Raw genomic sequence first — 57,671 nt, forward strand, 5'->3', positions numbered from 1 at the left:
TCGAAACCCGTAGGATTTTCTGGTTGTCAGTTTATTGACCCGGCACAAAAATAGATGATTTTTCGGGTCAATAGCGCGAGCATGCGACCGCATGCTCGCCGCGGCCATTAGCCGCGAAGCCTTTGAAAATAAAAGACGGACAGGCGCCGGCTTTTATTTTTGAAGGCTTTGAAAACAGCGGAGGTAACAGGCAGGAGACCTCCCCGAACTCTGTGTCGAGGTCCTCGGCACCCTGGCGCCGCGCCACAACATGGCTGCGCGCGAACACGACCGCGCCGTATTCGTCTGCCTGCACATGAAACGCTTTGTCCTGGGTCATCACTACCTCCGATCACGTCGCGATCGCCGGCAGAGCCTTGGCCTCGCATCCTTGCTTGTTTCGGTTCGTCGTACGTGTGATCCGACCCGGTGCGATCGAAGTCTGCGCCAGACGGTGATCGCTCCTGCGGGCCCGTTGAGCGATTGCACTCGGCAACGCTTTTCGCAGAACCGCGGCGCGGCCCTCTGAAAAACGCTCGTTTGCGGGCGATCCATGACGTCGTGTGCTTGTCGCTCACACAGCGCGCCGCCATGCGCCCTGCCCGTGGCCACTCGCCTCGCGCGGGCTCGATCGCCCGTTCTTGAGCCGGGCCGACCTAGCGGTCGTCCTCGGCTTCGTGCTCGGCGATCCGGTCGCGGATGTCGTCGACGACGGCGCCCGGTGTTTCGGGGTTCTCAGCCCGTATCTGGCGCAGCGCCTCGTTGCTGGGGAAGTCCTCGTTGTACTGCTCGGGGAAAAGTCGCTGATGGATGCGATTGATCGCGATGTGTACGGCCATCGTTTCGGATACACCGAGCTTGTCGGCGACCGCCTTCAGGGTATCGCGGTCGGCGCCGTTTTCGCTGCGCTCGTCTCGAAACCGTACAAGCAGTGGCTTGGTCATGGTCGGCTCCCTGCATGCCGGGCGGTGATGTATATCTAAAATATATTACACTGCCCGGCATGCAATTCGCGCTTGGTCTAGTCGAATTGGGCCTCGAAGATCGCATGTTTCAAGCGGCGCCTGATGTCGCGATTAGCGAGGTCAATATCGCCTTTCCGGGTCACATCCGTGACCTTGCGGCGGTAGCTGTCAGAATTCGGCAACAACGGCGGCATCGCCGACTTCGTGCCGGGCATGCTGTCCGGCCAGCTCGTATTCCACAAGAACCGGTTCCCGGCCGATTTCGGCCAGAAATCACGCACCTGGGTATTCAACAACATGTACGGGCCAACCATGCGTCGGGTGAAACGGTCCGACAACAAGATCCCGGACAAGTACTGGGTGCGTATCCCGGGTGATCGAGCCCGGAAGTACCGCCGGATGTGTCGCAACACCCGCGAGCGACTCTGCCAGGACGGCTGGTACAGCCACAAGATGCAGCATATGTTGAAAAAGATTCGCTGCTCCAGCAAGCCGGGGCTGGCCGAGTGCAGCCTGGACGACGAAGGCGGCCCGGTGAATTGATCGATCGCCCCGCCCGTAGCGGCCCGCGCCGGGCGGCCTAAAGGGGCGCCCAGCTGGTGTCTGCCGCATCGGCGGACGACCCCACGGACTGACACGGCGCGAGCGCGGCGGGCTTGTCGTGCGCCGCGACCGACCGCGAGCGCTTGCCGCGGTGCCGCCTACGGCTTCCGGCCAATTGCCTCGCCGCGTTCGGCACGGTAAAAAGGGCGCCGCCGGGAAATCGCAGACGCTTTGCGCCAAGCACAGCATGGGACACGGTCGTTACAGATCCGAGTCACGTGCGACGCTGGGTGGTCGAAAAGCCGGCGGCTCAACCACTCGCGCCGCGAGTGTTGCGCCGGTGCCGTGCCGTGGGCACGGCCAACCACACCGGGCGGCTCAATCCGAGCGGTCTCCCGAAGACACAATTCGTTTTCGCGACGATCTGCAAGCAGCGATTTGCACCCGGCCCGCGGCGACATTCTCCGCCGGGCCCGGGCGTGGTGCTGCGGCAGCGCCTGTACCTGGCTCCGGTTGGGGGCAAAACGTCGCGGTATCACTTATCGCGTGCCCGGGACCGGGTACGCCGGGGAGACAAATCGATGACGCTCATCCAGACGCTGGAACAGGCCGTGAATGCGGTGATCAATCCAGTCAGTGGTTTCATCTGGAACTACATCCTCACCTACTTGCTGCTGGGCGCCGGCCTGGTGTTCACCATTGCCACCCGCGGCCTGCAATTCCGGTTGCTGGCGCACATGGCAGCACTGGTGTTCACCGAGAAAGGCAGCGGCAAGGGTGTGAGCTCGTTCCAGGCGCTGGCGACCTCGCTGGCCGCCCGCGTGGGCACCGGCAACCTGGCCGGTGTGGCCCTGGCGTTGTTCGCCGGGGGGCCGGGGGCCATCTTCTGGATGTGGATGACCGCGCTGGTCGGCATCGCCACCACCTTCATCGAGTGCACCCTGGGGCAGGTCTACAAGGTTCACCACGGCGACGGCATCTATCGCGGCGGACCCGCTTATTACATCGAGCGGGCGCTCGGCCAGCGCTGGATGAGTATCGTGTTCGCCGTGTTTCTGATCATCGCCTACGGCTTTGCCTTCTGCGGCGCCCAGGCGAACACCATCGCGCAGGGCATCGAGGGCGGCTTCGGCGTGCCCAACTGGGTGACCGCGATCGTGCTGGTGATCCTCACCGCCATCGTCATCTACGGCGGCATCAAGTCGATCGCGCGTACGGCCGAGAAGATCGTGCCGATCATGGCCGTCGGGTACTTCCTGGTCGCGGCCTATATCCTGATCGCGAACTACGCGCAGGTGCCGAGCATGCTGGCACTGATCGTGAAATCGGCGTTCGGCTACGGTCCGGTCGCCGGGGGTGCGGCCGGCTATGCCGTGGCCGCCGCGCTCAAGAACGGCGTGCAGCGCGGCCTGTTCTCGAACGAGGCCGGCATGGGCTCCACCCCGAACGCCGCCGCGACCGCCGAGGTCAAGCACCCGGCGGCCCAGGGGCTGGTGCAGGCCTTCGGCGTGGTCATCGATACGCTGATCATCTGCAGCTGTACCGCAGTAGTGATTCTGCTTTCGGGTGTCTACGACCATATCCTGCAGGCCCATGCGGCCGGCCAGTCGCTGGAGGGCATCAAGCTCACCCAGGATGCGATGCAGTATCACCTCGGCGCCTTCGGCGAATGGTTCATCGCGCTGGCGATCTTCTTTTTCGCCTACAGCTCGATCCTGGCGAACTTCGCCTACACCGAGATCAACGTCGATTACCTGTTCGGCAAGTACGGGGACACCATGATCGCCTGGCTGCGGCCCTTCCTGCTGGCCATGGTCTTCATCGGCTCGGTGGCCACGCTGAGCTTCGTCTGGAATTTCGCGGACTTCGCCATGGGGCTGATGGCCACGACCAACCTGGTGGCGATCCTGCTGCTGTTCCCGATCGCGCTGCGCGTACTGCGGGACTACGAAAAACAGCGCCGCACCGGCACCGGCGATCCGGTCTTCAACAAACGGGTGCTCAAGAAACCGGAGCAGGTCGAACCCGGTATCTGGGACTGATCAGCCCGGCATCCAATGGCGCCGCTGTTGCGTAGCGCATAGACAATGCCATTCATCCCGGCCCCGACCGGCGCCCGCGACTGCGGCGCCGGTCGGCGGCCTCGCGGAGCCCGTCATGTCCCGTCTTCGTTTTCTGCTGCCGATCATTGCCCTGCTGTCGTTGTCGGCCTGCAGCGTGATCCCCAAGCCGGGGTTCCCGCGCGAACATGATGTCAATCTCAATCGCTTCATGGGCCCCTGGTATGTGATCGCGCACATCCCGCCGTCCAAGACCAAGAATGCCTACAACGAGATCGAGCGTTACTCGCGCGGCCGGGGCAACACGATCCACGTGAAGTTCACCTATCGCGACGGCGGCTTCGATGGCAAGAAACACACCATGACGCCCACCGGCACAGTGATTGACGGCACCGGCAACGCCGTCTGGGCCATGCATTTCTACCATGTCCTGCGGCTGCAGTATGTGATCTCCTACGTCAGCCCGAACTACGACAGCACCATCATCGCGCGCGACAAGCGCGACTATGTCTGGATCATGGCGCGTACGCCGCATATCAGTGCGAAACGCTACAAGGCATTGGTGCAGCGCGTGAAGAACATAGGCTACGACACCCGCAAGCTGCGAAAGGTGCCGCAGCAGCCGTTGTCTGCGCGCCACGACCTGTGACCGCCTCAACCGGACATCCACTGGCGGGACGACAACCTCTCGTGATCTATTGAACCGCCGCCCCCGGTCCGACGAGCGCGCGGAGCGCCGTGCCGAATGGCGACGGCTGGTGGCGCTGACACCCTACCTGCGCGCGCACACGCCGCGCGTGGCGCTGGCCATGGCCTTTCTGATGGCGGCCAAGGGCGCTTCCGTACTGCTGCCGATCGCGCTCAAGCATATCGTCGACAGTCTGGATCGCTCGGAACATAGCACCGCCCTGGTGCTGCCGCTCGGCCTGTTGCTGGCCTACGGCGCGCTGCGTCTGGCCTCCACCCTGTTCGGCCAGATCCGTGATCTGGTGTTCGGCCGGGTGACCGAGCGCACCATGCATCAGGTCGCGCTCGCGGTCTTTTCGCACCTGCATCGGCTGGATCTGGAGTTCCATCTGTCTCGGCGTACCGGCGGCCTGTCACGCGACATCGAGCGCGGGCTTGGCGGTATTCGTTTCCTGCTGCGTTTCATGCTGTTCAATATCCTGCCGACCGCGTTCGAGATCGGCCTGGTCGCGGCGATCCTGTTCTATTACTACTCGATCTGGTTCACCCTGATCGTGCTGGTGAGCGTGGTCGCCTACGTGGCGGTTACCGCCGCCCTTACCGAATGGCGCACCCGGCACGTGCGCGAGTCCAACCGGCTGGATACCGCGGCCAACACCCGCGCGGTCGATACCCTGCTCAACTACGAGACCGTGAAGTATTTCGGCAACGAAACCTTCGAAGCCGATCGCTACGATGCCGAACTCGGCCGCTGGGCCGATGCCATGGCACGCGCTCGGCGCTCACTCGGCGTGCTCAACACGTTGCAGGCGTTGGTGATCGCGCTTGCGATGACCGCGATCATGATCCTGGCCGGCCGGCGCGTGGTCGCCGGCAGCATGACGCTCGGCGACCTCACCATGGTCAATGCCTACATGCTGCAGCTGTTTCTGCCGCTGTCGGCGCTCGGCTTCGTCTATCGCGAGTTGAAGAAGGCAATGGCCGACACCGCACGCATGTTCGCGCTCACCGATATCGAGCCGGAAATCACCGAGGCCGCGGATGCCCGCCCCCTGCGCGCGACGCAGCCGGAAATCGTGTTCGAGGATGTCCATTTCGGATATTCCAGCGAGCGCGAGATCCTGCGCGGCGTGGATCTGGTGGCCCGGCCCGGCGCCAAGGTGGCCGTGGTCGGCCATAGCGGGGCCGGCAAGTCGACGCTGGCACGCCTGTTGTTCCGTTTCTATGACGTCGACGGCGGCGCGATCCGGATCGACGGCACCGACATCCGCGAGCTGACGCTCGACAGTCTGCGCGCCACGATCGGCGTGGTACCGCAGGACACGGTGCTGTTCAACGACACCATCGAATACAACATCGCCTACGGCGCGCCGGATCGCGCCGACAGCCCGGCGATCGAGCGCGCCGCGCGCATGGCCCATCTGGACGACTTCATCGCCCGGCTGCCGGACGGCATGCATACGCTGGTCGGCGAGCGCGGGTTGAAACTCTCGGGCGGCGAGAAACAACGCATCGCCATTGCCCGCGCCATTCTCAAGAACCCGGCGATCCTGGTGTTCGACGAAGCCACATCTTCGCTCGACAGCGAGGCCGAGCGCGCGATCACCCACGCCCTGGCCGAACTCGCGGCCGACCACACCACGCTGGTGATCGCCCATCGCCTGTCCACCGTGGTCGACGCCGACCGGATCGTGGTGCTCGACGCCGGCCGCGTAGCCGAACAGGGCCGTCATGCCGAGCTGCTCGCGGCCGGCGGCCTCTATGCACGCATGTGGCAGCTGCAGCAACACGCCGACCCGCCGAAAGGCGCGGCTCAGGATGCGGCCGTTTCCGTTCGCGCACGCTGACGCGCCAGCAGGCTGACCGCCGAAATCAACGACAGCACGGCCACCGCCGAGGCAAAGATGACGCCCGCTGTGGGCAACCCGCAGGCCCGCGCCATCAAGCCGAGCCCTACCACCGGAATAGAGATCGCCACGTAGGCAACCACGAAGAAAGTGGAAGCCACTTCGGCACGGCGCTCCGCCGGACTGGCCGCGGTGATCTCGCCCATGCCGGCCCGGAACGACGCGCCCTGCCCGGCACCGGCGATGGCCCCAGCGAAAATCATCAGCGTCAGTGACCCGGATTCAATCGCCGCGATCAGAAATCCCATGCCGATAATCAGCCCGAGGCAACCGATGGGCAGACGCGCCGCTCGCGGCAGTCGGGACTGAAGCGTCTGACCGACCGTTGAGCCGATGAAAAGCATGAAAACCACGCTTCCGGTCAGCGCGTGATTGCTGTAGCCCAGAACCTTGCCGATAAAAGCGGGCGCCACCGCCGTAAACAGGCCCATGACGGCAAACCCGGCAAAGCCGGCGATCGCCGCGGGTACGAACACGCCGCGAACCCCGGGCGGTACGGCCGGCTTGCGAACTGTCAGCCGGGGCCGGTCCGGCTTTCGCGCGGTTTCCGGCGCCAGGTAGAGCACTCCCGCCGCGAGGGCGATCAGCACCAGGTCAAGCACGAAACACAGCAGCAGCGGCGCCGGCGCGTATTGCGCCAGGATACCGGCGACGAACGGACCGAGACCGAGACCGCCCATGTTGGCGGCAGTCGCCACCAGTGTCGCCTGTTCACGCCATTGGCGTGGCGCCATTTCCACCACGGCAACCGTGGCGGTGCCGGTGAAGATTCCGGCCGAGAAACCGGACAGCAGCCGCCCGATCAGCAGTGGCACTAGCGCGCCGCCCCAGATAAAGGCGACCGCGCTGGCCGCAGAGAAAACGAGACCGAGCGCCAGCATCGGCCGGCGACCGATCTGGTCGGACCAACTACCGGTGATGATCAACGCGGCGATCACGCCGACGGCGTACACGGCGAAAATTACCGTGATCATGAGTTCGGAGAAGCCGAGCTGATCCTGATAGATCGGATACAGCGGGGTGGGCAATGTGGTGCCCATCATGTTGATGGCGAATGCTGCCGCCAGGCCGATGAACACGGCGGCGACGCCACGGGACGACAAAGTCATGGCTGTAAGAAAGCCGAATTTAGGCCTGCTAGGCTAGCAGGCCGGCGCGACCATACAAGGGCGTCAATGGCGCTTGCCTGGCGCCGTCCATTGCGCCACCTGATCGGCATGCCGGGCCATGAAGTCCTCTACCGCCGTCGCATAGCCGTTGGCCTGGGCATCGAGCATCGCATTCTGTAACTCCGGCAGCCCCAGGTGCATCCGTGACAGTATGGCCGCAACCCGCGGATAATCCTCGCGAAAGCCGTCGCGTACCAGCGCATCGACATGCTGCCGCGAGCCCAGCGCGCCCTTGGGGTCCTGGAGAAAGCGTAGCCGCCATTTGCCGAATATCCAGTGCGGCGTCCAACCCGTGACCACAACCCACTTGTGCGCTGCCTCGGCGCGGGCCAGAACCCTGGACATCACGCGAGCGTCCGCGGCCGCAAGACGATACTGCGTGTTCAGGCCGTAGCGTTTGAGTGCTTTTTTCGACAGCTGCATCAACCCGGCGCCGGGATCGATGCCCTGAATACGATGGTGCAACCGCGCTGCAATGTCGGGCTTCGCGAGGTCGGCGATACTGTTCAGCCGATCGCGGGGCACATAATCCGGCACCACCCAACCGAGTTGCCCGCCCTGGTACAGGGGCCCGAGATCGACCAACCGGCGCCGATAGCGTTGCCAGTAGCGCGCATGAGTATCGGGCAACCAGGCCATCAGCATGGCGTCGAGACGACCGTTGGCCACGCCGCGATACTGTTTACCTATACCCGCCAGCTTGAGCTGCACCGGGTGATGCGTGTGGTCTTCGATCACCGCCTTGGCCAGCCGCGTCACGAACTCCGCATCGTCCCAGGCCGTCCAGCCGATCACGATCGGATCGTGGGTACCGGCCCGCCGCTGGTGACCGCTGCAGCCCGCAAACAGCACGACGGCGCCCAACACGACAATCGACAGGAATCGTGATAACAGACTATCCATGCCCATAGTTTAGCAAGCGCGCAATAAAAAGCCCGGCCGACTGGCCGGGCTTCTGCGCTCATGCGCCCGAGGCGCGAGCGATCAGCTGCTCTTGTTGAACCAGCTGTTGACCTCGTCCGGATGGTCGGCGATGAATTTCTTGATCGCCTTCTGCTCACTGGTCTTGCGCGCGTTGTACATCGCAGCCTGGAGCTGACCCAGCGGGATGTGCATGTTGCTCAAAAAGCTCGCGACCTCCGGGTAATCCTTGGAGAACCCGTCACGCACGACAGCGTCGACATGCTGCGCGGCACCCATGGTGCCCTTCGGATCCTTCAGGAAACGCAGGTGCCACTTGCCGAACATCCAGTGCGGCGTCCAGCCGGTGACCACGATCCAGTCCTTGCGCTGCTCGGCACGCGCCAGGGCCGCCGTCATGGCCGCACCGCTGGCCGACACCAGACGATAGTCCTTGTTCAGGCCGTAGGCCTTCATGGTCTTGTGCGACAGCTGCATCTCGCCCGCGCCGGGATCGATACCCTGGATCTTGCCATGGAGCTTGGCCTTCACGGACGGCTTCTTCAGATCGGCAATGGAATTGAGCTTATCCTTGGGCACGTAGTCGGGCACCACCCAGCCGAGCTGAGCGCCGGTGTAAAGCGGGCCCAGATCCTGAACCTTGCCCTTGACCTTCTTCCAGTAAGCGGCCTGAGTATCCGGCAGCCAGGCCATCAGCATGGCATCCAGGTTGCCATCGGCCACACCCTGGTACTGCACGCCGATCGACGCCATCTTCAGCTTGACCTTGTAGTCGGTCCGCTGCTCGATCAGCGTTTTGCTCAGCTTGGTCACAAACTCGGCATCCGACCAGGCGGTCCAGCCGATGGTGATGGTCTTGTCGCCGCTGGCAGCCTGGGCGCTACCGAAACTGCCCATGGCAATCGTGGCACCGGCCACGGCGGCGACGGTCAAACTCTTCATTCCCATTTTCATAATTTCTCCCTTATTCAAACTCGTGCGCTCAGATACTCTCAATCCAGAGCCGCCCAATCAAGTCGAGCCGGACCCTGCACCGGAGCCGGAAAACAATTTTTTAAGGCGCGACAACAGACCGCCGTCACGCTGACGCTGACCGAAACTCTGAGTCAGGCGGTCCAGGATGATGGCCAGGATCACGACCCCGAGGCCGCCCTGGAAGCCGGTGCCCAGACGCAGCTGCTGAATGCCGGCGAGCACCGGATCACCCAGGCCGCCCGCCCCGATCATCGAGGCGATCACCACCATCGACAGAGCCAGCATGATGGTCTGGTTGATGCCGGCCATGATCGACGGCAGCGCCAACGGCAGCTCGACCCGCCACAGCAGCTGGAAGCCGTTGCAGCCGAATGCCTTGCCGGCCTCCACGTTCTCGGTCGGCACGTAGCGAATGCCGATGTTCATCAGACGCACCACCGGCGGCATGGAAAAGATGACGGTGGCGATCACGCCCGGCACTCGTCCGGTACCGAAAAAGATCACGGCCGGAATCAGGTACACGAATGCCGGCAGCGTCTGCATGAAGTCCAGTATCGGGCGGATGATGGCCTGCACCAAATCGCTCTTGGCCATGACCACGCCCAGCGGCAGGCCCACACCCAGGGCGGCCAGCGTGGCCGCCAGCACCAGCCCCAGCGTGTCCATGGTCTCGGGCCACAGATTCATGCCCATGACCACGTACAGCGCGACCAGCACGAATAGGGTGAATTGCCAGCCGACACGCCACAGTGCGAGGAAGGCGAGAATCAGGAAAACAACCGGCGCCGGCAGATAATTGAAGAAGGCAGTCAGATTGTCCGCAACAAAGCTGATGACCGCCGAAACGACGGAAAAGAACACCTCGAAGTGGGTCTGCATGAAGGTGACGACCGCCGTGAACCAGTCGCCGATCGGAAGATTGATGACCAAATCATTCATCAGGCAGCGTCCTGTTCAGTCCGGTTGAGCGTATGCAGCAGCGTGGCGCGCGAGATGGTGCCGATGTAGCGGCCGTTGTCGTCCACCACGGGCACCGGATACGGGCTTTCGGCCACAGGCTCGAGCAATTCGGTCAACGGCGTGGTCGACTCGACCACCGGCACGCCCTCGACGAAGGCATGCTCGATGTTGCCCTCCTCTCCCCGCGACAGACCCTCGATGCACAGTTCGAGCGAATCCGCGCTCACCGTGCCGAGATAGCGGCGGCTGCGATCGTGCACCACAGCCGCGGGCCGGTCGTGCTTGTTGAGCCGCGACAGCGCGGCCCGCACGCTCGATCCAGCGCGCTCGATCACGGTCACCTGATCGCGCCGAGCGATATCCGCTGCGGTAAAGACGTGCCCTACGTTGACGTCGCGGAAAAACGACCGGACGTAGTCGTTCGCCGGGTTGCGTACGATCTCTTCCGGCGTGCCCACCTGCACGACAACCCCGCCCTGCAGAATGGCGATCCGATCGCCCACACGCATGGCTTCGTCGAGATCGTGGGTGATGAACACCACGGTACGCGCCTGTTCCGACTGCAGCCGGAGCAGTTCGTCCTGCATTTCCGTACGAATCAACGGATCGAGCGCCGAGAACGCCTCGTCCATCAGCAGGATGCCGGGATTGACGGCGAGCGCACGGGCCAGGCCGACACGCTGTTTCATGCCACCGGACAGCTCATCGGGATAGCTGTCGGCATTCGCCTTGAGGCCGACGGCGTCGAGGGCCTCGAGCGCGCGCTTTTCGCGCTCCTGCTTGTCGACACCGGCGGTCACCAGTCCGAAGCAGGTGTTTTCCAGCACCGTTTGATGCGGCATCAGCGCGAACGACTGGAAGACCATGCTGATCTCGTGCCGACGGAGTTCGATCAACTCCTTGCGGCTCATCTTCGTGATGTCGCGGCCATTGATCTTGATGGCGCCCGAACTCGGGTCGATCAGACGATTGAGCATGCGCACCAACGTGGATTTGCCCGAGCCGGACAAGCCCATGACCACGAAGATCTCGCCCTCGTTGACTTCAAAACTCGCATCCGAGACACCCACCGTCATGCCGGTCTCGGCAAAGATCTGATCCTTGCCCTGCCCTTTGTTGACGCGCTCCAGTGCGCGCTTCGGATGCGCCCCAAATATCTTGTAGACGTGCTCTACGGACAGCTTGGTATTCAAACGCTCCCTCGCGCCGAGTAAGTTTAACGACTCATGATAACGCAACTTCCGCACCAAACCGCAGCGCCGGGGCCTATCGGGCGCCTCTCGCGCAACGTATTGACCCTAATGAAATTTGCGCAAAGCCTGTATACACATGGCTTAGAGCGCTAGCTGCGCAATACATGACATTTCCTCGAATTCCCTGGTCTTTACGTAAAAATGACACCTTCATAACGCCGCTCAAGCGTCGAAAGCGGCCCATGGCGCAAGCCGCGACGACCGAAACGGATGACAGTCGACATCACGGCGCGCGAATCGGGCGGCCCGTCGGACCGAGCAAGCGGACAGGGTCCGGCCGGCGCTATGAGCGCGGCCTGCCCGCGCCGGAACCCTCGACAGCAGTTCGAGCAACGGAGTTCGAGCGCCTTTTCCGGCCGGACAAGGCGTGGCGACGCCCCGGATCAGGAAGACGGCGACTGACCGCAACACCACATGACGGCAGAAAAGTGCCGGCATGGCGCGATGACTCGCGCTGCGGGGGCGTCAAGCCCGGACCGTGAACTCGGCCTCGGGACGCAACGGACCGCGGTCGGCTCAGGGGCCAGCGACAGTCAACACAGGATTGCGATCACGCGCCACCGCGCCGCCTCGAAAGCGGGGTGCCGGTCGCTTCGACCGCCGTGCAAGCCAAGCCAGGCAGCCACAAATGGCCCGGAATCGGTGAACACGGCCGCCGTGGGTCGCGTCAACCAATCCTGGCATGACCGCCGTTTATGACCGCAAGGTCGAAACGGCGCCCACGACGAAATGATCATCGTCGTTTTGGGACGCGTTTTTGGATGGCGGCAAATCGCGGCGCCGGACCGCGCCGCAAGTGCCTGAAAAATATGGTGGCCGGAGACAGAATCGAACTGCCGACACTGCGATTTTCAGTCGCATGCTCTACCAACTGAGCTATCCGGCCACGCCCTCGCCGTTGCGGCGAGACGCGTATTAAACCGATACGCGCGGCGCGGGTCAACCGCTGTGATCAGGATTTGGGCGGCACGTAGTGTGTCTCGGCGATATCGCCGTCGCCGAAGAAGTATTTTTCGGTCTGCTCGGCCAGGAATTCGCGCGCCTTGGGATCGGCCAGATGCAGACCGTATTCGTTGATCAGGCGGGTCTGCTCCTGCATCCACTGCTGCCAGGCCATCATCGAGACATTTTCGTAAATGCGCTTGCCGAGCTCTCCCGGCAGCGGCGGGCGGGGCAGTCCCTCGGCTTCGTAACCGAGTTTGACGCAATGCACGGTACGGCTCATAAGCCCAACTTGAGTTGCGGTGAATCGACCAGACGCGTAATCGGCGCGGGCAGCCCGGGCCGGTCTTCGCGTCCATACCAAGCGAAATCGCCCGCCATGATACGGACTGTCTCGCGATACTGCACTCGCCGCGCGTGCAGCGTCAGCAGAAAATGCGTGAAGCCATGTTCGATCGGGGCGAGTGCCGCGCCGGGCGTGACATCGATGCCGAAACGATCGCGACACAGTGCCGCGATGTCGGCCTCGGCGTCGACCTCGGGCAGGCTCCACAGGCCGCCCCAGATACCGGACGGCGGACGTTTTTCCAGCAGCAGGCGACCGGCATCGTCTTCGATGACCAATACCGTGGTCTGGCGTCGCGGACGGGCGCGTTTGCGGCGTGGCGCCGGGATATCGGCCTGCAAACCGTCCGCTTTGGCCACACAGTCGGCGGCCAGCGGACATGCGGCACAATGCGGGGCCCGACGGGTACACAGGGTCGCGCCGAGATCCATGATCGCCTGGGTGTAGTCGGTCACGCGCTCGCGCGGCGTGTAGCGTTCGGCAAGCCGCCAGAGCGACTTCTCGTAAGCGGCGGTACCCGGCACGGCCGTGATTCCAGCCAGGCGTGCGATGACCCGCTTGGCGTTGCCATCGAGGATCGGCGCCCAGACACCGAAGGCCTGCGCCACCACCGCGCCGGCCGTCGAGCGGCCGATGCCGGGCAGTGTCATCAGCGTGTCCACGTCGCGCGGAAACCGGCCGCCGTGCTCGTCAACCACCTGTTTCGCCGCGGCGTGCATATTGCGCGCCCGGGCGTAGTAGCCCAGCCCGGCCCAGTGCGCCATGACATTGTCGGCGTTCGCCGCCGCGAGCGACTCGACGTCCGGAAAGCGCGCCATGAACGCCTGAAAATAATCGATGACGGTCGCAACCTGCGTCTGCTGCAGCATGATCTCGGCGACCCAGACGCGATACGGCGTACGCGGATGCTGCCAGGGCAGATCGCGGCGACCATGGCGATCGAACCAGGCCAGCAGATCGGCGGCGATGCGCGGCGGGGCGCGCTCCGGGAAATCGTGTTTCATGACGATGACTTGTCGGTCAGACCGGCCCGCCGTCGGGCCAGGCGTTCGATGGCCGTGGCGGTCGCGGCGACCTGCTGACGCAGTGCCCGCGCGACCGCCCAGGGGCCGATCAGGGGTGGCACCCAGAAGCCGGGCACGATACGGGCACGAAAACGCAGGTTCGTGGCGTGATCTTTCGCCGCGGCGAAACGCCAGTGCGCCTGCCCGGACGACAGGTCGCCCCGGCCCGCCACCACGGTCATGTCGATGCGCCGGCGCGGTGTCAGGCGATAGCGCATGACCTGGCGTACGGTCTTGCAGTACCAGAGCACGCAAAGACGCATGCGCGAAGACAGTTCATTGTTGCCGATCATCTGCGTCGACTCGATCATCGCGGTGTAATCGGGCAGGCGCTCGAAATCCGTGGCCGCAGCATAGACCGGCCCGATCGGCGCATCGACCCGCAGGCGGGCAGCCACGACGTACGCCTTGTGATCGCGGCTCACCGTCAAATGCGCGACGGTGGCCGCTTGCGCCACCGCGCCATGCAACAAGCCGAAGACGATGACCGGCGCCACATATCGCCCGACGTGAATCCGCCAGCACGTCATGTCATCGGGCGCTCTGATCGGCCGTGCCGGCCGCGTGCGCCGCCTGCGGCATGTCAAAAGTGTAGGCGGGCGCGAGCAACGCGCCCTTCAGATGCATGGGGACGCTCAGCCCGGCCAACGGGGCCAGACGCTTGTGCGCGGAATCGGCGATCGCGAGCGTCAGCGTATAGTCGAGTTGGTTGTGCGGCAGGCTGTAGCGCCCCTGTCCATGGCCGGTGAGCGCGCCGGCCTGGAGGGAAAACGCATCGCTGGTGGCGATGCCGTGATCGACGGTGAAACGCCCGCCGAGATGCGCGAACGCGGTCGTGCCCTGATCCCCCGCCCCGCCTTCGCCGGCGCCGGTGGCGCGCTGATGCGCGGCACGCAGCATGCCTACCAGATCGAAACCGTTGATCTGGCCGTTGTTCAGATCGAACTGTGCCGTACCCGAGAGGCTGCGTTTCAATTGCGCCACCTGACGGCCGGTGGCGTGCAGATCGATGGCGACGTCGGCGTTGGCTTCGAGCCGGTGGCTGCCGGCAGCGTCCACGAGCAGCGGCTCCATGGCCACGTGTCGCAAGCGCCCGGAAAGCGTGTATCCCGGACGTGCCCCGCTGGCATCCACCGCCCCGGTCAGGTGCAGGGCGCCACCATAGAGATCGGCGGTCAACGGCGCCACGCGCAGCACGCTGTCGGCGGCCGATACATGCGCCACCGCATCGTGAATATTCAGATTGGCCATGGTCAGCGACCCGATCCGCAGCCGACCGCGCATACGCAGATGATGCAACGGCGCCAGGTCGAACTCGGCAGCCCTCTGGGCCGCACCGCCACCGGTCTGCGCCGGCTGGCTGGTCTGGGCCTGTGCCGCACTGCCGGGCGGCAGATAATCATCGATATCCAGCGTGTCGAGATTCAGATCGAAAGCGTAGTGCGGATGGGCCAAGTCGCGCACATCGACCGTGCCGCTCAAGGTGCTCTTGTCGAGCTTTGCCGCGATCTGCTTGAAATGAATGGCATGCGCACCGCCTTCGAACTGGGCATCGAAACTGGCCGAGGTCAGCGCAGAACCGGCCTGGGTCTTGGGCGAATGCAGTTCGAGCTGCTGCAGCACCGAGCGCGGGCTGAACGCCGCCACGGTGATGCGTCCGTTGTAGGCCAGCCGATCGTGCAGCCCGGTGCCGTCCATGTTGCCGGTGACGGTCAGGCCCGCGCCCTGCAGGCTGACGTCGTCGAGGCCGAAACGGCCGGCTTCGAGATCCAGGTCGCCGGAGGCGCCGAGATTGGCTTCCTGCTCACCGCCGGGCACGGCCGGGCCGCGCACCAGCACATTCACGCTGAGCCCGGAAAAGCGATAGAAACGATCCGCCACATTCGGCTCGATACGCGAAACCACATGGATCGCGGCGGTCAGGCCCGACCCGGGCCAGCTCAGATCGCCGCCGGCTTCGAGCCGGAACGGCTGGCCATTGCTGATGCGGCCGGTGTCCAGTCCGGCCTTGTCGAACCGATAGTGGCGATCGCTTGCCTCGTCGTCGTAGCTCACCTCGGCCCCGGAGATCGCGACCGCCCCGATCTCGAGGGAAGACAATGGCAGGTCGCGACCACGCGCGGACGGGCCGGGTTGCGGCTGCGGCGCGCGTTCGGGCGCCGCCGACAGCCGCCGCACGACCCCCTGCCAGTTGGTCCGGCCGTTGGCGTGACGGGTCAGCTTCAGGGTGAGCCCGTGGATATCGAGCGTGCCCAAGCGCAGGTGACCGGTAAACAATGGCAACAGACGCAGCGTGATGTGCCCGGCGCGGATGCGCGCCAGCGGCTGGGCACCGAAACCATCGGCATTGGCCACGGTGACCGCGCCGAAACGTACCGACGGCCAGGGCAGCAACGACAATCGCACCGGGCCCGAGATATCGATATCGCGCCCGATCGCATCGCTGACGGCGGCCTCGACCCGCGAGCGATAGGCATCGGGATCGACAGTACAGCGCAGTGTGACCAGCATCGCCGCGATCAACACCACAACGGAAATCGCGGCGCCGATGGCGATCTTGACCCAGGTTTTCATTCGATTCGTTCGCTCCGGGTGGTCGCGCGTTCCACCATAAACATCGGCGCAGCGGCACACACGCCTGTGCAGGCCGTGGCCAATGCGCGTTATTCTACCGCCCTGTATTGCGGCACCGTCCGTGTTCCAACCAATCGACAATCCTCATGCAGATCGAAGTCAACGGCCAATCCCGGGAATGCGCCGAGCGTGCGACGCTGTCGCGACTGCTTGACGACATGGGTTACGGCGATCAACGCATTGCGGTCGAACACAATGGCGAAATCGTACCCCGCGATCGACACGCCGAGACCACGATCAGCCCAGGCGACCGTATCGAAATCGTGCACGCCATCGGCGGCGGCCAGGCCACCGCCGAGGCCGACGCCTTCACCGTGGCCGGGCGCAGCTTCGCCTCCCGGCTACTGGTCGGCACCGGCAAATATGCCGATCTCGACGAAACCGACGCGGCCATCACGGCCTCGGGCGCCGAGATCGTGACCCTGGCGATCCGCCGCACCCCGGCCCTGACCGATCCCGGGGCCCGCGAGTCGCGCAATTTGCTCGACGTCATCCCGCCGGAAAAATACACCCTGCTGCCCAATACCGCCGGCTGCTACAGCGCCGCGGACGCCGTGCGCACCTGCCGCATGGCGCGTGAACTGCTCGACGGCCATAACCTGGTCAAGCTCGAGGTCATCGGCGACGAAAAGACACTCTACCCGGACGTTTCCGAGACCCTGGTCGCAGCCCGGGAACTGATCGCCGACGGGTTCGACGTGATGGTCTATACCAGCGACGACCCGATCGTGGCCCGCCGGCTCGAAGACATCGGCTGCTGCGCGATCATGCCGCTGGCCGGCCCGATCGGCTCCGGGCTCGGCATCCAGAATCGCTACAATGTGATCGAGATCGTGGAGAACGCCAGCGTTCCGGTGCTGGTGGATGCCGGCGTGGGCACGGCATCCGACGCCGCGATCGCCATGGAACTGGGCTGCGACGGCGTACTGCTCAACAGCGCGATCGCCAATGCCGACAGACCAGTGCTCATGGCCCAGGCCATGCGCCACGCGGTGATCGCCGGCCGCCTGGCTTATCTGGCCGGGCGCATGCCGCGCCGGCGCTATGCCTCGGCATCCTCGCCGACGACGAACCTGCCGTTCTGATATCGCGCCGGCGCCGCTCTATCCAGCGGCGCGCCACCTGCCAGGAGCCCGGGTCGTGGACCAGCCTGATCATCGTCGCATCCGCAGCTTCGTCAAGCGCGAAGGCCGGCTCACGCCGGGCCAGGAAAGGAATCTGGCCGAACTCTGGCCGCGTTACGGGCTGGAACGATCGACGGCGCCCATCGACTGGGCAGCGGAATTCGGCCGCGATGCCTATCGCACGCTGGAGATCGGTTTCGGCGCCGGCGAGGTGCTGGCCGATCTGGCCATCAACAACCCGCAGGCGGATTACATCGGCATCGAGGTCTATCGCACCGGCGTGGGCCGTCTGCTGGGCGCTATCGACGATGCAGGCGCCACCAATGCCCGGGTGTTCCGCGACGATGCGGTCGAAGTCCTGGCCGCCGGCTTTGCCGAGGACTCGCTCGACGAAGTACTGCTGTATTTCCCCGATCCCTGGCCGAAGAAACGTCACCACAAACGCCGGATCGTGCAGCCGCCATTCGCCGATGAAATCGCGCGCGTATTGAAGCCCGGCGGCATCTGGCGACTGGCCACCGACTGGGTGAACTACGCCGAGCACATGCGCGAAGTACTCGATGCACATGCGGACTTCGACAACATCGGCGATCGCGACGGCTTCGTGAGCACGCCACCCCGCCGCGACACCCGCTTCGAGAACCGCGGACGGAAAAAAGGCCATGTCGTCCACGACATGGCCTACCGGCGCCGCTGAAGACAAATCGATCCACAGATTACGCAGATTGCACAGATTTGAAGCACTGCCCCGGTCGGCTTACCGGGTGCCCGTTTGGCTTTGCACTCTGTCGCTTACAGATCAGTCTTATGATCTGCGTGCATCTGCGGAAAACAATCAGGGCCCGGCGACCACCAAGTAAACGGTTACCGCCGCTGGCGGACGCGGCCGCCTACCGAGCTTTGTCCGCCGGGCGCCATGTTCAGCCACATGGCCAGCAACAGACGCCCCGGGCAGTCACCTTCGAAATCTGCGTAATCTGTGCAATCTGCGGATAAACAGACCAGTTTCCGGGCGCCGCTGAAGACAAATCGATCCACAGATTACGCAGACTGCACAGATTCTAAGAAGTGCTCCGGTCGGTGGCCGGGTGCCGGCTTGGCTTTGCACTCTATCGCTTGCAGATCCGTCTTATGATCTGCGTGCATCTGCGTCGATCTGCGGACAACAGTCCTGACGCTGCGATATTCGCCTTTAAAAATCTGCGTCATCTGTGAAATCTGTGGATAAACAGCCCGATATCGGGCATCGCGACGGATCAGTGCCAAAGCGGCCCTGGACCTACCCCGATGCGGTCTCGGGCTCCTCCTGCAACACCATGCGCAGGAAGCGGCGGGTTCGCTCTTCGCGCGGCTCGGAGAAGATTTTCGACGGCGGCCCCTGCTCCAGGATCTGGCCGTCGCAGAAGAAGCACACCCGATCGGCCACATCGCGGGCAAAGCCCATTTCGTGGGTGACGATCAGCATGGTCAGGTCGTGCTCGGCCGCCAGATCCTTGATCACCTCCAGCACGTCGCCGACCATTTCCGGATCGAGCGCCGAGGTCGGCTCGTCGAACAACAGCAGCTTGGGCCGCATGGCCATGGCCCGGGCGATCGCCACGCGCTGTTTCTGGCCACCGGACAACGCGTTCGGGTAGGCATCGCGCTTGTCGGTCATGCCGACCCGTTCGAGCAGTTCGTCGGCCCGCTGCTCGGCGTCCTGGCGCGACAGGCCGAGCACGTGCATGGGTGCTTCGATGATGTTGCGCAGCACCGACATGTTCGGAAACAGGTTGAAGTGCTGGAACACCATGCCCACTTCACGGCGCATCTCGCGCAGATGCTTTTCGCGCGCGCGCACGAGGGCGCCGTTGCGCTGTTCGTGCCAGAGCGGCCGGTCCTCGATATAGACCACCCCCTCCTGGATGTCCTCGAGCGTCATCAGGATGCGCAGTACGGTCGACTTGCCGGATCCGGACGGCCCCATGAGCACGACGCGTTCGCCCGGCTGAATCTCGAAGTCGAAGTCGTCCAGTACGATGGCGTCTTCACCAAAGCGCTTGGTGACTTTTTCGAAGGTGACGATGGGCTTCATTTGAGTGCTATCCCCGCGCGTGGCAGACGGCTTTCGATGAACTGGACCACCGCGGCCGCAATAACCGTCAGGATCAGAAAAAGGATGCCGACCAGGGTCAGCGGAATCATGTAGCGGAAGGTGCGGTCGCCGATGATCTTGCTCACACCGAGCATTTCCAGAACGGTGATGGCCGACAGAATCGGGGTGTCCTTGATGATGGAGACCAGATAGTTGGCCAGCGCCGGCACGATGCGCGGAATGGCCTGCGGGATGATCACGTCGCGGAAGGTCCGCATCGGGCTGAGGTTGAGCGCCCGGGCGGCCTGGCGCTGCCCCTGGGGCACGGCTTCGATACCGGCCCGGTAAACCTCGGAGGTGTAGGCGCTGTATTGCAGGCCGAGTGCGAAGATGCCGGTCTCCAGCGCGGGTAGCGTAATCCCGATGTCGGGCAGGACGTAGTACAGGAAATACAGCTGGATGAGCAGCGGCGTATCGCGCACGAACTCCACGATCAGGCGCGTCGGCCAGGAGATCACGCGCAGCGGCGCGGACCGCAGCAACGCGAAGATCAGCCCCAGCACCAACGCCATGAGAAAGCCGAAGATGGTGGCCAGGACGGTGATCTTCATCCCGATCAGCAGGATTGGCAGGATGGAGAGGGCGAATGCCTCGGGGGACGACAAGTCCCAGTGATATCCGAACAGCATCAGCGGGCCACCTCGCGTCCAGACAGTCGCACCGTGTAGCGCTCAAGGGCGCGCATCGACACCATCAGCACCAGCGACATGAAGAAATAAAGGAACAGGGTCAGGGTCAGGATCGGCACGGTTTCAAGTGTCTGGTTGCGCAGGTTGTCGGCCTGGAAGGCGAGATCGCTCAGGCTGATCAGCGAGACGAGCGCGGAGTCCTTCAGATTCTGGATCACCAGATTGCCGAACGGCGGCATCATCTCCACCAGCGCCTGCGGCAATACGATGCGCCAGAGGGTCTGCACGTGGGTGAAGTTGAGCGCGGTCGCCGCTTCGAGTTGTTCAGACTCCACAGACGCAATCGCGCCACGCACGACCTCGGCCCCGTAGGCGCCGATGTTGAGCGACAGCCCGAGCACACCGGCCACGGTGGGCGAAAGCGAGATGCCGATGATCGGCAGGGCGAAGTATATCCAGAACAGCTGCACCAGCAGCGAAGTGCCGCGAAAGATCTGAACGTAGGCCCGCGCCAGCCAACGCCAGCCGGCAAACCGTGCCCCCGAACCGATACCGGCCGCAAACGACAGGATGGCACCGCCCACGGTCGAGGCGATGGTGATCCACGCGGTAACTTCGGCGCCCTTCAGCAGGGGCGGCAGGAGTTGGATCCATTGCATGCGTTATCCCCTTGTCGAAGCCGGCCGCGATGGGCAACCGCGGCCGGCTCGGTTGGTCTTGTTCGACACGGGACGGCTTTATGCGCGCCGCCCCGCCTTGGGAGGCGCCGCTTCAGGAACCCTTGCTGCTGCACAGCTCCTTGGTGGTCTTTTTGTGCACTTCATCAATGGAGTGCTGGTCGAGACCAAAGTGCTTGAGAGTCTTGCTCCAGAACGGGGTTTTCTGCACGGCCGCCAGGTTTTTGTCGAAGGCCTTACGCAGGTCCTGATCCTTCTTGTTGAAGGTGTAGCCGCCCCAGCTGCGTTCCGGCGAGCCGTTGATCATGGGGTCGTGGAAGGGCTCGGCCGGTTCCACCCGGTCGGATTTGGAGGCCAGGCGCGCCACGGTCAGCTGGGTGCCGGCATAGGCGTCAATGCGCCCGCTGGCCACGGCCGACGCGGCGTCGGTGTTCGCCCGCAGGGTCACGATCTGCGAGTCCTTGATGCCGACGTCGTGCGCGAATTCCAGCTGGTCGGCGCCGGAGACGATGCCCATTTTCAGGTTGGAGTTTTTGACGAAGTCGCCGTAGCCGTGGATGTTTTCGGGATTGCCCTTCTTGACCATCAGGCCTTCGCCGTAGGTGGTGTTGGGAATCGAATAGGCCACCTGGCTGCAACGCTGGGGCAAAATCGCCTGCGAGGCGGCGACCATGTCGACCCGGTCGGCCTTGAGCGCGGGGATCAGCGAGCCGAACGGCATGACCGTCCACTGGATGTCGGTGATGCCCATCTTCTTGAGCACACGCTTGGCCACAGTCGGGCCGAAGCCTTCGGCCGTGCCTTTGCTGTTCATGTAGCCGTAGGGAATTTCGTTGGCCACGGCGATCCGGATGTAGCCGCGGTTCTTGATCTGGCTCAGCGTGGCGGCACTCGCGGTGGTCGCCGCACCCAGCCCAAGCCCTAAGACGAGTGCCATGCCGACAAGCGCCGTGGTCAGTCCGGCCTTTGCGCGGAATAGTTTCATGGTTTCTCCTTTGTGTAGATGCAGTGTCGCCCGGCCACTTGACTGTGATCCGGCCGGCGGTGCCACCATCTCGGTACGGGCACCCCCCTTTGATTTACCATGCAACATCCGCACCGGGCCCGCAAACCAGACTTTGGCAGGGGCCGCACGCGCCGCGGCCCCCTGGCGCCGGGCCCGGCCGCCGCCGGCAAACGCCAGGAACGCGGCGTCGAGCGGTTGGTGCGGGCGCCGATCCACGATGGTGCATCGGCTTTCAAACCCATCAAGGAAAACACGCATGGAATATCGACAACTCGGCCGGAGCGAGGTCCAGGTCAGCAAGATCTGCCTGGGCACCATGACCTTCGGCGAACAGAACAGCGAGGCCGAGGCCCACGAACAGATCGACTACGCCCTCGATCGTGGCGTGAACTTCATCGATGCGGCCGAGATGTACCCGGTTCCGCCGCGCGCGGAGACCCAGGGCCGCACCGAGGCCTACATCGGCAGCTGGCTGGCCCGGACGGGACGGCGCGACGAGGTCGTGCTGGCCACCAAGGTGACGGGCCATGCCCGCAGTCCGATGCAATATCTGCGCAACGGTGAAACGCCGCGGCTGACCCCGGCGCATATCCGGTATGCAGTCGACGCCAGCCTCGCGCGCCTGCAGACCGATCATATCGACCTCTACCAACTGCACTGGCCGGACCGGGCGACCAACACCTTCGGCAAGCGTGGCTATGTGCACGACCCCGACGATGATCCGGTCCCGAGCGAAGAAACCCTCGGCGAACTGGCCCGCCTGGTCGACGAGGGCAAGATCCGCCATGTCGGGCTGTCCAACGAAACCCCCTGGGGCGTCATGCGCTTTCTGCGCGCCGCGGAGCGCGAATCACTGCCGCGCGCGGTATCGATCCAGAACCCCTATTCGCTGCTCAATCGCACCTTCGAGATCGGCCTGGCCGAATGCGCGATGCATGAACAGATCGGCCTGCTGGCCTACTCACCGCTGGCCTTCGGCATGCTTTCCGGCAAGTATCTGGACGGCGCCCGCCCCGAAGGCGCGCGCCTGACGCGCTGGGAACGTTTTGCCCGCTACAACGGCCGGCGCGCCGAACAGGCGACGGCCGATTACGTCGCCCTGGCACGCAAACACGGGCTGGACCCGGCCCAGATGGCGCTGGCTTATGTCACCAGCCGGCCGTTCGTGACCTCGAATATTATCGGCGCCACCACCATGGAACAGCTGGCGGCGAATATCGACAGCGCCGAACAAGTGCTATCGAACGAGGTGATCGCCGGCATCGAGGCTATCCACGCCGACAACCCGGACCCATGCCCCTGACGGCATCGCAGCGCGCGAGCACGGACGTGCCGCGATAAAAAAGCCGGTGCCTGGGCAGGCACCGGCTTTTTTACATCCGCGGGAACGTGCGCCGTCAGCCGACGGCCTTCTTCGCAGCGGCGCCGACCTGTCGGGCCGCCGGCACGTAGCGGTAGTACTCGATCCCCAGATCGTGGAAATCCGGGCGATCGGTTTCGCCGATACGATCGACCACAAACTCGTCGCTGGCCGGCGCCGGCTTGACGTCGGCCGGGTGGCCATCGTGGAGCGCGGCGTACTGGTCGGCATCGAGCTCCACCGGTGTGCCCAGCGCCTCGGTAAAGTTGATGCGCGCCGCGGCGTCCTCCCAGCCTTCGGCCACCCGCATCGGTAATGCCTCGGCGGCGTCGCCGCTGCCGTAGCCCAGCGCCAGCCAGTGCTGCCCGCCGAGATTGAGCGTGTCGCGGTGGGCCTGGGTGAATCCGGCGGCCAGCCAGGCAGGCAGCGCGGCGGTGTAGAGATTACCCAGATCGCGCATCATCTCGCTGCCGAGAGCGAGCTTGCCGGAGACCAGGTTCTGCCACAGCTCGGTCTTGCGCAGATAGCGCATCAGATTGCCGGCCAGCGGGAACGCATCCTCGCCCGACTCGCCGGCGGCGACGCGCGCCCGCATGTCGGGCGTCACACCGGACAGCTCGGCCAGCAGGGCGTCGCCGTCGATACCGGCGCCCCTGGCATATTCGCTCAGCTCGGCGCGATTGGCGTCGTCACCGTCGGCCAGGGCGAACAGATAGGCCATGGCCCAGCCCGCCGAGGGCATGCGGTGATACGGTCGATGCATGAACACGGCATCCACCGAGTGAAAGAAATCGGCCCGCCGACCGCCACCACGGCGCGCGAGCATGGCGTTGATCGCGGCCCGAGTGGCATCGACGTAGCAGCTGGTCGAATAACGGCCGTTGAACACCGGCAAATCCTGCATCTGGCCATCGGCACGCTGTGGCTGCCCGCGGAAGCGGGCAAACGGTTTGCGGAAATCGACCATGCGGTAATCCGAGGCGCTGCCCGAGCCGCCCAGATCGACATGCAGCAGCTTCGGCTCGGCTTCGAGCAGCATGGCCACCGCGCCGGCGCCCTGGGTCGGCTCACCGGATGAGCCGCGCGCGTATTCAGCGATATCGGAACAGACCACGATCGCCTTGCGCGCCGCGCCGTCGGTGGCCAGATAGCGCAGTGCGTTCTTCATCGCATAGACACCGCCGAGACAGGCATGCTTGAACTCGGGCACCTCGCATTCGCGTGACATGGCGGGCAGCGCATGCGCAGCCAGCGCATCGTCGAGCATCCCCTTGACGATCACCGCGCCAGCCGAGTTATCGCTGGAGGACTCGGTGCCGAGCGCGAGATAGCCGATCTCGCGCGGATCGATGTCGTAGGCTTCGATCAAGCGCCAGGCGGCATTCGCGGCGAGCGTGTACACACTCTGCTCCGGCCCCCGCATGCGAAAGCTTCGGCCCACGACCTTGCGCACCTTGTCCCAGGGCTGGTCGTTCCAGGCGCACCAGTCCTCGAGATTGACACGATACGGCGGCAGATAAAGCGCCAGTCCACTGATTCCCGGCATGGTTTTTCTCGTCGTCCGGCGGCCCGCTGTGGGTGCCACGTGAATTTTTCGTCAGGGATATGCTAGCAAATGGTGCACTGTGCAAGGGCATCATGTTCGGCAGATCGATGACGATGGCGTATCCTTGCGCGCGAATTGTTCCTGTAAAAGCCGACGGCAGAATCGATCATGAGCCAAGCCACTGCGCGCGCCCACAGCAATATCGCGCTGATCAAGTACTGGGGCAAGCGCGCGGGACCGCGCAATCTGCCGGCAGTCGGGTCCATATCGGTGACGCTCGACGGCCTGTACACCGATACCACCGTCGTGTTCGACGAGGCGCTGGCGGCCGACACGGCCGAACTCGATAAAAAACCCGTCGACACCGCGCGCCTGACGCCGTTTCTCGATCTGGTGCGCGCGCACGCCGGGATCGACACACGCGCAGCGATCGTCTCGGCCAACAATTTCCCCACCGGGGCCGGTCTCGCCTCGTCTGCCTCGGGTTTCGCGGCGCTGTCGCTGGCCGCGACCCGGGCCGCGGGGCTCGATCTGTCCCCGCGCGAACTCTCGATCCTGGCACGCCAGGGCTCGGGCTCCGCGGCACGCTCGATCTTCGGCGGTTTTGCCGAAATGCACCGCGGCGAATTCGATGATGGCAGCGATGCTTTCGCCGAGCCCATGCTCGATCCCGGCGAGTGGCCGGTGGAGATCGTGGTCGCGATCACCGACCGGGCCACGAAGTCGGTCAACTCCTCGATCGGCATGAGCCATCTCGAGCAACGCTCCGATTATTATTCGGCCTGGGTGGCGCACTCGGAAACCGACCTGAGCGCCATGCGCGACGCCATCGCCGCGCGCGACTTCGGGACCGTCGGCGCACTCACGGAAATGAGCTGTCTCAAGCTGCACGGATTGATGATGTCGACCCGGCCGGGGCTGATCTACTGGAACCCCGCCACCGTGGCGGCCATTCAGGCCGTGCGGGCCCTGCGCGAAGCCGGCACCCCGGTCTACTTCACGATCGACGCCGGCCCACAGGTCAAGGCCCTGTGCGCGCCCGGCGATGGCGAGGCAGTGGCACGTGCGCTGGCGCGGGTACCCGGCGTGCTGGAGACCCGTAGGACGGCCCTGGGCCCGGCAGCGAGCGTGCTCGCATGACCACAACGGCCCCGGTCATCGCGAGCGCGCCGGGCAAGCTGTTCCTGATCGGCGAATATGCCGTGCTCGAAGGCGCACCGGCGATCCTGACCGCAGTCGATCGCCGGGCCCGCGTCACGCTCTCTGATTCGAACGACGGCCACTGGCATCTGACCGCACCCAATCTGGACATCCACCGGCTGGCACTCGGCGCCGACGGACACGGCGCACCGGGCGCCGATGAGGGGCTGCACGACCGGCTGCGGGTCTATCGGGCCGTGCTGGCCCATGTCGCAGCCTATCTCGATTCGCCGCTGCCGCCGCTCGACGTACACATCGACACCACAGATTTCGCGCGCGACGGGCACAAGCTCGGCCTCGGCTCGAGCGCGGCGGTTGCCGCCGCCCTCACGTGCGCACTCCTGGCCCGCGTCGGCGTCGAGCCGGCGCCGGCCCGGCTGGCCGAACTGGCCATCGCCGCCCATCGCGATGCCCAGGGCGGCACCGGCAGCGGCGGCGATGTCGCCACCGCGGTGTATGGCGGCATCATCAGCTATACCCGCGATCAACCGCCGGCGCCGCTGGTCTGGCCCACGGGGCTGGCCGGTGTCGCCGTGGTGACCGGCACCGGGGCGAGCACCACCGACCTGGTCGGGCGTGTCTATACCTACGGCCAACGCGATCCGACCGGCTTTGCGTCCGATCTCGGCCGCCTGGCGGCGCTGGCGGAGAATGCGGCGGCGGACCTCGACCAGGCCGTGCGCTTCGTGCGGCTGGCGCGCGAGTACTTCGAGGCGCTGATCGCACTGGATCACCATGCCGAGGCCGGTATCGTCAGCGCCCGCCACCACCAGCTGCACGCCGCGGCAGCCGATCATGGCGCGGTGTTCAAGAGTTCCGGTGCCGGCGGCGGCGACGTGGGGCTGTTGTTCACCACGCCCAACGTGGATGAAACCGCGCTTCGCAGCGACTTTCAGGCGGTCGGCGCCGAAATCATCGAACTCGGTTTCGCGGCCCCCGGTGTGGCGCTGGAAGCCACGCCGGACCGGCCAACCGGGGCACATCCTGCGACAGACCGACACAGGCTGCGCTAAACTACTGTATTAGACAACGATATCGATGTGCTGTCGGTATCTTGGATCATCCCGCGCGAGGGTTCGTTTCGCATGAGTCATTCCCGTATTCCCCAGTTCTACAAGTTTTCGGTCGCCGATCGTCTGCGCGCCCTGCTCGAGCGCGAGGTCATCAGCGAGACCGAATACGACATGCTGGTGGACGGCACGCATCTACTCGATGCCGACAAGGCCGACCGGCTGATCGAGAACGTCATCGGGGCCTTCGGGCTGCCGATGGGGCTGGGCCTGAATTTCCAGATCAATGATCGCGACTACCTGATCCCGATGGTGGTCGAGGAACCTTCGATCATCGCCGCCGTATCCTCGGCGGCCAAGCTGGTGCGCCGGGCCGGTGGCTTCAGCTCGACCGCCCAGCGGCCGATGCTGATCGGCCAGATCCAGGTCGTGAACGTACCGCACGCGGCCCACGCCAAGCAGGCCATCCTACAGGCCAAGGAAGAGATCCTGAATCTCGCCAACAGCCTGCACCCGAACATGGTCGCGCGTGGCGGCGGCGCGCGGGATGTGGAAGTGCTCACCCACGGCACCACCGCCGACCACGGTGAGATGCTGGTGGTGCATCTGATCGTGGACACCCGCGATGCGATGGGCGCCAACCTGGTCAATACGATGTGCGAGGGCGCGGCCCCACTGATCGAGAAGATCAGCGGCGGCGAGGTGTTTCTGCGTATTCTGTCGAACCTGACCGACCGCGCGCTGGTGCGCGCCAAGGCCGTGATCCCGCCGCGCCTGCTCGAGGCCGGCGATTATTCCGGCGCCGAGGTCCGCGACGGCATCATCCTGGCCAACGAATTCGCCGAGATGGACCCGTACCGCGCAACCACACACAACAAGGGCATCATGAACGGCATCGACGCCGTGGCCATCGCCACCGGCAACGACTGGCGCGCGATCGAGGCAGCCGCGCATGCCTATGCCGCGCGCACCGGCCGTTATCGCTCGCTCACACGCTGGACCGCGGACGACGACGGCAATCTGGTCGGCGAACTCGAACTGCCGCTCAAGGTCGGCACCGTCGGCGGCCAGGTCGAGTCCAACCAGGCGGTCAAGATCGCGCATCGCGTGCTCGGCATCGAATCCGCGGCCGAGCTGGCCGAGATCATGTGCGCGGTCGGGCTGGCGCAGAACTTCGCCGCGATCAAGGCCTTGTCGACACACGGCATCCAGCGCGGCCACATGACGCTGCATGCCCGCAGCGTAGCCATGGCCGCCGGCGCAAGCGATGCCCAGTTCGATGAAGTGGTGGACCGGCTGATCGCGCATGGCGATATCAAAGTCTGGCGGGCACGCGAGATCCTGACGGAACTGGACGAGCGTCGCGCCACCGAGAAACACCATGGCAGTGCTGCCGCGCGTACACCGGAACCCGAGGTGGTCGGCTACGGCGAGGCGACCGGCGACATCGGCTACGGCAAGATCATCGTGCTCGGCGAGCATTCGGTGGTTTACGGCCGGCATGCCATTGCCGCCCCGATTCCCCTCAACGTCCGCGCCGAAGTCAGGCCCCAGCCCGAGCAGATCGATCTGCTGATCCCGCGCTGGGGCGTGGAAATGCGTTTTTCCGAGCCCGAAGGCAAGATCAGTTCGTTGCACGAGTCGATCTCGCTGATCGCCGAACGTCTCGGCGTGGCCGATCGCGGCATGCGCATCGATGTGTCACCGCGGGTACCGCGCGCCAATGGCCTCGGCGCCTCGGCCGCCCTCGCGGTGGCCGTGATCCGGGCCATGGCCCGGTGCTTCGACATCAAGCTGTCCGAACGCGAAATCTCGAACCTGGCCTTCGACGTGGAGAAAATCGCCCACGGCACGCCGAGCGGCATCGACAACACGCTGGCGACCTTCGGCCGGCCGATCCTGTTCCGCAAGGACAACCCCGCCGCCCGCCCGGAGATCCGGGATCTGGCCACCGCGCGCCCGATTCCGGTCGTCATCGGCCTATCGGGCGTGGCCACGCTCACCGCGCAGACAGTCGGCAACGTGCGCGCCGCCTGGCAGAAGAGCCCGGCCCGCTATGAAGCCATATTCGATCAGATCGACGCTCTCGCCCTGGCCGGCGTAGACGCCCTGGCCCGCGGCGATATCGCCGAGCTGGGCGATCTGATGAACATCGATCACGGGCTGCTCAATGCCCTGCAGGTCTCGTCATGGGAGATCGAGGAACTGGTCGAGATCGCCCGCAGCCACGGCGCCCTCGGCGCCAAACTCACCGGCGGCGGCGGCGGCGGCGCCATGATCGCGGTGGCCGAACACGATAAAATCCAGGATGTGGCCTCGGCGATGCGGGCCGCGGGCTACAACTCGTTCATCACGGAAATACGCTCATGAGCACGAACACCGATGCCGGCGACGCCGACGTTGTTTCCTTCGACGACGAACCCCTGATCCTGGTCGACTCCGACGACAATGTGCTCGGCCACATGCCCAAGGCCGAGGCACATCTTGGCGACGGCGTGCTGCATCGCGCGTTCTCGATCTTTCTGTTCAACAGCGCAGGCGACGTGCTGATGCAGCAGCGGGCGGACGCCAAGCAGCTCTGGGGCGGTTTCTGGTCGAACAGCGTGTGCAGCCATCCGCGGCGCGGCGAAACCGTCGCCGAGGCCGCCAAGCGGCGCTTGCGCGAAGAGATCGGCATCGACGCGGATGTCACCTATCTCTACAAGTTCGAGTACCACGCACGGTTCGGCGACATCGGGGCCGAACACGAGATGTGCTCGGTGTTCGCCGCCGGTTCGGACGCGCCGGTCACCGGCAACCCGAACGAAATCGCGGATTTCTCGTTCGTGGCGCCCGAGGCACTCGATGCGGACCTGGCCGCACACCCCAACCGTTACACGCCGTGGATCAAGATGGAATGGCCGCGCGTTCGCGAGGCGCACTGGGCCACAGTCACCCGACTGCTCGCAAGCGACCGTCAGTCCGGCTGACGCAATCCGCCGCGGCCGACAACTGACCGAAACACCGGCCGGCCCGCGCCACCCAGCGTAGTAACGCCAACCCGGCCTGCATACCGGGTTGGCAGCTGCCGGTTAGTTGCCGGAATTGGCCGGCACGCTCGGGATGCTCGGGTATTTCTTGAGTTGCGCCTTGAACTGCTTGATGAAGCCGTCGGCGCCCTTGTCCTGAATGGAACTGCTGTACTGGCCACGCTTGAGCGCCAGATCGCTGACCCCCTTGGCCACGACATTGACGATCTTCCAGTCGCCGCCCTCATTGTCCAGCACATAGTTGATCGGTATCCGATCGCCGCCGGACACAATCACCGTATCCACCTGACGGCGGCCGCCCGGGGCGTTCTTGACGCCCTTGATCTTGAAGGTCTGGCCACTGTAGCTGTCAAAACGCGACGCATAGGTCGCGAGCGTGTCCTCACGGAACATGTGCTGGTACTGCTTCTGCTGCTCCGGACTGAGCCTGGACCACTTATTGCCGAGCGCGAGCTTGGCGATGCGGTCCAGATCAAACGAGTGATCAATCACCGGCGCCAGCTTCTTGTAGCGCCCCGCAAAACCGAGCTGCTTGCCCTGTTTCATGGTCGCGACCAACTGGCTGTCGAGATTCTCGACCACACTGCGCGCCGGCTCGGCGGCCGCCGCCGTCCAGACACTGACGCAGGCAAATATCACGCCCGTGGCCACCAGACCTCGCAATAAACGCGTCGCTGCTTTCATTCTCGGCTTCCTTGACTCAATCCCAGGCTGCACCGTGTCGTGCCGCACGTCCCTCGATATGGGGCCGACATGCGACCCATCAAGCGGATTAGACCGCAGTCCGGTTGTATGTGTCCTGAATACATCGAAAACGACCCGGCGCGCCGGCGCGCGCGCCGCATTCGCTGGCCGCGCCGCCGATCGTCACGAGCGATGATAGGCGCGGCCGCGCCAGGCGGTGCGCACGCCCTGCCAGTAGCGCAGCGCCGATGACCAGGTCATGGCCAGATAAATGGTGCCGATCAAGGGCATGGCGAATGCCCACAGCCAGGACAAGCGGTAATAGATCAGCGTCGGCAGATAGCTCACGGCCATCGCGAACCAGGCCGCGATCGCCAGCCCGCGTGCGCTCGCATCGCCGAAAACGAGCGCAACGGGCGGGGCCCAGAACATCAACGCCATGGCCAGCGTGCAGCCGGCCAGAAGCCAGGGCGAATAGCGCAATTGGCTATAGGCCGAACGCGCCACCATCGCATGAATGCCCGCGAAGTCGTCGTAGCCGCGCAGACTCGTGGCGGCATGGGTGACCCCGACCCATGTGCGTCCACCGGCGCGACGCACACAACGGGCCAGCGTACAGTCGTCGATCACGGCATCGGCCAGCGCACCGAAGCCACCGATGCGCTCCAGCACCGCGGCCTCGATCAATACGCAGCCACCGGCGGCCGCCGCCACATGACGCGAGCCGCGATTGGAAAGCGCGAACGGATACAATAGCTTGAAGAAGTAAATGAACGCCGGGATCAGCAACCGCTCGACGATGCTGGTCATCCGCAGATGCGCCATCAACGACACCATCTGGCGATCCTCGGCGATCGCCTTCGCCTTGAGCCCGGCAATCGTGCCCGGCGCAATCCGGATATCAGCATCCAGTAATACGACGCGCGGCGTGCTCACCTGCTGGCGCGCCTGCTCCAGCGCCCAGAGTTTGCCGGTCCAGCCATCGGGCAACGCTCGCCCCTGGATGACGGTCAGCCGCCCGATCGCTGCAGCCCGTGCGATCTCGGCCGTGCCGTCGCTGGAATTGTCATCGACCACGATCACCGAAAGTCCGGCGCCCTGACGGGCGAGCGCCGCCAACGTTCGTTCCAGCGATTCGGCTTCGTCGCGCGCCGGGATCAGCACCGTCACGTCCGACAGATCGGCCATATCGGCGTCGCTTGCCCGCGCCGCGAAGCGCTCGCGCAGCAACCAGGGCAGCCAGGGCTGGGCCAGCAGGCCGAGCCAGACGATCAGGGAAATCAGGGCAAGAAGGGTCAGCAGCATAACGTCGGATACAAAAAAGGCCGTCGGCGCCGCCGACGGCCCTGCAAAGGCTGAGGTGGGCCCGGCGCTAACCGAGTTCCTTTTCCTTCGGCGTCGACTCGCGGCGGCCGATCTGCGAGATCGGGATCTTGGTCGCCGTGGCCTGTGCGCGATCGCCATACAGAATCGGCAGTTCCTCGGCGAAGTCGCCCGACAGGCGCGGGCCGCGGGCCATGCTCTTGAACGCCTTCAGCGGATGCGCGAACGTGTCCTCGACCGCCGTGCCTTCATAGCCGCAGTGCGCCATGCAGTTGTCGCACTTGGGATTGCGGCCAACCCCGTAATTCTCCCATTCGGTGTTTTCCATCAGGTCCTTGAAGGTCTTCTCGTAACCTTCGTCGACCAGCAGATAGCAGGGTTTCTGCCAACCGAAGATGTTGTAGGTCACATTCGACCAGGGCGTGCACTGATAGGTCTCGTTGCCGGCCAGGAAGTCCAGGTACAACGACGAGTGGTTGAGTTTCCAGTCGGCGCCGCGCTCGCGGCCGTGGCGGAAGATCTCGCGGAACAGGTTCTTGGCCTTGGAGCGGCCGAGGAACACGTCCTGACGCGGCGCGTGCTCGTAGGAATAGCCCGGCGAGACGGTGATGCCTTCCACGCCGAGATCGGTGACATAGTCGAAGAAGTCGGCGACCTCTTCCGGCACTTCACCGTCGAACAGCGTGCAGTTGATAGTGACGCGGAAACCGCGATCCCGCGCCATTTCGATGGCCTCCACGGCCTTTTCGAACACCCCTTCCTGGCACACGGACTCGTCGTGGCGCGCCTTGAGGCCATCCAGATGCACCGACCAGGTGAAGTAGGGCGACGGATCGTAGTCGTCCATCTTCTTCTTCATCAGGAGCGCGTTGGTGCACAGATAGACGAACTTCTTGCGCGCCACGATGCCCTTGATGATCTCGGGCATGTCCTTGTGGATCAACGGCTCACCACCCGGGATCGAGACCATGGGCGCGCCGCATTCGTCGACCGCGTTCAATGCATCCTCGACGCTCATGCGCTGCTTGAGGATATCCTTCGGGTGGTCGATCTTGCCGCAGCCGGCGCAAGCGAGGTTGCACTGGAACAGCGGCTCCAGCATCAGCACCAGCGGGTAGCGTTCACGTCGGGCGATCTTCTGCCCCATGATGTAGCGCGCAACCTTGTACTGTTGAATCAACGGTACTGCCATTTCGACCTCTTCTTTTGGGCTCGATGTTCGGCTTGCGAGCCGCCCCGAGCGCAGCAGATGTAATGCGGCGATGCCGCCGACACCACTGCATTGTACATGTGTATGTTTCGTTAAGAACCATTGTGGCATATCAGCATGCGGTGATCCCGGCAATTCTCGCAATCAGGTCATCCAGGTCGCGACTATCGAGATTTCCCCAGGGTGGAACTACGAAAGGTCTCACCGGTCAGGCCACCACGCCCGTGTTGCTCACAAACCCTGTATTTTTGAAGTAAGCATGGCGCCTATCATAGGGCAAACCGTCCGGTAACCGATACGAAAGTAGAACGGTCGGGCATACGGCGCGGCCTGAACGAGCCCCGCGAGCGGCGCGCCCGCGGCGCTGGATTTACGTGGTCAGTCTGCGCGGCCGCCCGGGCGTCCGACGCGGAACCGGCCGGCATGAACGACGTACCGCGCGCCCCGTGCGGTCGGGGCATGCCGCTTACGGGCCGGCGCCGATATGCGCCATCAGACGCGCCTTGACCTCCACCGGCGCGGGCGAGGGCCGCGGCAGGCCGGCCTCGTCGATGCCCGGCGCGATGTGCAGATGCGAAAACGCCGGGCCCTGCGAGCTGCCGGCCAGCATCTGATCGATCACGGTTCGCTCGTGGCCTTCGTAAGTCGTGCGGTAGCCGGCTGCGGCGGCGATCGCCGCGAACGACAGCCCGGACGACACCGTCGCCTGGCCACCGGTGGACTCGTACATGCCATTATCGAGCAGCAGATGATGCAGGTTGGTGGGCCCGTAGGCCGCCAGGGTCGCCATGGCGCCCAGCCGCATCAACACCGAACCGTCACCGTCGACCACGATCACGTCAAGATCGGGCCGTGCCATGGCAAGCCCCAGCCCGAGCAGCGGCGCGCAGCCCATGGACCCGACCATGTAAAAATGATTGGGGCGATCGGCGAGCGCATACAGTTCGCGGCCGGTGAAGCCGGTGGCGGCGATGATCACGCTGCGGGCCGGATCCGTCCGGTCGACCAGATGGGCCAGTGCATCGCGCCGGGAGACGGTCGGCGTCTTCGGCGGCGCGGGCCGGAAGGTGATCGCGCCGCGACTCTGTGTCGGCGAATCCTGGCTGGCCAGTGCGGCCGGGGCGACTGTGTCCTTGTTCATGACCAGCACGTACGGCCGACCGCTCTCGTTCATGTGCGCCTCGGCGCGCGCCAGCGTTTCGGCCACGGCGCCGGCATCGTCCGGAAACAATGCCCAGGGCAGCGCCATGCGATCGAGCAGGTCGGTCGTGATCCGCCCCATAAGCTCGTGCTGCGGCGCATCGGCTACCCCGGGCGCGCCGCGCCAGGTCACGATCAGCAGAAGCGGCAGACGGAAGACCCAGTTGAGCGAGGTGAGTGGCGATACGGCGTTGCCGAGCCCGGAGTTCTGCATCATGGCCACGGCGCGCTTGCCGGCCAGTGCGCGGCCGGCCGCCAGCGCCACGGCATCGCCCTCGTTGGCCGCCGACACATAGGTCAGCCGGTCGTTGTCGAGCACGGTATTGATCAGCGGCGCAAGAAACGAACACGGCACGCCGGCATAGAAGTCGTAGCCGTATTCGGCGGCGCGGTCGATGAAGTCGTTGGCCTGGAGCGTCATGTCGAGGTTCCTTGAGCAAATTCGGATGCGGCAGGCAACGCGCCGGGATTGTGGACCTGGCGCCAATGACCGGCGCGTGCATCACACCAATGCGGCGGCCGCTCGGCGTGCCCGCCGGCCCATTGTCGCCGCCCGCACGAGGCGACGTCACGGCCTGCCCGCGCAACCGCGGCCGGCCGGCGCGCTGCATCCGGCCGGATCGTGCGGGATATCGGGGATTTGGCGCCTATACTTGCGGCCACGCCGCGGCGAGGCCGCCGCCGGGGCGGATGAAATCACGCCCGGCGCGGTGGACGGCGCCTCAATCCGCGGCGACGCGAGGGTCGGGTACGCGGGTCCAGGTGGTGGTCCGGCCCAGGGCCGGGATTCCGACGTAGCCGTGCAGCTTCAGGTGGCGGTGATCGGCGAGCCAGAGATAGCAGTCGAACCACTTGCCCCGGTCGGGATCGTACACCCGCCCGTTCTCCCAGCGCGCTCGATCGCTGGCCAGTACCCGATAATCCAGGCCCTTGATCAGGCGCAGCCCGATCATCGGCCGATCCCGTTTCGACGGATCCGGATTGTGCCGGTCCACAAGAGGTTGCCCCCCCATACCCTGGGGGTCGTCCGCAGGATAGCGATCACTTTCGAGCCAGACGACCCGCGCCAGGAAACCGCCTTGTTCCTCGACCATGTGGATCACCGCCCCGCCCTTCGCGGTACGCCAGAACCCGACAATCGCGGCCGGCGGCGGCGCGTCGGCCAGCGCCGTCATCGACGCCAACACCAGCGCCGTAGCGAGCGCCAACCGGCGAATCACGGCCTTTTGCCGAGCGGCAGGTAGCGATGCGCGTAATACCAGGCCACGGCGTCGGCCAACGCGTCACGCGCCGGCCGTGCGCGGTAACCGAGTTCCGCGGTAGCGCGCGCATGGGAAAAGAACATGCGCTTCTTGGCCAGCTTGACACCGTCGACCGTCACCTTCGGCGGCCGACCCGTGATGCGGGCGACTGCTTCGGCGGCGTGGGCCACGGGCAACAGCAGATTGTGCGGCAACTTCACGCGCGGCGGCGGGCGATCCACGATTTCGGCCACCAACCCCAGAATCGCCGCGAGCGTCATGTCGGTGCCGCCCAGCACGTAACGCCGGCCGGTCCGGCCATGGGCATGGGCCAGCAAGTGTCCGCGCGCCACGTCATCGACGTGGGCCACGTTCAGGCCGGTGTCGACGAACGCCGGCATACGACCGGCCGCGGCCTCCAGCACCATCTGCCCTGTCGGTGTGGGTTTGTGATCGCGCGGGCCGATCGGTGCCGACGGATTCACGATCACGATATCCAGCCCGTCGGCGGCGTATTCACGGGCGACTTCCTCGGCCAGATACTTGGACCGCTTGTAGTGCCCGATCATGTCCTGCAGGCCCACCGGCGTGTCTTCATCGCCCGGCGTGCCGTCGCCGGGGATGCCGAGTGTCGCCACGCTCGAGGTATAAACCACGCGCGCCACGCCGGCCATGCGCACCGCCTCGCAGATCCGACGGGTCCCCTCGACATTGTTTTCGTAGAGCTCGCCCGGATTGGCGGCCCACAGACGATAGTCCGCGGCGACGTGAAACACCGCGTCGCAGTCGCGCATGGCCTCGGCCAGGGCCGCCGTATCCGAGAGATCGACCTCGGCATACTCCAGATCGAGCCCTTCCAGTGCACTCAGATCGCTGGTCGCACGGCGCGTGGCGCGCACTGTCCAGCCCTCACGCAGCGCAGCGCGTGCGACCGCACTGCCGACGAATCCCGTCGCTCCGGTTACCAGGGCGCGCATGGCCTAACCCTCCTTCGGTCGCGCGCTCGGCACGCGGAAATACCAACCCGGCCGGATCGCGAACGCCGGGGCGCCGACAAGGGGCGGCACCGGAAACGCTTCGCGGACCCGGGCGACAATAAATAGAGACCGACCTTCATATCGACCAAACCCGCCGAGCAAACCGCGTCACAAGGCGGTTCGCCGCCGGTGTCCTCGACGATACCCGATCGTGCGAGCGTACCGGCATTTACCCACATCGCGCGCCAGGCCCGGCCCGGCGCGCGTTCGGCACGCGCGGCCGCAGGCCCTGATCCTCGCCCGCCGAATCGATCGGTTCCGACATGCTGGTGGATTCTCTCCTCGGCCCCCGGCCCTAATCTCGCAGGATACGAAAAAGCGCCGGCACGACAATAAGGGTTGTTACCAGAACCGCAAGCATACCGATCGTGAGCAGCTGTCCCATACTCGCCGTGCCCGCATGATGCGAGAACGCCAGACTGCCGAAGCCGGCCATGGTGGTCAGCGATGACAGTATGACGGCGCGCGCGGTCGAGGTGCCCAGAAACGGCCGATGGTGCTCGCGCTGGCGCAGTCGATGAACCACGTGAATGCCGCTGTCCACCCCCACACCGAGCAACAGCGGCAGCGCGATCACGTTGGCGAAATTGAACGGGATCTCGAACACCACCGTCGCTGCGGCCAGGATCATGCCCGACAGGGCCAGCGGCGCCAGCACACGCAGCGTGTCGCGCACACTGCGCAACAGCACCAGCAGGAACAGCGTGATGAAAACTCCGGCATAGATGAACGCATGCACGAACGCCCGCGATACCGTGTGTCCGGCCGACAGTTCGAGCACCGGCGCCCCGGTGATATGCGGCGCGACCTGGCGCACGCTGTTGACGAAGGCTCGCACCGCCGATTCGTGATTGAGATTGCCCTTCGGCGAGACCTCCACCCGGTACTGGCCGCCGGTGCCGATCCATCGTTTCTTCAGGTTCGCAGGCAGGTTCTGCAAGGTGATGCGCGACGCGTTCATGGCATCGGCCAGCCGGTCGACCTGGCGCGGCAGGCCGGCCAGCACGCGATCGTGCATCGTGGCCAGAATGCGCTTCTGTGCCGCCGGACTCTGTTGTGAAAACCAGCCGCGCCAGGCCGACAGCGCCTTGGCCAGGCGCTGCGCGGCACCGGCATCCGAACTGCTGTCGCGCTTGCGATACGCCGCCAGATGCTGCGCGAAATCGGCGATCGCCTGTTTGCGGGCGGGAAAACCGGCCCGCTTGGTCATATCGGGCGGTGACACCGCCAGCGTCAATGCCAGATCGCCGATGATCGACAACTTGGCGTCCTGGTGCGCGGGCACGAAATCCGCGACCGTCATCGCACCCGAGACATGCGGCTGCCTGGCGATGCGAGCCGCCAGCTGCTTGGCCTGGGCCAGCTTCGGACGCATGGTCACCAGCGTCAGCGGCGAATGCTTACTATGCGCGAGCAGATCGCGGTAGGTCTGCACTGCCTCGTCGTGCGGATTCTGCAGATCCAGCGTACTTGAATCGAAGCGTATGAACGGCAGCGCAACCACACAGCCCAGCGCGACCACCGCCGAGGCGGCCCAGATCGTGCGCTGGCCCCGACGCCCGATGAACGGCGCCCAACGGCTGGCCGTGGCACTCGAGCTCGGAACCCAGGGTTGCAGCATGGCGATGGCCGCCGGCAGGAACGTGAGACTCACGACCAGACTGATGAACATCCCCACGCCGGAGATCAACCCGAGTTCGGCGACACCGGAATACGCCGTCGGGATGAAGGCAAAGAACCCGCCCGCGGTTGTGATCGCGCACAGCGTGAGCGACAGTCCGACATCGGCTATGGCCGCCGCCAGCGCATGCCGGACCCCCGCGGCCCGACTGGCCACGCGCCCGCCGATCTCGGCCAACGCCTCGCGGTAACGCAGGCAGACGTGAATCGCGTAGTCGATGCCGAGGCCGATATAGAGCACGGCGAAGGCGATCGAAATAAGGTTCAACCGGCCGACCGCCAGTGCCGCGAACGTTGCGGTGCCGACCAGACCAGCGATCAGGCTGATGAGCGAGGCGCCCATGAGCGCCCACGAACGCAAGCCCAGATAAAGAATCACGCCCACCGCGATGAACGCCAGCGTCGCGCCCCAGGCCGCGCCCTGCGTCACGCTGGCCAGTTCCTCATCGGAGAGCGCGACCTCGCCGGTCTGGCGTATCCGCACGCCATGAGCGGCATCCAGATGCAGCCGCCTGGCGGTGTCGCGGATCGCCTGCATCGGCTGTTGCGCGGGCAACAAGGCGCCGTAGTCGAGCTTGGGGCGCACGATGATGAAGCGCTGGTCGGAAACGCCCGGCTGGTCGCCGCCAATGAGTTGCTGCCAGGACAGCCGATTATAGCGCCCGGCACGGCTGGCATCGAAGGTGGCGGCCAGTTCGCTGAAAACCGGCGACAGCTTCATGTCGACCGGGGCATCGGGTGCCATGGCGCGGTCGAGCATGTCGAAGAACGTCGGCAGCGTCGGATCGGCCGACAGGCGCCCGAGAAACGGCTGGATCCGGGTCAGCCTGGTCGACAGCGAATTGAGCTTGTCCACCGAAAGATAGAGAAACCCGTTTTTCGCGAAGAAATGGCCGCCGCCGGGCTCGTATACATCGGCAAACAGCGACGGCTGGCCGCGCAGCGCCTTCGTCAACTGGTCGGCGGCCGCCCCGGCGATGTCCGGGCTCGACCCGTCGACCACCACCACCAGGTTGTCCTTATAGACCGGAAACGCCTTGTTGTAGGCGATGTGGGTCTGGCGCCAGGGCACCTTGCTGCTGATCAGATTGCCATCGTCGGTGTCCATCGACAGATGGGTGACCGAATACCAGGCTCCGGCCAGCGTGATGACGACGCCGACCAGAACCACCCAGGCGGCATGGCGTGTCATCAGTTCGACCCAGGCCGCCAGCGCCCGTTCCAGTGCACGCGTCACGTGATCACCTCGCCGCGAAGTACCGCCGCGACATCCGCCAGGGTCATGCGCGCGGCGCGAAAGGCCACGGCCAGATTCTTCATCGCCCGGAGCTGGACATGCATGGACGCCGGCCGCCCCACCAGGGCCGCCAGCAGCGCGGCCGGGCGCAGGCGCCCGTCGGCGTCCATCGCGGCCCGGGCGACTGGCGGCAACGCCATCGAGGCATCGTCGATGATCGCGCGAACGCTCACGAAGGCCAGGCCGCGTTCGGCCGCAACCGCCGCGATGGCGGCGCTTTCCATGTCGCAGGCAATGGCGCCGCTGCGTTCGTACAGTGCCCGCTTGGCCGCGGCATCGGCGACCAGCGCCGGCGTTTCCACCAGATGCTGTTCGAAAACCTGATGCGCGGGCGCGAGACCGGCGGCCAGCGCGCCGCGCCAGCCGGCATCGGTATGCCAGACGTGGCCGTCGGCGCCGAGAACGCACGTCGCCAGCACCAACGCGCCCGGATCGATACCGGGCGCCAGCGCCGCCGCGGTGCCCCAGCTCATCAGCACCGAGACACCGTCATCCGCGAGCTGGCGCGCCGCCGCCCCGGCGCGATCGGCGCCCATGCCCGACAGCACGAGCTGCGCGCCGCCGGACAGGCGCGTCCGGCCACGTGGACGCAGGCGCGCCAGGGCACGGGCCTCGCCCGGCAACGCCGCGATAATGCCGAGCTGCGCGACCGGCAGGCTCAACACGGGGGCCTGGCACACCCGCGAGGGCGCGGCCCCACTGGACGATAAACGACAGACATCGACTCAGCCGGCGTCCGCCGTGCCGGCATCCGGTGCCGGATCGCCGTGCAGATTGCGGTAGCGCGCCAATGCCCAGAGCGGGAAGTAACGGGTGTAGCCGTGGTACTTGAGATAAAACACACGCGGGAAACCCGGGGCGGTGTGCTCCGGATCGTGCCAGGCGCCATCCGCGCCCTGCCGGTCGATCAGCCAGGCCGCGCCCCGCGCCAGCGCGGCCGAGCCGCGCTCGCCGGCCGCCATCAGACCGAGCATGGCCCAGGCCGTCTGGAAACTGGTGGAAACATCCGAGCGTCCGCGCGGCGGCTCCCAGTAGCTGCCGTTGTCCTCGCCCCAGCTGCCGTCGGTGCGCTGCATGCCCTTGAGATAGGCCACGGCACGCTGGATCCAGCCCTGGCTCATGTCCTCGCCGAGTGCCTCCAGCGCCATCAGCACCGACCAGGTGCCGTAGATGTAGTTCGTGCCCCAGCGGCCGAACCAGGAGCCGTCGGCCTCCTGTTCGCGCCGGAGATAGGCCAGCGCGCGTTCGATGAACGGCCGGTCCTCGGGCCGCTGCAGCAGGCCGACCAGCGTGATGACGCGGGCGGTGACATCCGCCGTGGGCGGATCGAGCAGCGCGCCGTGGTCGGCGAACGGAATTTCGTTGAGATATTCATGGTTGTTGTCGGTATCGAAGGCCGCGATACCGCCATTCGACGACTGCATGCCGACCAGCCAGTTGGTCGCCCGCGTGATCGCACGACCATAGGTCGCGCCGTCGCCGGTGTTGACCATCGCCCAGGCGATGACGGCGGTATCGTCCAGATCCGGGTAGTAATCGTTGGCGTACTGGAAGGGCCAGCCGCCGCCGGGCAGGTCCGGATGATCCCGCCGCCAGTCGCCGGGGCCATCGAGCACCTGGCGCGCGGCCAGCCAGTCGAGCCCGGCACGCACCACCGGGGTGTCGCCCGTGCCGGCGGCCTCCTGCAGCGCCAGGCTGGCCAGGCCGGTATCCCAGACCGGCGACATGCAAGGCTGCACGTCGGCCATGTCGCCATGGTCGTACACCAGGTCGTCGATCGCCTGGCGGGTGTTGGCGCGGTACGGGTGATCGGCCGGATAGCCGAGTTCGCCCAGCGCCTCGTAGACATTGACCATCGCCGGGAAGATGGCACCGATGCCGTCGGTGCCGTTGAGACGCTCGATGATCCAGTTCTCGGCGATCTTGATCGCCCGCTTGCGCACGAGCTTCGGGATCAACGGCTCGATGTTGCGCCCGACCCGGTCGAGTCCCTTGAATACACGCTGCAGCCTGTTCTGCGCCGGCACGAAGTCGCGCTGCTGCTCGGGCGGAATGGTGAACAGTTCGCGCACGTTCACGCCGGCCGGGTTGCGCGCCATGGTGCGCAGGCTGGTGAGGATGAACAACGGCACCATCACCGTGCGCGACCAGTAGCTGACCTTCGACAGATGGAACGGCGAGGCCTCCGGCATGAGCATGACCTCCACCGGAATGAAGGGCACGGCCCGCCAGGGCACCTGGCCGAACTGAGCCAGCGCGATCAAGGTGAACACGTTGACCTGACCGGCGCCGCCGCGCGCCAGGATCGCCTCGCGCGCATGCGCCATGTGCGGCGCATCCACATCGTCGCCGGCGAGCTTGAGCGCGTAGTAGCACTTCACCGAACACGACAGATCGAGATCGCCACCGTAATACAACGGCCAGCCGCCATGCGCGGCCTGTTTGTAACGGATAAAGTTGGCCACGCGCGCCTGCAACGCGGTGTCGACATCGCCGATGAAATGCATCATCAGGATGTACTCGGCCGGAATCGTGCAGTCGGCCTCGCACTCGTAGCGCCAGTGACCATCGGGGTTCTGGTCAGCGAACAGGCGCTGCTCGGCCGCCTCGATGGCATCACCCAGGCCGGCCGGCAGCGTCGCGGTCGCCGACGACCGGCGCGGCAGCTCGGCGATATCGTTGATCGGCGCGGCGGGATCGTCCGCCAGTTTCGGCGTGAGCGCCGGCAGGTCGCCCGCGGTCATATGAAACAGATGCCGCAGGCGATCGTCGTCGGCCACCGCGAGATTCGTGGTGAGCACCGTCGCCTGCACGCTGCGGCGCGACACCTTGACCTGCGCGCCGTCGGTGAAATACGGATGCGCCTGGATCTTGCGGAGCGTGAGCAGCGCCAGCCCGATCGCCCACAGGCAGAAGCGACGCATGCCCTTCTGATGCCCGGGAATGCGCAGGGTGAATTCGAGTGCGTTGCGCAGGTGCCCGGTGGCCAGGCCGATCAATTCGTACAAGCCGGCGGCGAACGCCTCGTCGGCGCCGCGCTTGCCCAGTTCCGACAGATCGAAGCCGTGGCGCGCGAACACGTCGCGCGGCAGCCAGCAGACCCCGCGCCCGTGGTCGGCCCAGATATCCTTCAGGATATTGGTCATCTGCAGACCCTGGCCGAAGGATACGGCCAGGCGGTTGAGCTCGGCGTCGTGCTCGCCCATGCCGGGCTCGTAATCGGTGAACATCGCGGAGAGCATCTCGCCCACCACACCGGCCACGAAGTAGCAGTAGCGGTCGAGATGCGCCAGCGTCGGCAGGCCATCGGCGCTCGCCGCGCGTTCGTATTCCGGCATGCCGTCGCACATGATGCGCACACAGCGCGCGACCGCGGCCCGTTGGGCCGGGCGCAGACCGTGCATCACGGTGAGCACGTCGTCCGTATGCGCGACCAGCCGGCGCTCGGCGTCGAGCGTGGCGGGCGCCAGCAACGGCGCCAGACGCTGGCCGAAGTCGGCACCGCCCGCGCCGGTTTCGACCACGCGCACGAACGCGGCATGCCAGGCCGCCTTGCTCTGGTAATCGAGCTCGGCATCGTCCTCGATGGTGTCGGCGATACGGCACAGCAGGTAGGCATTGCCGACGGCCACCCGCAGCGCCTCCGGGAGCTCCGGTATGGTCAACGCAAAAGTGCGCGAAACATGCGGCAGGATCTCATCCTGAAAGGCCAGCGCGCGCCGACCGGAATCCGTCTGCATAGGGGCTTGTGACATGAACGAACGATTTCCAGGTTTTCAAGCGTGTGCGACACGCCGCGGCCGCGGGGCGCATCGTCGCACCGGTCAGACGCCACATCGAGTTGACGCTGCCGGTCTTCAGTGGCTAGCTAGCCGGCCTATCGAGCCGCCGGACAGTTTGTCCGGCCACCAGGGACGGCAAACTAACCATGGATGAATATCAAGCATCACATTATAGCCAACGCATCGAACATATGCTTGACGCGTGCCTGCCCGGCGCCGACACATCGCCGGCGCGGCTGCACGAAGCCATGCGTTACGCGGCCCTGTCGCCCGGCAAGCGCGTACGCCCGCGGCTGGTTTATGCCGCGGCCGAGGTGCTGGGCGTACCCATGACGAAAGTCGATGGCGCGGCCGTTGCCATCGAATGCATCCACGCCTACTCGCTGGTCCACGACGACCTGCCGGCCATGGACGACGACGATCTGCGGCGCGGCCGGCCGACCACGCATATCGCCTTCGACGAAGCCACCGCCATCCTGGCCGGCGACGGCCTGCAGGCGCTGGCGTTCGAGATCGTGGCCACCCACGGCGGGCTGGATGATGCGCCCGCCGCGCGCGCAGCCCAGATCGCGACGCTCGCGCATGCCGTGGGTTCGCGCGGCATGGTCGGCGGGCAGGTGCTCGACATGGGCGCCGAGGGGCGTGACGACGTCACCATCGACGATCTGGAACAGATCCACGATCTCAAGACCGGCGCCCTGCTCGCGGCCTGCGTGATGATGGCCGCGGACGCCGCCGAAAACCTGTCGCTCGACCAGCGCGCCGCGCTCGATATCTTCGCCACCCGGATCGGGCTCGCCTTCCAGGTACGCGACGATGTACTCGACATCGAGTCATCCACCGAGAAACTCGGCAAGACCCAGGGCGCGGACATCGCCCACCACAAGGCGACCTACCCCGCCCTACTCGGGCTGGACGAAGCCAAGGCCCTGGCCGAACGCCTGTATACCGAAGCCACGGCCGCCCTGGATATCTTCGACCACGCCGAGCCGCTGCGTGCGATCGCCGCGGAAATCGTCAAGCGCGACCATTAAACACGCCGGCCCGGGCCCCGCCGGCGACCCGGCCCGCTGCGCCTACGACGATTTGGGCTGCAGGAAGCGATAGCGCAGCGTCCGGTGGCCGCCCGCCGGCACGCTGACCCGCCATTCCGGCTGCTCGGCCGAGCCGCCGCTGGTCTTGGGTGCATCGTCGGCCAGCTGCGCGCCGGCCGGCAGCCGTTCGGCAATCGTCACCCGGCGCGTCTTGTCGCCGGCATTGAACAGCTCGACGCGTACCCGGGTCGTTTTGCCGTTGCCCTCATCATCCGACTGCTTCGTGACCCGGTGCGTCCCGGTAATATCGAAAGCCCCGCCCAGCGCGAGCGTCACCGGCGCGCCGGCCGGGGTATCGTCGATCCGCGTCCCGCCCATCAGCTGCGCGGCGTGGCCCGCGTCATAGATGCGCACCGCGCCCGCCGGCAGCGGCTGGCCCGAGCTGTTGTCGAACGCGAGGCTGACCCGGACGTGCTGGCGGCTGTTACCGGTATCGTTGAGCGCCTGGTTCTCGAAGCGATACCGGCGTGTCGCTTCCACACTGATCGGTTTCATCAGCGCGACCGATTTCACGGCGCCAGCCTTGACGTGCAGGCCATGGGCCAGCGGGTAGCGATAGACATCGCCAACCGCCTGCGGCGGGCCGGCCGCGGCGGATTCGCTCGAGGCCATCTTGGCCATCATCATCGGCCGCGGCGGGCCGCCATGGGCACGCGAGGTATCGCCCGCCACCAGCCAGGCCTGCCTGGCATCGAGCGCATCGTGGCCGCTATTGTCGATCACCGCCTGGCTCACCAGCCGCAGTTTGCCGCTCGCCGGATCGAAACGCCCGGTATAGCTGGCCTGCCAGCGCGGTGCCCGGGTCTGGTAGGTAACGGTGAGTTTCCGCTGGCCCGACTTGTCGGCGTCCACGTTCATGGTCAGGCCCGAACCGCTATTTCGGGCGCCGCCCCGGCTCTTGCCCACCGACCAGCTGATCTCGATCGGCGAGGCCGCGGTGATGCGCTCGATACGATCGTCGACGCGAACGTAGGCCGTATCGCCATCGACATTCACCAGCGTGCCCTGGCGTGTCTTGCCGCCCGGCGCACGCAGCGTCACCGACCGGCCGATGCGATCGGACAAATTGTTACCCGAAGCGTCGGCACCCGGCGCGCTGATGTCGAAGCCGGTCAGTTGCACACCGGCGCCCGACAACCACAGCGTATCCGGCTGGATTGCCCCGATCACTGGCCACGACACCGTCTGCTCACCCCGATCGAGACTGACCGCGCGGCTGTCCTGCACCACGGCTGCGCCCTGGCTGTAAAGCGCGATCGCATCGACCGCATGCGTTGAATTGCCCCCCGTCGCGGCGAACGCGTACGGCGCAGCCATGGCCAGACCGGCGAGCGTGAAGATCCATCGGCTGTGCATGATTTCCTCCTCTTTCTATTACGTGGCCGGCACGCGCTCACTGTCCGATCGGACCAGCAGCCAGACCAGCAGCGCGATTACCGGCAGGGCGGCAATCGATGTATCGATGAAAAACCAGGTATAGCCGGCATGGTCGACCACCCAGCCGGAAAAGCCGCCGACGAACTTGCCCGGCAACGTCATCAGCGACGAAAACAACGCATACTGCGTGGCCGTATACGCCGTATTGGTCAGGCTGGATAGATAGGCGATGAAGGCCGAGCCGGCCAGTCCACCCGACAGGTTCTCGGCCGAAATGGTCACGGTCAGGGCGCCGAGACCGGGATTGTGAATCGTGGCCAGCCAGGCAAACACCAGGTTGGCGAGGGCGGACAGGATCGCACCGGCCAGCAACGGCTTCAGGATACCGAACCGCACCACCAGCACCCCGCCGATGCCCGCGCCCGAAATGGTCATGAGCAGGCCGAAGATCTTGGAGATACTCGCGATCTGCTCCGGGGTATAGCCGGAATCGAGATAAAACGGGTTGGCCATCACCCCCAGCGTGATTTCGGCCAGCCGGTACAGGCTCACGATAAGCAGGATCAGGATCGCCTGCCGACCATAGCGGGCAAAGAAATCCCAGAACGGACAGGCCACGGCGCCAATCACCCAGCGCTCGATGCCGCGCAGCCAGGCAGGCTGATGGGCGCGCGCATCGAGCCAGTCGACGGCCCACTGCTCACGGATCTCGGTATCGCGCGTGATGGCCGTGTCCGGCTCGCTCAGCACGAGCACGGTGATCATGCCCACGCCCACCAGTGCCGCCATCACATAATACGCTGCCGACCACGACGCGCCGGCCGCAATATAGAACGCCCCCGCACCGGCGACCAGCATGGCGACCCGGTAGCCGGCCTGGTAGGTCGCGGCCATCGCGCCCTGCAGGTCCTCCGCCACGGCCTCGATCCGCCAGGCGTCAATGGTGACGTCCTGCGTGGCCGAAGAAAACGCCACCAGCAGACCGAACCAGGCGATCTGCTCGAGATTCGCCGAGGGGTCCGTGCCGGCCATGCCGAACAAGCCCGCCATCAATCCGGTCTGTGCGAGCAACATCCAGCCGCGTCGCCGCCCCAGCAGCCGATGCAAAACCGGCAACGGCAGCCGGTCGATCACCGGCGCCCAGAAAAACTTGATGGAATACGTCAGCCCGATCCAGGAAAAGAACCCGATCGTGGTCTTGGACACGCCGGCCGTGGTCAGCCACGCCGACAAGGTGGAAAACACCAGCAGAAACGGCAGGCCCGAGGAAAAACCCAGAAAGCCCATGCCGACGACACGCGGCTGCGTATAGATCGCCAGGGCGCGGCGCCAATCGCGCCGCCCGGGCGAATCCTTGCGCTGACTGCCGCCAGAACGCCCGGCGACGCGGTACTCAGAGTTCGACGTCATAGTCGATCGTCAGCGGCGCGTGATCCGACAACCGCGTTTCGCGATAGACATATTCGGCCGTAGCCAGCTCGGCCAGCCCCGGCGTGGCGACGTGATAATCGATACGCCAGCCCACGTTGTTGTCCCAGGCCCGGCCGCGATTCGACCACCAGGTGAACTGATCCTCGTCCGGATTGATCTCGCGGAACACATCCACCAGCCCCACTTCGCCGAACAGCCGATCCATCCATGCCCGCTCGTGCGGCAGAAACCCCGAGTTCTTGCGGTTGTTCTTCCAGTTCTTGAGATCGATTTCCTTGTGCGCGATGTTCCAGTCGCCACAAATCAGATACTCGCCGGGGGCGGTGGCCTGCCGCCGCAGGAAATCGAGGAAATACAGCAGATAGCGCTCCTTGGAGTCCTGACGATGGTCGCCCGAGGAACCCGACGGCGCATACAGGCTGGCGATGCGCAGGTCGCCGCCGGGACGACTGAAGCGCGCCTCGATATAACGCCCCTCGGCATCGAACTCCTCGTGGCCCATGCCTCGAATGATCGCGTCCGGCTCGCGCTTGGCATAGATCGCGACGCCAGAATAACCCTTGCGGTTGGTCGCCTCTTCGTAGAAACAGTGGTAACCCGCCGGCCAGAATGCTGCCACGCCTTCGAGCTGATGCTGCTGCGCCTTCAATTCCTGGATACAGACCACGTCCGGATCCTGGCCGGCCATCCACTCGAAAAAACCCTTGCGCTGGGCCGCCCGGATACCGTTGGCGTTGAAGGACATCACCCGCATGCACGCTTTCCTTGGATCGTTGATGAAACATCGGCGCCGCGATTCGCCGCGCCCCGGATCAACGCTTATCATACGGGCTCATCGCCCGATCCCGACAACGCCGGAGTGCGCCCGATGCCCGCCGACGCGACCGACACCAGCCAGGATTTCCTGGCCCTGGCCGACGAATACCACGCGCTGAAATTCGGCGAATTCACGCTCAAATCCGGCCGTGTGTCGCCGTATTTTTTCAACATGGGCGAGATCGCCTCCGGCGCCGGCATGAAGCGCCTGGCCGCCGGCTATGCCGCCGCACTCACCGCCTCGGGCATCGAATACGACAGCCTGTTCGGCCCGGCCTACAAGGGCATTCCGCTGGTGGCGACCGTTGCCTGCGCGCTCGCCGAGCATGGCCGCGACGTGCCCTTCACCTACAACCGCAAGGAAGCCAAGGACCACGGCGAAGGCGGCACGCTGGTCGGCGCGCCGCTGGGCGCGCGTGTGGTGATCGTCGACGACGTCATCACCGCCGGCACCGCCGTGCGTGAAGCGATCCAACTAATCCGGGCGGCCGGCAGCGAAGTGGCCGGCGTACTCATCGCGCTCGACCGCCAGGAACGCGGCGCCGACGACCGCTCGCCGCTGGCCGCGCTGGCCGCCGACGAAGGCATTCCCACCGCCGCGGTGGCCACGCTGGACGACGTGATCGGCTATGCACGCGGCCGCTACAGCGAGGCCACCGTCGCCGCGATCCGGGCCTATCGGGCGCAGTACGGCGTGGTCTAGGCCCTATGGCCCCAACCCGCAGGCGCCCGCGGCGGCTATTGTGGCGCCACGCCCGGGGCCAGATCGGCGAGCAGTCGATCGAGCTGGCTTTCTTCATGCACGGCCACGCCTGTGGCCTTCATGCGTGCGGCGAGCGCGTCGTCCCAGCGGGCTTCAACCGGCTCGCCGGTCAGCGGCGGTCCGTCGGTCGGCGTGTAATCGGCGGCCCGATAGCGCCACGGCCGGGCCCCGTAGCGGGCCATGATGCCGTTGGCGATGGTGAGCCCGGGCCAGTCGAAATCGCCGTGATAAACAAAATCGCAGCCGGCCCGGGCGAGTTGGTCGAGCAGGGTTCGGGGCGCGGCCGAAAGCTGGCCGTCGATGCAGACCAGCGGTGCGCTGTCGGCGGCCAGCGCGTCGGCGGCTGCCGCCAGCACTTCCGGGTTCTCGCAGACATGAACGGTCTGGCCCGGGCGCCAGAGCGGCGGATTGCGGGCGAGCAGACGTAGCGACAGATGCAGCGGGGCCCCCGCCTCGCGCGCGGTGGTGATGAGCCGGTCGGCTACGCCGGCGCCGCTCGCCTGCAGATTGAGCACCGCCACGGGTTTGGCCAGTTCGTTGACCAGCACGCCGTACTGGGCCCAGAGATCGCGCACCCGCTCGAACTGGCGCGCGCCGTCGAGGGTGCGGCGTACCAGCGTGGCCACCGGCTGACCGGCATCCAGCCCGTGCGCATCACCGAGCGCATCGGCGGCCAGGCGCGCCCGGGCAATGCCCGGTGCCGGCAGGCGCGCCAGCACCGCCTCGGCCTGGGCGATCAGGCGGCGCGCGGTATCGACATCGCGACCGGCAAGACGCTTGAGCAAGCCCTGGGTGCGGCGCTCGGCCAGGGTCTCGGCCAGTGCTGCGTGGGTGGGCGCGGCGAACACCTCGGCCCAGGCGCGGTCGGCACGCTCGCGCGCGGTGCGGGTATCGACGATCGGGCCGTCCAGGCATTCCAGTGCCTGGCGCAGGTTGTCGGCCAGTTCGGCGGCGCGCAGCGCCTGGTCCAGTTTGTCGTGCGACAGGCGCAGCGAGCGCTGATTGCTGCGGCGCCGGCCGAGCAGACCGGTCAGGGCATCACGTTCGGCGGCGGTGAGCTGGCCGAGGGTGAAACCGTCGACCGGGGTCTCCGCCGCCGCATAGCGTTTGCGCAGGCGCTGGCGCAGGCCGGCCAGTTCCGGGCCGCCGAGCAGCCGGTGCAGGCGTTCGCCATCAACCGGCAAGACGGCCCGCCACCGGCGGTGCGTCCGCGCGCTCGCGCGCGCGGCCGTTCCAGCGCCAGCGCGACACGAACACGGCGTCGACATCGGCGCGGCGCACCAGATGACAGATCGACACCCCGGGCAGCTCGGCATAGCAGCCCCATTCCCGCTCGCTGGTCATCACGAAATCCAGATCGAATTCGCGGATCAGGTCCATGCAGTGGGCGCGGGCGCCGTCGTCGATGCCGGCAAAGGCTTCGTCGAGCAGCACCAGCCGGGGCGCGAAATCGGCCGCACTTTCATAGTGGCTGGCAGCAGCCGCGAACAGGGGCACGGTCAGGCCCAGCGCGCGCTCGCCGCTGGAGGCCGGCCCGGACAGCGGCTTCCACTGGCCGTCCTGCCAGCGGCGGACGCGGAATCGATGCCAGGCGCGATAATCCAGCGCGCGGGCAAGCTGGTCGATGCGCGCCGCGCCGTCATCGCGGTCGCGCTCGGCGGCGATGCGTTGCTGCAAAAAGGCGCCGACCGCGGCCCGGTCCTCGGCCGACCAGGCATCGCTGACCTTGTTGAGCAGACGGTCGCGCACATCCGTCAGATTAGTGAACGCGCCGTCGTCGTCGGCCACCGGCTGCCAGACCAGCTTGAATTTGACCCCGGTGGAGGTCGGCCGCTGGTCCAGCTCGGCGTTGATGGCACGCACCCGGGCGTCGGCGTCGCGCATCAGGCCCTGCAGCTGTGCGGCCACCTCCGCCTGGAGGTGGTTTTCGATGATTTCGCTTTCCTTCGCGGTCAGCAGGTTGCGACGCTCGGCGATTTCGTTGTCGAGCATGGCCTGGAGCCGATCCGGGGCCTCGCTGCGTTGGTTGAAGGTCACCCGCACCACGAAACCGTGATCGGTGGGCTCGCCGGCGCTGTGATAGCCGCGCGCCGACAGCGCGCGCTGCAGTTCGGTGAATTCGCTGCCGATACGGTTTTGCACCCGCTGCCAGTCGGCATCGCTGTCGGCAACTTCGGCCAGCGCCGCCTCGGCGCCGCGGGCCGCGGCCAACGCCGGATCGATCGTCCACGCGGCCGTGGTCTCGGGCAGTTGCAGATCGGGTACCGCGGCCCGCAGCAGGCCGGTCTCGGCAAAAGCCTGAAACGCGGCCACCGCCTCGGCGCGTTCGCTCTGGCGCGCTTCGAGCTGGGCCCGTGTATCGGTGACCGCCTGCTCGGCGCCGCCAAGCTGTTTGTTGGCCTGGGTGAGTTCCGCGCGCGCGGTTTTCAGGGTCTCGCCGAGTGTGCGCTGTTCGCGCTCCAGGGCGTTCAGTCGCGTCAGCACTTCCTCGGCGCTGGCGCCGACGGTGTCCTGCAATTCGCGGTGGCGGGCGGCGGCCTGTTCGGCCTGTTGTTGTTGCTCGCGGGCACGCGCGGCGGCGCGGTCGCGATCCGCCCGGCTGGCCTGTTCGCGTGTGCTTTGCTCGGCGCGCTCCGCCAGGGCCTGGGCGTGCTCGCGAAGCGCGGCCTTCGCGTCACGAATCGCCAGCTTATAGTCGGCCAGATGCGCGGCGACCGCGTCCAGCGCCTCGGGCTCGGCGGGCAGGCGGGCGTCGTCGGCATCCATCTGCAACGCCTCGCGCGCCCGATCGAGGACGCTGCGGGCGCGCTGCAGCCGATCCTCGGCTTCGGCCAGGCGCTGGCGCGCGCTGGCGGCGCTGCGTTCGCTGGCCGCCAGTTCGGCATGGCTGGAGCGCAGCGCATCCGCGCCCGGGCGTGCGGCCAGCAGGTCCTTCAGCTGCTGACGTTCGCGGCCGAGCTCACCCAGCGCGGCGGCGATGCGTTCATCGCGCGCGGCCAGCTCGGCGAGTTCCGTCTCGATCGCTTGCAGGCGCTGGCGGCGGGCGGCTTCGCGCGCCGCGGCGCCGATATACTGGGCCGCCGGCTTGGCCCAGGCGCCGCGCGCCGGGCCGAACCGATAGCGACCGTCCACGGCCAACCAGAATTCGGCCGGCGCCACATCGTCCTCGGCAACCGCCACCGCGGCCAGAATCGACGCGACCCGGTCGGTGTTGATGGCAGCGGCCGCCGGATCGCCGGCATCCACGACCACATCCAGGAACGCGCCGAGGTTGTGGCGCTGCGCCGGGCGATCGACCAGCCACAGATCGTGGGTGTCCGGCGCCAGCAACTCGCCGGCCGGGCTGACCCAGGCATCGAGCACGCCGGCGGCCTGCAGCGCGGCTTCGATGCCGGCCCGCGTGGCGTCATCCACGCCGGGCCGGAAATCGACCAGCTGCCACAGCGGCGCGCCGGGACGCTGGCCGCGATCGGCGTCGCGGGTCATCGGGGCCGGCGGTGCTTGCTCGCCGCCCTCGCGCAGCCGCGCCTGTTCTTCGAGCAACGGCGCGCGCTCGGCGGCGACGGCCGCGCGCTGCTGATTGAGGTCGCCGACGCGCTCGGCCAGACGCTGGCGCTCGCGTTCGGCCACGGCCTGGGTATGGGTTTCCAGCGGCGATTCGCCGTCCAGGCTGTTGACCCAGTCGGCCAGCGCTTCGTCGGCATCCGGCCAGGCCCGCGCCGTATCCGCATCCAGCGTGGCGGCCACGCGCTCGGCAAAGCGCTGCCAGTCGGCGACATGGGTTTCGGCGGCGGCCTGCTGCGCAGCGCGCGCGTCACCGACGGCTTGTTCGGCGGCCTCGCTGTCGGCCAGCCGCGCGTCGCGTTCGTGCTGGGCCTGCAGGTGCTGCTGGCCGGCCGTGTCGACCGCCGCCAGGTTGCGCCGGATCTGGGCGATCTGCTGCTCGCGCCGGGTGGCGAGACCATTCTGGGTGGCAGCAATCTCCTGGCGCGCGGCCGGGTCCAGGCCACCCAGCGCATCCGGCGCCGTGGTCTCGCCCCAGCTCTGCCGGTGGGCGGCGCCCAGGCCAGCAGGGTCGGCGTGCTGCTCGGTGGCGGCGATGGCGCGGGCCAGCCCGTCGCGCGATTCACGACAGGCTTGTTCGCGCCGTTCCAGGCTGGCGACGTCCTGTTCGTGCCGGCGCCGGGCGGCCTCGTGATCGCGCCGGGCCTCGGCCGCGGCGCGCTCGGCGTCTTCGGCTGCGCTCTGGGCCCGATGCAGCTCGCGGGCGCTGCGCATCTCGGGGCTGTCCTTGAGCACTTCGATCTGGCTGGCGGTTTCGGCCGCGCGCCTTTCCGTATCGTCGACCTGCTGCTGGCTGGCCTCGAGCGCGGCCTGGGCCGCGGCCAGCGCCTCGCGGGCCGCGCGCGCCTCGCCGCTGGCGTTGTCGAACGCGGTCTGGGCCTGGCGCAAGTCGCGGGCCCGCCGGCGCGCCAGAATGCGCGCATAGCGGCCGTAGGTGGCATTGAACTGCGCGACCGCGGCTTGCATGGCGCGATAATCATCCAACTCGTCGCGATATTCATCGAGCTGGGTCATGGCCTCGGCCACGTCTTCCAGCACCGCCCGGTCCAGCGGCGGGAACGCCTGCGACAGCGCCGCCGAGAGGTTGTTCTCATTCGGCTGTTTGGACAGCTGCGGCTGGCGCAATTGAATGAGGGTATCGATCAGCGCGCGGTAACGCTCCGGGCCCAGCCCGAACAGGCGCTCGTCGACCGCGCGCCGGTAATCGCGCGCGGTGGTATGCACGCAGTGGCTGCCCAGCGCTTCGGCCAGCCGGTCGCGGGTGAGCACGGTCTGTTGGTCGGTGACCAGTGCCAGCTCAAAGCCGACGCGCTGCTCGGTGAGAAAAAACCAGGAGTCCACCCCGCTTCGCCCCGCGGTGGCGCGCAGGCCGCAGCCGAGGGTGGTGAAGCGCGGCGTCCCGTCGTCCTCGACCCGACCGAACTCGATCCAGGCATAACCGGTGCGCCGCTCGAAGCGTCCGCCCATGAGCAGGTTCCAGTCCATGCGCTTACCCGGGTCGGCGTCCGGCTCCAGCCGCGCCGACGACAGGCTGGCATCGAGCAGAAACGGCAGCGTCAGCGACAGCACCTTCGACTTGCCGGTGCCATTGTTGCCGCGGAGCAGCAGATGGCCGTCCTCGAACCAGAATTCCTCGGCGTCGTAGTGGTACAGCTCGACCAGGCCGAGCCGCAGCGGCTGCCAGCGGGCGGTTGTCGGCCGCGGCGCGGCGCCGGCATCGGATTCGGGATGGTTCATAGATCGGACAACAAATCGCTCTGTTTCGTCACGCGCGCTTCGCCGAGCCGGAAACGGCAAATGGCGGGCAGCGGCTCGATGGTCTGATCGGCACGGCGGATCAGACGCAGGGCTTCCAGACGTTCCAGCGCGGCCGCCGCCAGTGTGCGCTCGGCGCCGCTTTCCTGTGCGGCCTTGCGCCAGTACTTGCGGTGCTCGCGGGCGGCCTCGCGCATGAAGGCCAGCACTTCGGCCTCCGGCACCGGCCCGCTCTGGCCGGCACGAAGACGCGCAGCCAGGAATTCGGCCAGCAACAATGTGGCGTGGGCATCGGTGCCCTGCTGCGGCAGGGCGACATCGGTGAGTTCGCCGCGCGCATCGACCAGCGCCGTGCCCTCGGCCCGATGCTCGGCGGCAAGGCCCGTCGCCTCGGCCAGGCGCCGGCCCATCGGGCCGCGCTGGTTCAGGAAATACTCGCGCTCGTCGGTATCGAGCTCGTCCAGATACAACAGCGGATCGTCCAGCAACCGCCGCGACAGCCGATGCCGCAGCGCGGTGCGGCGCGCATCCTCGCCTTCGGCGAGATTATCGGCCGCCAACGCGGCCAGCCGCGCCTCCAGGGTTCCGGCGTCAGCCACCGCCGACGGCCCGCGGTCGCCGGCCAGTACCCCCGCCAGCAGGGGCCGGTGGATATCGTAGAGGGCGTCCCCGGACTGATTGATATAGGCCTGCTCGTCGCCGGCCACACGGGAGATGATGCCGAGCGCCAGCAACAGCCGGCAGACCGCGACCAGATCGCGGCGCTCGGTCTGGCGATCGAGCGCGAACACGAACCCGCTGGCTGCGAGTTGCGAATCCAGCGCTTCGACCATCAGGCGTTCGCCCAGCCGCGCCAGGGTGATCTGCACATCCTCGCGCTCCAGCACCGCCAGCGCCAGACACAGCAGGATGTACCGGTTGCGGTTGAACTCGCGGGCGCCGCGGCTGGCATCATTCACATCGGCCGCGCGCTTGGCCAGCCGCGCGTGTCCGCGCTCGACGCGCAGCACCCAACCGCATTCGCGGGCGAACCAGGTGCGCAGATAGTCGGCATGGGCGCGGACCAGGCCAAACACCCGGTCGTCGGCAGGCATCAAGGGGCGCGCCAGCAATGCGCGCAGCGCGCGCTGGCGCTGCTCGTCAATCTCGCGGGTTCTGGCGTCGATGACGGCGGCTTCGGCCATCAGGCGCCTGCTTTCATTCGATTACTCGACAACATTCCCGCGCCTTCAATCGCCGCGTTCGTGCAGCCGGCCTTCCACGTATTTGTGCAGGATGCTGGCGACCAGCGTCTGATACGGCATGCCTTCGGCCAAGGCTTTCTTTTGCAGTCCACGCAGATCCCTGGAAGTAATCCGTATATTGATCCGCGCATCCTTCTTGAACATGGCCTCGGCGTAGGCTTGATGTCGCTTCTTCGTTTCCGGTGCATCCTGGGCGTGCCGGACCTTCCCGGCTTCGAACGCGTCCAGAATTTCTTTTTCTTCCGGGTCCAGCTTGTTCATTTCCTGCCACCTCGATAGATTCGGGTCGCCTTGCGGCTCGGAATGATCGTTTTCAGAAAAACCTCGTCTTCCGTCTCAACGAACGGCACCAGATAGACGTAGTCCTCGATCTCCAGGACATGGATCTGTTGGCCGGGATAACGCGCTTGATTCGGATGCTCTATCGTATCGAGCACATCGCCAGCCATGATGTGGAAAACCGCGTCCTCGAATGAAACACCCCGCTCGGCTTTCAGAAGCGCGTTCTTTTCCCGACTCCATGATATGACCTTCATCGGAGAAATCTAGCACATCGTGTGCCTTTTGGAGGACGTCCCGAAACCTGTGTTTACCACGCAGGACAAGCGCCGCGACGGTCAATCCACCGCCCGCACATGCAGCCAGTGATCGCGCCCGGCAAAGCCGCCGTTCTCGGTTTCGATGGTCACCACGGGTGCGTCGTCGATGGGTGCGAGCGTCAGCGCCAGGCTGCCGTCGGAGGTGAGCCGCTCGATACGCGCGCCCGGCTCCCGCATGGCGGCGAGCGCTTCGCCGAGCACGTCGAGAAACAGTGCGAAAGCGTGGCGATCCAGGCGGCCGATCTCGGACAGGCGGGTGATCTCATCGGTGGTCAGGCGCTCGCGCGCCGCGGCGATCTGGGCATCCTCGGCGGCGATCTTTTCGGCCAGCCAGGCTTTTTCGACGCTGCGATCGCGTACCTTGGGCGAGCCGCCGGCGCTGGGCAGGCGGCCGCGTTCGCGCAGGGTGGGCTCGATGGCGATAGCGGGCGAATCGATCCAGGGCGTGGTCGCGGCCACATCGTCTTCGACGGTAAGCGCCAGATGACGCGCCGGCGACAAACCGAATGCCACCCGCCATAACCGATGCGCATCGGCTTCGTCCCGGGTATCGGCGAACCAGCGCGCCAGTTCGCGATAATCGGCGGTGCGGTCGCTGCGTCCGGTGCGGCGCTCGTTGACCCGCGCGATCGCCGACAACAGCCGCGGAATCGCCGAGCGGGCCCGCGCGCGCAGGCGCTGGGCCTGGGACGGGCCGTCGTCACTGCGCAGAAACCAGCCACGCAGGCCGGCCCAGCGTTCGCGCCAGGCCGCGAGCGCGCGTTCGACCGCCTCGTCACTGGCCTGATCGTCTCCGGGCGCGGCATCCCGGGCTTCACGGGCCGCGGCCAGGCGCAGCAGTTCGTCGGCCGGCTCGAGCGCGGCGATGGTTTCGGCGATGCGCCCGGAGGCGGCCACCAGATCGCCGATGAAGCGCTCCAGATAATCGATCAGCCGGTCCTTGTAAGCGACCACGGTGGCCGCATCGGCGGCCTGCAACTCCACCGTGCGCGCCAGCCCGGCCATGAAATCCTCGGCGTTGTCGGCCAGCCCCTCGAACACATGCACGAGCTCGCGCAGGGTCTGGTGAATCCGAGCACCGTCGAGCGGGTCTTCGCCAGCCAGCCGCTGCAACGCGGCCAGCTGGGTCTGAATATCCTCCAGCGCCACCGTCTGCAGCTCGGCGCGGCGCTCCAGCGCCTGCGCGAAGGCCGCCAGCCCGGTTTCCACCGCCTCGCCCTCGCGCGAGAGTTGATAGAGAAACTTGGCGCGATAGAAATCCTCGATGGTGGAAACGCGCGCGGTATCGGCCTGGGCACGCAGGTTGCCCCATTCCACGAGCTGGGCCAGCAGACTCTGGACTTCCTCCGGCGTAGGGATTCCGCCGTCCGGCCAGCGCGCTTCCGCGCGCACCTCGTCGGGGCGCAGATGCAGACGAAACTGGCGCTTGGCGGCGGCGAACGCATCCAGCACGG

General features: G+C 66.1%; 48 protein-coding genes, 1 tRNA gene and 1 pseudogene (1 of these 50 running past the window's edge). 13 read left to right on the forward strand and 37 right to left on the reverse strand.

All coding sequences use genetic code 11. The features are described from left to right. Positions 1–67: 67 nt before the first annotated feature. The 3 genes from ACS8YF_RS04395 to ACS8YF_RS04405 form a co-directional block, all read right to left on the reverse strand. On the reverse strand, positions 68–319 hold the full coding sequence (locus ACS8YF_RS04395) for a hypothetical protein (protein WP_440849005.1): 252 nt from the start codon (positions 317–319) through the stop codon (positions 68–70). A gap of 316 nt (positions 320–635) precedes the next feature. After that, a complete protein-coding gene (locus ACS8YF_RS04400; RefSeq protein ID WP_440849006.1) occupies positions 636–923 on the reverse strand; it encodes a hypothetical protein in 288 nt (95 codons plus the stop codon). Positions 924–1,000: 77 nt separating this feature from the next. Further along, positions 1,001–1,243 (reverse strand): hypothetical protein, encoded by a 243-nt coding sequence (locus ACS8YF_RS04405; protein ID WP_440849077.1) that lies wholly within the window; start codon positions 1,241–1,243, stop codon positions 1,001–1,003. On the opposite strand from ACS8YF_RS04405, the gene ACS8YF_RS04410 reads away from it, so the two are divergent. The 4 genes from ACS8YF_RS04410 (at position 1,158) to ACS8YF_RS04425 (ending at position 6,081) form a co-directional block, all read left to right on the forward strand. Then, complete coding sequence (locus tag ACS8YF_RS04410; protein WP_440849007.1) at positions 1,158–1,487, forward strand: putative solute-binding protein; 330 nt, start codon at positions 1,158–1,160, stop codon at positions 1,485–1,487. The genes ACS8YF_RS04405 and ACS8YF_RS04410 overlap by 86 nt on opposite strands. A gap of 581 nt (positions 1,488–2,068) precedes the next feature. Next, on the forward strand, positions 2,069–3,529 hold the full coding sequence (locus tag ACS8YF_RS04415; protein WP_440849008.1) for an alanine/glycine:cation symporter family protein: 1,461 nt from the start codon (positions 2,069–2,071) through the stop codon (positions 3,527–3,529). Positions 3,530–3,644: 115 nt separating this feature from the next. Further along, a complete protein-coding gene (locus ACS8YF_RS04420; protein ID WP_440849009.1) occupies positions 3,645–4,196 on the forward strand; it encodes a lipocalin family protein in 552 nt (183 codons plus the stop codon). Positions 4,197–4,245: 49 nt separating this feature from the next. Next, positions 4,246–6,081: an ABCB family ABC transporter ATP-binding protein/permease gene (locus ACS8YF_RS04425; protein WP_440849010.1), complete on the forward strand. Its 1,836-nt coding sequence runs from the start codon at positions 4,246–4,248 to the stop codon at positions 6,079–6,081. Here the strand turns inward: ACS8YF_RS04425 and ACS8YF_RS04430 are convergent. The 10 genes from ACS8YF_RS04430 to ACS8YF_RS04475 all read right to left on the reverse strand — a co-directional run bounded on the left by ACS8YF_RS04430 (position 6,048) and on the right by ACS8YF_RS04475 (position 16,345). Beyond that, positions 6,048–7,250: an MFS transporter gene (locus ACS8YF_RS04430; protein ID WP_440849011.1), complete on the reverse strand. Its 1,203-nt coding sequence runs from the start codon at positions 7,248–7,250 to the stop codon at positions 6,048–6,050. The two genes, ACS8YF_RS04425 and ACS8YF_RS04430, sit on opposite strands and share 34 nt — an antisense overlap. 63 nt (positions 7,251–7,313) lie before the next feature. After that, entirely contained in the window at positions 7,314–8,213 is a 900-nt protein-coding gene (locus ACS8YF_RS04435) for a glycine betaine ABC transporter substrate-binding protein (protein WP_440849012.1), read from the reverse strand. A gap of 81 nt (positions 8,214–8,294) precedes the next feature. Next, positions 8,295–9,185 (reverse strand): glycine betaine ABC transporter substrate-binding protein, encoded by an 891-nt coding sequence (locus tag ACS8YF_RS04440; protein WP_440849013.1) that lies wholly within the window; start codon positions 9,183–9,185, stop codon positions 8,295–8,297. 57 nt (positions 9,186–9,242) lie between these two features. Further along, positions 9,243–10,136 (reverse strand): ABC transporter permease, encoded by an 894-nt coding sequence (locus tag ACS8YF_RS04445; protein ID WP_440849074.1) that lies wholly within the window; start codon positions 10,134–10,136, stop codon positions 9,243–9,245. Positions 10,137–10,144: 8 nt separating this feature from the next. After that, on the reverse strand, positions 10,145–11,359 hold the full coding sequence (gene proV, locus ACS8YF_RS04450; protein WP_440849014.1) for a glycine betaine/L-proline ABC transporter ATP-binding protein ProV: 1,215 nt from the start codon (positions 11,357–11,359) through the stop codon (positions 10,145–10,147). Positions 11,360–12,229: 870 nt separating this feature from the next. Further along, positions 12,230–12,305 (reverse strand) — tRNA-Phe (locus ACS8YF_RS04455). 66 nt (positions 12,306–12,371) lie between these two features. Then, positions 12,372–12,644, reverse strand: a complete 273-nt coding sequence (locus tag ACS8YF_RS04460; RefSeq protein WP_109993844.1) for an oxidative damage protection protein — start codon at positions 12,642–12,644, stop codon at positions 12,372–12,374. After that, positions 12,641–13,711, reverse strand: coding sequence for an A/G-specific adenine glycosylase (gene mutY, locus ACS8YF_RS04465; RefSeq protein WP_440849015.1), 1,071 nt, complete (start codon positions 13,709–13,711; stop codon positions 12,641–12,643). The genes ACS8YF_RS04460 and mutY overlap by 4 nt, the downstream gene beginning before the upstream one ends. Then, entirely contained in the window at positions 13,708–14,301 is a 594-nt protein-coding gene (locus ACS8YF_RS04470; RefSeq protein ID WP_440849016.1) for an SRPBCC family protein, read from the reverse strand. Before ACS8YF_RS04470 ends, mutY begins: the two co-directional genes overlap by 4 nt. Position 14,302: 1 nt before the next feature. Next, complete coding sequence (locus tag ACS8YF_RS04475) at positions 14,303–16,345, reverse strand: AsmA family protein (RefSeq protein ID WP_440849017.1); 2,043 nt, start codon at positions 16,343–16,345, stop codon at positions 14,303–14,305. A gap of 146 nt (positions 16,346–16,491) precedes the next feature. Between ACS8YF_RS04475 and thiS the strand changes: the two genes are divergently transcribed. Both thiS and trmB read left to right on the forward strand, forming a co-directional pair. Further along, positions 16,492–17,490, forward strand: coding sequence for a sulfur carrier protein ThiS (thiS, locus tag ACS8YF_RS04480; RefSeq protein WP_440849018.1), 999 nt, complete (start codon positions 16,492–16,494; stop codon positions 17,488–17,490). A 55-nt stretch (positions 17,491–17,545) separates the two neighbouring features. Then, positions 17,546–18,226 carry a tRNA (guanosine(46)-N7)-methyltransferase TrmB gene (gene trmB, locus ACS8YF_RS04485; RefSeq protein WP_440849019.1) on the forward strand — a complete coding sequence of 227 codons (681 nt, stop codon included), beginning with the start codon at positions 17,546–17,548 and terminating at the stop codon, positions 18,224–18,226. A 582-nt stretch (positions 18,227–18,808) separates the two neighbouring features. Here the strand turns inward: trmB and ehuA are convergent. The 4 genes from ehuA to ehuB all read right to left on the reverse strand — a co-directional run bounded on the left by ehuA (position 18,809) and on the right by ehuB (position 21,954). Then, positions 18,809–19,603: an ectoine/hydroxyectoine ABC transporter ATP-binding protein EhuA gene (ehuA, locus tag ACS8YF_RS04490; protein ID WP_440849020.1), complete on the reverse strand. Its 795-nt coding sequence runs from the start codon at positions 19,601–19,603 to the stop codon at positions 18,809–18,811. Beyond that, positions 19,600–20,292 (reverse strand): ectoine/hydroxyectoine ABC transporter permease subunit EhuD, encoded by a 693-nt coding sequence (gene ehuD, locus ACS8YF_RS04495; RefSeq protein WP_440849021.1) that lies wholly within the window; start codon positions 20,290–20,292, stop codon positions 19,600–19,602. The genes ehuA and ehuD overlap by 4 nt, the downstream gene beginning before the upstream one ends. Then, on the reverse strand, positions 20,292–20,951 hold the full coding sequence (ehuC, locus tag ACS8YF_RS04500; RefSeq protein ID WP_440849022.1) for an ectoine/hydroxyectoine ABC transporter permease subunit EhuC: 660 nt from the start codon (positions 20,949–20,951) through the stop codon (positions 20,292–20,294). Before ehuC ends, ehuD begins: the two co-directional genes overlap by 1 nt. A gap of 112 nt (positions 20,952–21,063) precedes the next feature. After that, the gene (gene ehuB, locus ACS8YF_RS04505) at positions 21,064–21,954 is read right to left on the reverse strand and encodes an ectoine/hydroxyectoine ABC transporter substrate-binding protein EhuB (RefSeq protein ID WP_440849023.1); all 891 of its coding nucleotides are present in this window, start codon (positions 21,952–21,954) and stop codon (positions 21,064–21,066) included. A gap of 277 nt (positions 21,955–22,231) precedes the next feature. On the opposite strand from ehuB, the gene ACS8YF_RS04510 reads away from it, so the two are divergent. Further along, positions 22,232–23,278, forward strand: coding sequence for an NADP(H)-dependent aldo-keto reductase (locus ACS8YF_RS04510; RefSeq protein WP_440849024.1), 1,047 nt, complete (start codon positions 22,232–22,234; stop codon positions 23,276–23,278). A 94-nt stretch (positions 23,279–23,372) separates the two neighbouring features. Here ACS8YF_RS04510 and ACS8YF_RS04515 read toward each other — a convergent pair whose 3' ends face one another. Continuing rightward, positions 23,373–24,881: a hydroxymethylglutaryl-CoA synthase gene (locus tag ACS8YF_RS04515; RefSeq protein ID WP_440849025.1), complete on the reverse strand. Its 1,509-nt coding sequence runs from the start codon at positions 24,879–24,881 to the stop codon at positions 23,373–23,375. Positions 24,882–25,049: 168 nt separating this feature from the next. On the opposite strand from ACS8YF_RS04515, the gene mvaD reads away from it, so the two are divergent. The 4 genes from mvaD to idi all read left to right on the forward strand — a co-directional run bounded on the left by mvaD (position 25,050) and on the right by idi (position 30,060). Then, positions 25,050–26,021, forward strand: coding sequence for a diphosphomevalonate decarboxylase (gene mvaD / locus ACS8YF_RS04520; RefSeq protein ID WP_440849026.1), 972 nt, complete (start codon positions 25,050–25,052; stop codon positions 26,019–26,021). Beyond that, positions 26,018–27,094, forward strand: coding sequence for a mevalonate kinase family protein (locus ACS8YF_RS04525; RefSeq protein WP_440849027.1), 1,077 nt, complete (start codon positions 26,018–26,020; stop codon positions 27,092–27,094). Before mvaD ends, ACS8YF_RS04525 begins: the two co-directional genes overlap by 4 nt. A 72-nt stretch (positions 27,095–27,166) precedes the next feature. Continuing rightward, entirely contained in the window at positions 27,167–29,461 is a 2,295-nt protein-coding gene (locus tag ACS8YF_RS04530) for a hydroxymethylglutaryl-CoA reductase, degradative (protein ID WP_440849028.1), read from the forward strand. Further along, positions 29,458–30,060, forward strand: coding sequence for an isopentenyl-diphosphate Delta-isomerase (gene idi / locus ACS8YF_RS04535; protein ID WP_440849029.1), 603 nt, complete (start codon positions 29,458–29,460; stop codon positions 30,058–30,060). The genes ACS8YF_RS04530 and idi overlap by 4 nt, the downstream gene beginning before the upstream one ends. A gap of 102 nt (positions 30,061–30,162) precedes the next feature. On the opposite strand, the gene ACS8YF_RS04540 is transcribed toward idi, so the two are convergent. The 10 genes and pseudogenes from ACS8YF_RS04540 to ACS8YF_RS04585 form a co-directional block, all read right to left on the reverse strand. Beyond that, on the reverse strand, positions 30,163–30,804 hold the full coding sequence (locus tag ACS8YF_RS04540) for an ABC transporter substrate-binding protein (protein ID WP_440849030.1): 642 nt from the start codon (positions 30,802–30,804) through the stop codon (positions 30,163–30,165). 183 nt (positions 30,805–30,987) lie between these two features. Further along, complete coding sequence (locus ACS8YF_RS04545) at positions 30,988–32,109, reverse strand: glycosyltransferase (RefSeq protein ID WP_440849031.1); 1,122 nt, start codon at positions 32,107–32,109, stop codon at positions 30,988–30,990. Positions 32,110–32,176: 67 nt separating this feature from the next. Further along, complete coding sequence (gene hpnH / locus ACS8YF_RS04550) at positions 32,177–33,319, reverse strand: adenosyl-hopene transferase HpnH (RefSeq protein ID WP_109993827.1); 1,143 nt, start codon at positions 33,317–33,319, stop codon at positions 32,177–32,179. Between the two features lie 484 nt (positions 33,320–33,803). Then, on the reverse strand, positions 33,804–34,958 hold the full coding sequence (aepY, locus tag ACS8YF_RS04555) for a phosphonopyruvate decarboxylase (protein ID WP_440849032.1): 1,155 nt from the start codon (positions 34,956–34,958) through the stop codon (positions 33,804–33,806). A 301-nt stretch (positions 34,959–35,259) separates the two neighbouring features. Continuing rightward, positions 35,260–35,757, reverse strand: a complete 498-nt coding sequence (locus tag ACS8YF_RS04560; protein WP_440849033.1) for a DUF2147 domain-containing protein — start codon at positions 35,755–35,757, stop codon at positions 35,260–35,262. Next, the gene (gene hpnA, locus ACS8YF_RS04565) at positions 35,754–36,755 is read right to left on the reverse strand and encodes a hopanoid-associated sugar epimerase (RefSeq protein ID WP_440849034.1); all 1,002 of its coding nucleotides are present in this window, start codon (positions 36,753–36,755) and stop codon (positions 35,754–35,756) included. Before hpnA ends, ACS8YF_RS04560 begins: the two co-directional genes overlap by 4 nt. Before the next feature lie 355 nt (positions 36,756–37,110). Next, positions 37,111–39,732, reverse strand: coding sequence for an MMPL family transporter (locus tag ACS8YF_RS04570; RefSeq protein WP_440849035.1), 2,622 nt, complete (start codon positions 39,730–39,732; stop codon positions 37,111–37,113). Further along, positions 39,729–40,454, reverse strand: a complete 726-nt coding sequence (locus ACS8YF_RS04575) for a phosphorylase family protein (RefSeq protein ID WP_440849036.1) — start codon at positions 40,452–40,454, stop codon at positions 39,729–39,731. Before ACS8YF_RS04575 ends, ACS8YF_RS04570 begins: the two co-directional genes overlap by 4 nt. Positions 40,455–40,517: 63 nt before the next feature. Further along, positions 40,518–42,536 (reverse strand): squalene--hopene cyclase, encoded by a 2,019-nt coding sequence (gene shc, locus ACS8YF_RS04580; RefSeq protein WP_440849075.1) that lies wholly within the window; start codon positions 42,534–42,536, stop codon positions 40,518–40,520. Positions 42,537–42,620: 84 nt separating this feature from the next. Continuing rightward, a pseudogene (locus ACS8YF_RS04585) lies at positions 42,621–43,547 on the reverse strand (phytoene/squalene synthase family protein); the annotation flags it as partial. A gap of 173 nt (positions 43,548–43,720) precedes the next feature. Here ACS8YF_RS04585 and ACS8YF_RS04590 point away from each other — a divergent pair. Continuing rightward, complete coding sequence (locus ACS8YF_RS04590) at positions 43,721–44,608, forward strand: polyprenyl synthetase family protein (protein ID WP_440849037.1); 888 nt, start codon at positions 43,721–43,723, stop codon at positions 44,606–44,608. A 42-nt stretch (positions 44,609–44,650) separates the two neighbouring features. Here the strand turns inward: ACS8YF_RS04590 and ACS8YF_RS04595 are convergent, their stop codons facing one another. From ACS8YF_RS04595 to ACS8YF_RS04605, 3 genes are read right to left on the reverse strand one after another with little or no spacing between them, the layout of a single operon-like run. Next, on the reverse strand, positions 44,651–46,024 hold the full coding sequence (locus ACS8YF_RS04595; RefSeq protein WP_440849038.1) for a DUF4139 domain-containing protein: 1,374 nt from the start codon (positions 46,022–46,024) through the stop codon (positions 44,651–44,653). An 18-nt stretch (positions 46,025–46,042) separates the two neighbouring features. Next, positions 46,043–47,455 (reverse strand): AmpG family muropeptide MFS transporter, encoded by a 1,413-nt coding sequence (locus ACS8YF_RS04600; RefSeq protein ID WP_440849039.1) that lies wholly within the window; start codon positions 47,453–47,455, stop codon positions 46,043–46,045. After that, complete coding sequence (locus ACS8YF_RS04605; RefSeq protein ID WP_440849040.1) at positions 47,439–48,230, reverse strand: exodeoxyribonuclease III; 792 nt, start codon at positions 48,228–48,230, stop codon at positions 47,439–47,441. The genes ACS8YF_RS04600 and ACS8YF_RS04605 overlap by 17 nt, the downstream gene beginning before the upstream one ends. Before the next feature lie 114 nt (positions 48,231–48,344). Between ACS8YF_RS04605 and pyrE the strand changes: the two genes are divergently transcribed. Next, positions 48,345–48,995, forward strand: a complete 651-nt coding sequence (gene pyrE, locus ACS8YF_RS04610; protein ID WP_440849041.1) for an orotate phosphoribosyltransferase — start codon at positions 48,345–48,347, stop codon at positions 48,993–48,995. Positions 48,996–49,030: 35 nt separating this feature from the next. Here pyrE and ACS8YF_RS04615 read toward each other — a convergent pair whose 3' ends face one another. The 6 genes from ACS8YF_RS04615 to ACS8YF_RS04640 form a co-directional block, all read right to left on the reverse strand. Continuing rightward, positions 49,031–50,239, reverse strand: a complete 1,209-nt coding sequence (locus ACS8YF_RS04615) for a TIGR02679 family protein (protein ID WP_440849042.1) — start codon at positions 50,237–50,239, stop codon at positions 49,031–49,033. Next, positions 50,229–54,356, reverse strand: coding sequence for a TIGR02680 family protein (locus ACS8YF_RS04620; RefSeq protein WP_440849043.1), 4,128 nt, complete (start codon positions 54,354–54,356; stop codon positions 50,229–50,231). The genes ACS8YF_RS04615 and ACS8YF_RS04620 overlap by 11 nt, the downstream gene beginning before the upstream one ends. Continuing rightward, positions 54,353–55,558 (reverse strand): TIGR02678 family protein, encoded by a 1,206-nt coding sequence (locus ACS8YF_RS04625; RefSeq protein WP_440849044.1) that lies wholly within the window; start codon positions 55,556–55,558, stop codon positions 54,353–54,355. The genes ACS8YF_RS04620 and ACS8YF_RS04625 overlap by 4 nt, the downstream gene beginning before the upstream one ends. A gap of 45 nt (positions 55,559–55,603) precedes the next feature. Continuing rightward, the gene (locus ACS8YF_RS04630) at positions 55,604–55,879 is read right to left on the reverse strand and encodes an antitoxin (protein ID WP_440849045.1); all 276 of its coding nucleotides are present in this window, start codon (positions 55,877–55,879) and stop codon (positions 55,604–55,606) included. Continuing rightward, the gene (locus ACS8YF_RS04635) at positions 55,876–56,154 is read right to left on the reverse strand and encodes a BrnT family toxin (protein ID WP_440849046.1); all 279 of its coding nucleotides are present in this window, start codon (positions 56,152–56,154) and stop codon (positions 55,876–55,878) included. Before ACS8YF_RS04635 ends, ACS8YF_RS04630 begins: the two co-directional genes overlap by 4 nt. A gap of 81 nt (positions 56,155–56,235) precedes the next feature. Further along, positions 56,236–57,671: the 3' portion of a TIGR02677 family protein gene (locus ACS8YF_RS04640; RefSeq protein WP_440849047.1), read on the reverse strand. It continues 70 nt past the right edge of the window; 1,436 of the gene's 1,506 nt are visible here — the last part of the coding sequence; its start codon lies beyond the right edge, outside the window; the stop codon is at positions 56,236–56,238.

The organism is Salinisphaera sp. SWV1 (assembly GCF_052044155.1).
Taxonomy (GTDB): Bacteria; Pseudomonadota; Gammaproteobacteria; order Nevskiales; family Salinisphaeraceae; genus Salinisphaera.

Bases quoted from the DNA above. Each gene is read 5' to 3' on its own strand.
- ACS8YF_RS04395 (WP_440849005.1), bottom strand. From the start codon at position 319: ATGACCCAGGACAAAGCGTTTCATGTGCAGGCAGACGAATACGGCGCG.
- ACS8YF_RS04400 (WP_440849006.1), bottom strand. From the start codon at position 923: ATGACCAAGCCACTGCTTGTACGGTTTCGAGACGAGCGCAGCGAAAAC.
- ACS8YF_RS04410 (WP_440849007.1), top strand. From the start codon at position 1,158: ATGCTGTCCGGCCAGCTCGTATTCCACAAGAACCGGTTCCCGGCCGAT.
- ACS8YF_RS04405 (WP_440849077.1), bottom strand. From the start codon at position 1,243: ATGTTGTTGAATACCCAGGTGCGTGATTTCTGGCCGAAATCGGCCGGG.
- ACS8YF_RS04415 (WP_440849008.1), top strand. From the start codon at position 2,069: ATGACGCTCATCCAGACGCTGGAACAGGCCGTGAATGCGGTGATCAAT.
- ACS8YF_RS04420 (WP_440849009.1), top strand. From the start codon at position 3,645: ATGTCCCGTCTTCGTTTTCTGCTGCCGATCATTGCCCTGCTGTCGTTG.
- ACS8YF_RS04430 (WP_440849011.1), bottom strand. From the start codon at position 7,250: ATGACTTTGTCGTCCCGTGGCGTCGCCGCCGTGTTCATCGGCCTGGCG.
- ACS8YF_RS04435 (WP_440849012.1), bottom strand. From the start codon at position 8,213: ATGGATAGTCTGTTATCACGATTCCTGTCGATTGTCGTGTTGGGCGCC.
- ACS8YF_RS04440 (WP_440849013.1), bottom strand. From the start codon at position 9,185: ATGAAAATGGGAATGAAGAGTTTGACCGTCGCCGCCGTGGCCGGTGCC.
- ACS8YF_RS04460 (WP_109993844.1), bottom strand. From the start codon at position 12,644: ATGAGCCGTACCGTGCATTGCGTCAAACTCGGTTACGAAGCCGAGGGA.
- mutY (WP_440849015.1), bottom strand. From the start codon at position 13,711: ATGAAACACGATTTCCCGGAGCGCGCCCCGCCGCGCATCGCCGCCGAT.
- ACS8YF_RS04470 (WP_440849016.1), bottom strand. From the start codon at position 14,301: ATGACGTGCTGGCGGATTCACGTCGGGCGATATGTGGCGCCGGTCATC.
- ACS8YF_RS04475 (WP_440849017.1), bottom strand. From the start codon at position 16,345: ATGAAAACCTGGGTCAAGATCGCCATCGGCGCCGCGATTTCCGTTGTG.
- thiS (WP_440849018.1), top strand. From the start codon at position 16,492: ATGCAGATCGAAGTCAACGGCCAATCCCGGGAATGCGCCGAGCGTGCG.
- ehuA (WP_440849020.1), bottom strand. From the start codon at position 19,603: ATGAAGCCCATCGTCACCTTCGAAAAAGTCACCAAGCGCTTTGGTGAA.
- ehuD (WP_440849021.1), bottom strand. From the start codon at position 20,292: ATGCTGTTCGGATATCACTGGGACTTGTCGTCCCCCGAGGCATTCGCC.
- ehuC (WP_440849022.1), bottom strand. From the start codon at position 20,951: ATGCAATGGATCCAACTCCTGCCGCCCCTGCTGAAGGGCGCCGAAGTT.
- ehuB (WP_440849023.1), bottom strand. From the start codon at position 21,954: ATGAAACTATTCCGCGCAAAGGCCGGACTGACCACGGCGCTTGTCGGC.
- ACS8YF_RS04510 (WP_440849024.1), top strand. From the start codon at position 22,232: ATGGAATATCGACAACTCGGCCGGAGCGAGGTCCAGGTCAGCAAGATC.
- ACS8YF_RS04515 (WP_440849025.1), bottom strand. From the start codon at position 24,881: ATGCCGGGAATCAGTGGACTGGCGCTTTATCTGCCGCCGTATCGTGTC.
- mvaD (WP_440849026.1), top strand. From the start codon at position 25,050: ATGAGCCAAGCCACTGCGCGCGCCCACAGCAATATCGCGCTGATCAAG.
- ACS8YF_RS04525 (WP_440849027.1), top strand. From the start codon at position 26,018: ATGACCACAACGGCCCCGGTCATCGCGAGCGCGCCGGGCAAGCTGTTC.
- ACS8YF_RS04530 (WP_440849028.1), top strand. From the start codon at position 27,167: ATGAGTCATTCCCGTATTCCCCAGTTCTACAAGTTTTCGGTCGCCGAT.
- idi (WP_440849029.1), top strand. From the start codon at position 29,458: ATGAGCACGAACACCGATGCCGGCGACGCCGACGTTGTTTCCTTCGAC.
- ACS8YF_RS04540 (WP_440849030.1), bottom strand. From the start codon at position 30,804: ATGAAAGCAGCGACGCGTTTATTGCGAGGTCTGGTGGCCACGGGCGTG.
- ACS8YF_RS04545 (WP_440849031.1), bottom strand. From the start codon at position 32,109: ATGCTGCTGACCCTTCTTGCCCTGATTTCCCTGATCGTCTGGCTCGGC.
- hpnH (WP_109993827.1), bottom strand. From the start codon at position 33,319: ATGGCAGTACCGTTGATTCAACAGTACAAGGTTGCGCGCTACATCATG.
- aepY (WP_440849032.1), bottom strand. From the start codon at position 34,958: ATGACGCTCCAGGCCAACGACTTCATCGACCGCGCCGCCGAATACGGC.
- hpnA (WP_440849034.1), bottom strand. From the start codon at position 36,755: ATGCGCGCCCTGGTAACCGGAGCGACGGGATTCGTCGGCAGTGCGGTC.
- shc (WP_440849075.1), bottom strand. From the start codon at position 42,536: ATGACCGCGGGCGACCTGCCGGCGCTCACGCCGAAACTGGCGGACGAT.
- ACS8YF_RS04590 (WP_440849037.1), top strand. From the start codon at position 43,721: ATGGATGAATATCAAGCATCACATTATAGCCAACGCATCGAACATATG.
- ACS8YF_RS04595 (WP_440849038.1), bottom strand. From the start codon at position 46,024: ATGCACAGCCGATGGATCTTCACGCTCGCCGGTCTGGCCATGGCTGCG.
- ACS8YF_RS04600 (WP_440849039.1), bottom strand. From the start codon at position 47,455: ATGACGTCGAACTCTGAGTACCGCGTCGCCGGGCGTTCTGGCGGCAGT.
- ACS8YF_RS04605 (WP_440849040.1), bottom strand. From the start codon at position 48,230: ATGCGGGTGATGTCCTTCAACGCCAACGGTATCCGGGCGGCCCAGCGC.
- pyrE (WP_440849041.1), top strand. From the start codon at position 48,345: ATGCCCGCCGACGCGACCGACACCAGCCAGGATTTCCTGGCCCTGGCC.
- ACS8YF_RS04620 (WP_440849043.1), bottom strand. From the start codon at position 54,356: ATGAACCATCCCGAATCCGATGCCGGCGCCGCGCCGCGGCCGACAACC.
- ACS8YF_RS04625 (WP_440849044.1), bottom strand. From the start codon at position 55,558: ATGGCCGAAGCCGCCGTCATCGACGCCAGAACCCGCGAGATTGACGAG.
- ACS8YF_RS04630 (WP_440849045.1), bottom strand. From the start codon at position 55,879: ATGAACAAGCTGGACCCGGAAGAAAAAGAAATTCTGGACGCGTTCGAA.
- ACS8YF_RS04635 (WP_440849046.1), bottom strand. From the start codon at position 56,154: ATGAAGGTCATATCATGGAGTCGGGAAAAGAACGCGCTTCTGAAAGCC.